Origin of the sequence: Thioalkalivibrio sp. ALMg9 (genome assembly GCF_000380625.1) — a bacterium.
GTDB classification, from domain to species: Bacteria; Pseudomonadota; Gammaproteobacteria; order Ectothiorhodospirales; family Ectothiorhodospiraceae; genus Thioalkalivibrio; species Thioalkalivibrio versutus.
On the sequence record NZ_AQYC01000007.1, the window covers coordinates 57451 to 115121 of the forward strand.

Below are 57671 nucleotides of genomic sequence, written 5' to 3' on the forward strand. Positions count from 1 at the left end.
GTGTCGGTTGCGGGCGGCGCAGGGTGATTCCGACGCCTGTCGCTTGCAGCGGTGCCGGGCATTCGGCAGTCTTGCCCGCCTGTCATATTGTTTGGAGTGTATCCATTGGAACCCTCGGGTCTTGCAGCTGGAGAAGCGCAGGGAAGCGCTCCGGCGGCGGCGCTACTGGAGATCCTGCGCGAGACCTTCGGCTATACGGAATTTCGCGGCCAGCAGCAGGCGATCGTCGAGCACGTGACCGGTGGTGGCGACGCGGTGGTGCTGATGCCCACCGGCGGCGGCAAGTCGCTCTGCTACCAGATCCCGGCGCTGGCTCGATCCGGCTGCGGCATCGTGATCTCGCCCCTGATCGCGCTGATGCAGGATCAGGTCGCCGCCCTGCGCCAGAACGGCGTGGCCGCGGCCAGTCTCGACTCCGGCCAGAAGGCGGACGAGGCGCGTTCCGTGCTGGCGGCCCTGCACGCCGGCGAACTGGATCTCCTGTACATGTCGCCAGAGCGGCTGTTTGCCTCGGGCATGCTGGAACGCCTGGAAGGCATCGACCTCGCCCTGTTCGCGATTGACGAGGCGCACTGCGTCTCGCAGTGGGGGCATGACTTCCGCCCCGAATACAGTCAACTGGCGGTGCTGGCCGAGCGTTTTCCACAGGTGCCGCGCCTGGCCCTGACCGCGACCGCCGACGGCCCGACCCGCCAGGAGATCCGCGAACGGCTGTGCCTCGATCAGGCGCGCGCCTTCGTCAGTTCCTTCGACCGCCCCAATATCCGCTACCGCATCGCCCAGGCAGACGGCGGCCGGGGCGGCTCGGCACGTGATCGGCTGCTGCGCTTCATCCGCGAGGAACACGCCGGGGAGGCGGGGATCGTGTATTGCCTGTCACGCAAGAAGGTGGACGCCGTGGCCGAATGGCTGGCGGAGCAGGGTGTCACCGCTCTGCCGTATCACGCCGGCCTGCCGGCCGCGACCCGCGCGACGAACCAGACCCGATTCCTGCGCGAGGAGGGGGTGGTGATGGTCGCCACCATCGCCTTCGGCATGGGCATCGACAAGCCGAATGTGCGCTTTGTCGCCCACCTGAACCTGCCGAAGAGTCTGGAGGGGTACTATCAGGAGACCGGCCGCGCCGGCCGCGATGGCCTGCCGGCCAATGCCTGGATGGTCTTTGGGTTGCAGGATGTCGTGACCTTGCGCCAGATGCTGGAGGGGTCGCAGGCCGGGGCCGAGCGTCAGCGCGTCGAACAGCAAAAGCTGGAGGCCATGCTGGGCTTCTGCGAGATCACCAGCTGCCGCCGCCAGGCCCTGCTGGGATATTTCGACGAGCACATGCCGGAACCCTGCGGGGCCTGCGACAACTGTCTGGAGCCGCCGGCGACCTGGGATGCCAGCGTGCCGGTGCAAAAGCTCCTGTCCTGCATCTATCGAACCGGCGAGCGCTTCGGCGCCGGGCATGTGATCGACGTGCTGCGCGGCTCGGCCAGTGAGCGCCTGACCCGTCTGGGGCACGATCGTCTGAGCACCTTCGGCATTGGCAAGGAACTCGACAAGGCGCAGTGGCGCGGCGTGGTCCGGCAGTTGCTGGCGCGTGGACTGCTGCGCCTGGATGACGAGGGCTACGGCGGACTGAAGCTGGATCCGGCCTGTCGCCCGGTTCTGCGCGGAGAGGAGGGGATTCACCTGCGCGAGGAGGCGGCCCGTCCGGAGAAGGGGGCACGTAGCGCCAGCCCGGCACGGCGTGATACGGCCCGTACAGTCGCGGCGATGGACACCGAGGATCGCTCCCTGTGGGAGGCGCTGAGGGGCCTGCGTACCGAGCTGGCGCGGGATCAGGGGGTGCCGCCCTACGTGATCTTCAGCGATGCCACATTGCTGGAGATGGTGGCGGCCGCGCCGCGCACCCATGACGAGATGGCCGGGATCTCCGGGGTCGGGCAGCACAAGCTGGAACGCTACGGCGATGCCTTTATCAAGGCCATCGAGGGGCATTTCGGGCTATAGTGGTGCGAAAAACCACACCAAATGATGCGTTCGGGGAGACCGCGTGACCGATACCCGCTTCCTTGAGGATTTCTACCGCCTTCGCGACGGTCAGCTGGTCGTAACCCCGGAGCAGGGCAGCGACTTCGCCAAGACCCTCGCGGGCGACTTCAATCCGATCCACGATGCCGACAACCGGCGCTTCTGTGTCCCGGGGGATCTACTGTTTGCCCTGGTGCTGGACACCTACGGCGCGAGCGCGGACATGCTCTTCCGTTTCACCGGCATGGTGGGAGGCAATGTGCCCCTGATCTTTCCGGAAAACCCGGGCGCGGCCTTTGCCATTACCGACGAGAGTGGCAAGAGCGTAATCGAGGTCGAGCGTTCGGGGGCGGTGATCGACGAGCCCAGTGCGATCGGATCCCTGATCCGCAGCTATGTCGGCTTTTCCGGGCAGAATTTCCCGCACGTGCTGGTGCCGCTGATGGAGGAGCACGGCGTGATGGTGAACCCCAAGCGCCCACTGGTGATGTATGAGCGCATGGGTTTTCATCTGCCCGAGCCGCTGGCAGCCAGCGCCGGGGTGCCGGAGCCCCGTCTGAAGGATGCGGTGATGACGGTCAATGGCAAGCGCGGAGAGATTCGCCTGGACTACGAACTGGTCATCGACCAGTCGGTGGTTGCCGACGGCAGCAAGCACCTCGTGCTGAGCGGGCTGCGCGCGTTCGATGCCGCCGATGTCGAGCGGCTCGTCGCCGACTACGAAAGCTGGAAGGCCGCCTACTTCAATCAGCAGGGCGGGGCCCACGCCCAGGCCTGAGGTGCCTTGTTCACCACCACGCGCACGAAGACATGAAGAAGGGCCAGGTCCAAAGCGAAAAGCCTTTACAGGTCGGCGGGAAGACGGGGCGTTTTTGCTCCGAGGGCATTGAGGAGAACTGCGGACGACAGCGTCGCGCCAGGCACTGGGGCTGGGTGTGAGCGTTCAAGAACTCTTCTGATTTCCCGTCTTCCTGTGAATCGCCCTTGAACTTCTTCCTGTCTGCGTGTGCTTCGTACTGAAAACTCAGTAGAACTGGCCGAGCGCCGCGCGGACCTGGACTTCGGTCTCGGGCGTCAGGTGTTCCGCGAGTTTTAGTGGGTGATCGGGCAGTAGCAGCACGACCGACGAGCCCAGGTTGAAGCGACCCATCTCCGCGCCGCGCTCCAAGGTGACGGCACGGTCCGGATACTCGCTGACGCTGATCTCGCGACCATGGGGCGGGGTAACCTCGCCAGCCCATACGGTCTCGATGGAACCGACGTTCTGGGCGCCGATCAAGGCCATGGCCATCGGTCCTACCGGGGTGTCGAAGCAGGTCACCACGCGTTCGTTGCGCGCGTACAGCCGCGGCACGTGACGCACGATGCGCGGGGCGACCGAGAACAGCCGTCCGGGCACATGGATCATGTGGGTCAGGGTGCCGGTCAGCGGCATGTGCAGTCGGTGGTAGTGACGCGGTGACAGATACAGGGTCACGAAGTGCCCGTGACGGAAGGCCTCCGCGAGCTCGTCCTCCCCGCCCAGCAGTTCCCGGACCGTGTAGTGATGTCCCTTGGCCTGGAAGATCTGCCCGCCCTCGATGCGCCCGGCGGCGCTGACCCGGGAATCGGCCGGGCTGACCAGGGTATTCGCGTCCCCCTCCAGTGGCCGTGCGTCCTCGCGCAGGGCGCGGGTGAACAGCGCGTTGAAGCTGGGGTAGGTGGTCAGGTCCGGTTCCGCGGCCTCGTCCATGTTCAGGCCGAAGCGGCGCACGAAGGCGCGCAGCAGCGGTTGCAGCTGCGGCGACTCGATGCGCGCCAGCCGGTGCACCACGCGCGACAGGGCGTGCTGTGGCAGCAGGTGCGACAGGCGCGCCAGCCAGGGGTCGATCTTGCTCATGCGGGATCTCGTTCGGGCGTACACAGTGACATCGAGGCGGTATGATGACCGCCCCCGCACGCAACGGAAAGACCGGGCATGGATTCAACCACCGGATTGCGCACCTTGCGCGACTTCATTCGCTTCGGCGCCAGCCAGTTTCGCGGCGCCGGGCTGACCTTCGGCCATGGCACCGACAACGCCTTTGACGAGGCGGCCTGGCTGGTGCTGCACACCCTGCACCTGCCGCTGGATCTACCCGAGTCGTGGTGGGATTCGCGCCTGAGCGAGGCCGAGCGCACGCGGGTCGTGGCGGTGTTGCGCGAGCGCATCGCCACCCGCAAGCCGGCGGCGTACCTGACCCGCGAGGCCTGGTTTGCCGGGTTGCCGTTCTATGTCGACGAGCGCGTGCTGGTGCCGCGCTCGCCCCTGGCGGAGTTGATCGCCGCGGGCTTCGAGCCGTGGCTGGATCCCGATGGGGTGACTCGGGCCCTGGATCTTTGCACCGGGGGCGGCTGCATCGGTATCGCGATGGCGCTGGCCTTGCCGCAGGCGCAGGTGGACCTGGCGGATGTCTCGCCGGATGCGCTGGCGGTGGCTCGGATCAACATCGAGCGCCACCAGATGGGCGAACAAGTCCGCGCATTGCAGTCCGACGTGTTCGATGGGCTGCAAGCCGGTGACCGCTATGACCTGATCGTGTCCAATCCGCCGTACGTGGATGCCGAGGACATGGCGGCCTTGCCGGACGAGTACCGCCACGAGCCGGCATTGGGACTGGCTGCCGGGGGCGACGGGCTGGGTATCGTGCGCCGCATCCTGGACGGGGCCCGCGAGCACCTGACCGAGGACGGCGCGCTGATCGTGGAGGTCGGCAACAGCCAGGCCGCGGTGGAGGCGGCCTTCCCGGACCTGCCAATGATCTGGCTGGAGTTCGAGGCCGGCGGGCATGGCGTGTTCCTGGTCTACGCCCGCGACTTGCCCGCCAGCGCCTGACCACGCCGACCCACGCCCGGACCCCGGTCCGAAAACCCGGCGGAAGGCCCTGTAAACGGCGCCGGTGGCGATGCATACTGCGAGGCTATGGAATCACGTCTGGTGGATATGCAGAGTCGGTCCGAGGAAGAGCGGGCGGAGGTCAGCCTGCGCCCGAAACGGCTCGCGGACTACACCGGTCAGCCGCGCGTGGTCGAGCAGCTGGGGCTGTTCATCGAGGCCGCCCGCGGGCGTGACGAGGCCCTGGACCATACGCTGGTCGCCGGCCCGCCCGGGCTGGGCAAGACGACCCTCGCGCATATCATTGCCAACGAACTGGGGGTGGGCCTGCGTCAGACCTCCGGCCCGGTGCTGGAGCGCGCCGGCGACCTGGCGGCGATCCTCACCGCGCTGGAGCCGCGCGATGTCCTGTTCGTTGACGAGATCCACCGCCTGCCGACGGTAGTGGAAGAGATCCTGTATCCCGCTCTGGAGGATGGCCAGCTGGATATCGTGATCGGCGAGGGTCCGGCCGCGCGTTCAATCAAGGTGGACCTGCCGCCGTTCACGCTGGTGGGGGCTACCACCCGCGCCGGGCTGCTCTCGGCCCCGTTACGTGACCGGTTCGGTATCGTCCAGCGCCTCGATCATTACACTGTCCCCGATCTCGCGCATATCGTGAATCGCGCCGCCGGCTTGCTGGGCGTGGGGGTCGAGGCCGAGGGCGCGACCGAGATCGCGCGCCGCGGGCGCGGCACGCCGCGTCTGGCCAATCGTCTGTTGCGGCGGGTGCGCGATTTCGCCCAGGTGCGGGCCGACGGCGTGGTGACGCTCGATGTGGCCGCGCAGGCGCTGGACCTGCTGGCGATCGATGCCTCGGGGCTGGATGCCCAGGACCGCCGTCTGCTGGAGGTGCTGGTGGAGAAGTTTGATGGCGGCCCGGTCGGGGTCGAGAGTCTGGCCACCGCGATGAACGAGGACCGCGGCACGCTGGAGGATGTGGTCGAGCCGTTCCTGATCCAGCAGGGCTATCTGCAGCGCACCCCGCGCGGGCGCCAGGCGACCCGCCGCACGCTGGCCATGTTTGGTCTGGCGCGCACGGAGGAGGGTGACCTGCTGACGCCGATGGCCGAGGGCGCGCGCCAGCCATGACGACGGATTTCGAATGGCCGGTGCGGGTGTATTACGAGGACACCGATGCCGGTGGCGTGGTCTACCACGCGAATTATCTGAAATTCATGGAGCGCGCGCGGACCGAATGGCTGCGTGCGCTGGGCTTCGAGCAGGACCGGCTGCGCGCCGAGTACGGAATTGTGTTCGCCGTGCGGCGTCTGTCTGTGGAGATGCAGCGTCCCGCCCATTTCAACGAGGCCCTGACGGTGACCTGCCGGGTGCAGCGTCTGCGCCGCGCCAGCATCGAATTCGCGCAGGCGGTGCAGCGTGACACGACGGTGCTGGTGACCGGCGAGGTCGGCATTGCCTGTGTGGACGTGGCCCGGCAGGCGCCGGTGGCAATCCCCGATGAAGTGACGCACGCGCTGCGTGCGGCGGATGGAACAAAGGCATAACGGGAGATGGACAAGTGACAGTCGACTTTTCAATGTACCAGCTGATCATGGACGCGAGTCTGATCGTGCAGCTGGTCATGGTGATCCTGGTGGTCGCCTCGGTGCTCTCCTGGCTGGTGATTATCATCAAGGCGCGTTCCCTCAACGCGGCCCACCGCGCCAGCGATGAATTCGAGGAGCGCTTCTGGTCCGGCGCCGATCTGTCGCATCTGTACGAGGGGGTGCGGCGCAAGTCGGAGATGTCCGGCATGGAGCATGTCTTCTCCTCGGGCTTCAAGGAATTCCTGCGGGCCCGCCAGCACGGCATGGCGCCCGGCGAGCCCGCGCACCGCGCGATGCGCGTGGCCATCGCGCGCGAGACCGACGAGATGGAGCGCTACCTGCAGTTCCTCGCCACGGTCGGTTCGACCAGCCCGTACATCGGCCTGTTCGGGACGGTGTGGGGCATCATGCATGCCTTCCTGGGGCTGTCCGGGGTGCAGCAGGCCACGCTGGCGATGGTGGCCCCCGGGATTGCCGAGGCCCTGATCGCGACCGCGCTTGGCCTGTTCGCCGCCATCCCGGCGGTGATCGCCTACAATCGGTTCGCCGGGGATGTTGACCGCGTGGCCTCGCGCCTGGAGAACTTCGGCGACGAGTTCGTGGCCCTGCTGAATCGCCAGGGGGCGGGCAAGCCTGCCGAGGGTGCCGCCGGGGCGCCGGCCTAAGCCATGGCCGAGTCGCGTCGCAACAGTCGCCGCCTGCGGCGGCCCATGTCGCAGATCAACGTCGTGCCGTTCATCGACGTGATGCTCGTTCTGCTGATCATCTTCATGATCACCGCGCCCATGCTGCAGCAGGGCGTGGAGGTCGACCTCCCGGAGGCCGATGCCGAGGCCATGGAAGAGGACCCGCAGGCGGCCGAGCCGCTGGTGGTCACGGTGGATGCCGGCGGCGCCATGAGCCTGAACCAGGGGCCCTATGTGAACGAGCCGCTGGCGCCGCAGGAGATGACCGAGATCGTGCGCGAGTTCCTCGCCGAGAATCCGGGTACCCAGACCTTCGTGCGCGGTGACCGCAATGTCGATTACGGCCGCGTGATCGATGCCATGGTTGCCCTGCAGCGTGCCGGAGGCGGCCGGGTCGGGCTGATCACCGAGCCGCCGCGCGACAACCAGGACTGAGCCGCCCCGCCGTGTTCGAGCTCCTGCGCCGTCATCCCTTGAGCCTGGTCCTCGTCCTGCTTCTGCATGGCGTGTTGTTCGCGGCGTTGTTGCTGAATGTCAGCCTCGTCTCGCCGACCTCCACCCGTGCCGCTGTCGAGATCTCGGTGCAGGAGGATATCGAGGTGATCGACGCGGTCGCGGTGGATGCCGAGACCTTCGATCGTATCGAACACCAGCGCGAAGTCGCCGAGCAGGAGCAGGTCGCCGAACAGCTGCGCGCCGAAGAGGAACGCCGCCGCGCCGAGGAACAGGCCCGGCGCGAGGAAGAGCGCCGCCAGGCCGAGGAGCAACGCCGCCGCGAGGAACAGGAGCGCGCGCGCCAGCAGGCCCTGGAGGATGCCGAACAGGCCCGCCGCGAGGCCGAGGAGGAGCGGCGCCAGGCGCGCGAGGAGGCCGAGGCCGAACGCGAGCGTATCCGCCAGGAGCGCGAGGCTGCGGAACAGGCCCGGCGTGAGGCCGAGGAGGCGCGCGAGCGTGAGGCGGCGGAACGGCGGGAGCGCGAGGAAGCGGAGCGTCAGGCGCAGGAAGAGGCGGAGCGCCGCGAGCGCGAGGCGGCCGAACGCCGCGAACGGGAAGAGGCCGAGCGTCGCGCCGAGCAGGAGCGCGAACTGGAAGAGCAGCGCCGCCGCGAGGCGATGGAGCGCGAGCAGGAGCGCATGGCCGAGGCGCAGGCCCGGCGCGAGGCCGCGGAACGCCAGGCACAGGCGGATCGCGAGCTGAACGAATGGCGCGCGCAGGTGCAGTCAGTGGTGCAGCGACGCTGGCGCCAGCCATCGGGGCTGGATGCCTCGGATCGTGCCATCGTTCTCGTGCGCGTCAACGAGACCGGGCGTATCATCAATTTCGACATCGAGAGCTGCTCCGGCGGGCCCGCCTTCTGCGACTCGGTCCGTCAGACCATGGATCGCCTGTCGTCGCTGCCGCGCCCACCGGATGCGGATGCCGTGCGCGGTGGGGTGCTCATCCGCTTCGAGCCCGACTGACCGGGCCGGCGCAAGCCGGTCCACGAGGAAACACATGCAACGAATGATTCATACGATGCTGCTGGGGTTGGCGCTGCTTTGGTCGGCGCAGGCCCAGGCGGTACTGGAAGTGACGGTAACCGAGGGGGTGACGGGTGCGATCCCGGTGGCCGTGGCTCCGTTCACCTGGGATGGCGACGGGCGTCCGGGCGAGGATGTGGACCAGATCCTGGCCGCGAACCTGACCCGGAGCGGGCTGTTTGACGTCGAACGCGACGGTTTGCCCCAAGCACCCTCGGGCCCAGCCGACTTCCTTGCTCAGCCCTGGGCCGAGGCGGGTCTGGAGTATCTGGTGGTCGGCTCGATGCGCCCCGACGGCGACAACGTGATGGTCGAGTTCCACGTGTTCGACGTGCTGGCCGAGGAACGCCTGGGCGGCTGGCGTATCCCGGTGCCGGCGGACATGCTGCGCCGCGGCGCGCATCGCGTGTCGGATATCGTCTACGAGCAGATCACCGGAGACCCGGGTGCCTTCAGTGCGCGTATCGCGTTTGTCAGCGTCGAGCGCCGCAACGACTCGCGCGAGTTTCGCCTGGAGGTCGCGGACTCCGACGGCGCCAATCCGCGTACCCTGTTCCGGTCTGAGGATCCGATCATGTCGCCGGACTGGTCGCCGGACGGTCGTGAGCTGGTCTACGTCTCCTTTGAGAATCGCCGCTCCGAGGTGTTCCGTCAGAATGTGGAGACCGGCGAGCGCAACCGGATCGCGAGTTTTACCGGCATTAACAGCGCCCCGGCCTGGTCCCCGGACGGCCGCCAGCTGGCGCTGAGCCTTTCGCGCGACGGCTCGCCGAATATCTACGTGATGGATCTGGCCTCAGGCGATCTGCGTCAACTGACGCGCTCCAGCGCGATCGAGACCGAGCCGGTCTGGTCGCCCGACGGCGACACCATCTACTTCACCTCGGATCGTGCGGGCGCGCCGCAAATCTATGCCCAGCCGGCCAGCGGTGGCAATGCGCGCCGTCTCACCTTCGAGAGCGGCTACGCGGCGGCGGCCACGATTTCCCCGGATGGCCGCTCATTGGTGTACGTCCATGGGGGCGATGGCGGATTTCAGCTGGCGCGTCTCGATCTGGATGATCGCCGTGTGACGCGCCTCACGGACGGGCGCGATGCAGAGTCGCCAAGCTTTGCACCCAATGGCAGCATGATCCTGTATGCCATGACGGATGGGGGGCGAGGCGTGCTCGGCTCGGTCAGTCGCGACGGCCAGGTGCACCAGCGGTTGGCCGCCCGCGAAGGCGAGGTGCGCGAACCTGCCTGGTCGCCCCTGAACTGATGTCCCCGGACCTATTTACTGTCCCTTTTTCGAGGAAACGAAAGCCATGAATAACCTGTTTCGCCTGGCCCTTGCGGCTGTCGTCATTGCGGCCCTGTCGGCCTGTGCCACACCAACGCGCGATGCCGAGGATGCCGAACGAGCCGCCGAGCGCGAGGCGGCCGCCGAACAGGCGCGTGCCGAACGCGAGGCCGCCGAGGCCCGCGGCCTGGGTCGAGATCGCGATTTCGACGCGGCGGCCCTGGACGACCCGGAAAGCCCGCTGGCCGAACGCCTGGTGTATTTCGAGTTCGACCGCGACGAGGTCAAGTCCGAATACATGCCGATGCTGGAGGCGCATGCCGCCTATCTCTCGCAGAATTCGGGTGCGCGCCTGCGTCTGGAAGGGCATACCGACGAGCGCGGTACGCGCGAGTACAACCTGGCTCTGGGCGAACGCCGGGCGCAGTCGGTGCGCCGGGTGCTGAATCTGAACGGCGCCTCGGATGACCAGCTCGAGGTCATCAGTTATGGTGAAGAGATGCCGGTGGCCTTCCAGCAGAACGAGGAGGCCTGGGCCAAGAATCGCCGGGTCGAGCTGGTCTACGAATCCCGGCGCTAAGCGACGGGAAGCCAGATGCAATCAAAGCTCGACAAGTCTTGCGGAAATGCCCCCTCGGGGGCATTTCTGTTTCGGTGCCCGGGACGTCCGGGCCTTCTTCTTGGCGCCATTCTGGCCGTAACCTTTGCCCTGGCCCCGCTGGCCCTGGTGCCGGGCACGGCCGGGGCCCAGGACGGTACGGTGTTCGCCACCCAGTCGCAGATCCGCCAGCTCGAACGCCGCCTCGAGCGCGTCGAGCGGGTGCTGGATTCCAGTGCGATGAACGAATTGTTGCAGGTCTCCGAGTCGCTGAGTCGGGATCTGCGCGAACTGCGCGGCGAGGTGGAAACCCTGCGCCACGAGGTGAACCGTCTCAGCACCCGCCAGCGTGATCAGTTCCGTCACCTGGATGAGCGGGTGGGCGCGTTCGAGAGCGGGGCGGTAGCCACGGATGCCGCGCCGCGGGAGGAGGTGGTTGAACTGGACCTGCCGGAAGCGGACGAGCAGGCCGCCTATCAGTCGGCGTTTGACGACCTGATGGCCGGGGATTACACCACGGCCATGCGCAAGCTGGAACAGTTCATCGAGGACTACCCCGAGGGCAACTTCACCGCCAATGCCTGGTACTGGCTGGCCGAGGCGAAATACGCCAGCGGCGAGTTCGAAGCAGCGCTGGAGGATTTCGAGCGGCTGCGCGAGGATTTCCCCGAAAGCGACAAGGGTGGCGATGCCCTGCTGAAGATTGGCTACGCCCACTACGAACTGCAGAACTTCGACGCGGCGCGCGAGGCGCTGGAGGCGGTACGGGCCGACTACGGCGGGACCACCCTGGATCGCCTGGCCCGTGAGCGCCTGCGGCGGATCGAAGACAGCCAATGACCACGGACACGCTGCGCGATGCCCGGGGCGCCGGGGTGATCGATCCGGCCGCGGTGCGGCTGAGGATCACCGAGATGTTCGTCTCCCTGCAGGGGGAGGCGGCGCAGGTGGGCTGGCCCACCGCCTTCGTGCGCCTGACCGGTTGCCCGCTGCGCTGTCGCTGGTGTGACAGCGAATACGCCTTCGAGGGTGGCGAGGCCCTGATGCTGGCGACGATCCTCGACTGGGTCGGGCGCGCCGGGGTTCGGCATGTCTGCGTGACGGGCGGCGAGCCGCTCGCGCAGCCGGGCTGCCTGCCGCTGCTGGAGGGCCTGTGCGATGCCGGTTTCAGCGTTTCGCTGGAGACCAGCGGGGCGATGGCGATCGCGGGTGTCGATCCGCGGGTGGCCATCGTGATGGACTGGAAGGCGCCAGCGTCGCAGGAATCCGCTCGCAACCACCCCGAGAACATCCCTCGACTGAGGGCCGGCGACCAGCTGAAGTTCGTGCTGGCCGGGCGCGAGGACTTTGACTGGGCGCGAGCCGAGCTGGAGCGTCTGGGGCTGGCCCCGGAGGTCGAGGTCCTGTTCTCGCCGGTGTACGGCGAACTGGAACCGAGGGCCCTGGCCGACTGGATCATCGCGGAACGTCTCCCGGTTCGCTTTCAGATGCAGCTGCACAAGCTCCTCTGGGGCGACCAGCCGGGGCGCTGACATGAGTGAGCGCGCGGAGAAGGCCGTGGTGCTGCTCTCGGGCGGGCTTGACTCGGCGACTTGCCTGGCCATGGCCCGCGCCGAGGGGCTGGACTGTCACGCCCTGTCGATCGACTACGGTCAACGCCATCACACGGAGCTGGACGCTGCGCGGCGCGTAGCCGCCGCCCAGGGCGTGACGGATCACCGCGTAGTGGCGGTGGATCTGAGCGCGATTGGTGGGTCCGCACTGACGGACGCCGCGATCGCCGTGCCCACGGCACCGACCGAGGGCATCCCCGTGACCTACGTGCCGGCACGCAACACGGTGTTTCTGGCGCTCGCCCTGGGGTTTGCCGAGACCCTGGACGCGCGCCTGCTGTATGTGGGGGCCAATGCGGTGGACTACTCCGGCTACCCGGATTGTCGTCCGGCCTTCATCGAGGCCTTCCGCGACCTCGCCCGGGTGGCGACCCGCAGCGGGGTGGAGGGCACGCCCTGGGAGGTGCGGGCGCCGCTGATGCACTGGTCCAAGGCCGAGATCATCCAGGCCGGGGTCCGCCTCGGGGTCGACTACAGCCAGACGGTCAGCTGCTACCAGGCCGACGCCGACGGCCGCGCATGCGGGCGCTGCGACAGCTGCCGCATCCGCCGCGAGGGCTTCGCGGCCGCCGGTGTCCCCGACCCGACTCGCTATGTCCCCGACTGAGCCGCGGCCCCGGAATGCCTCGGGCAGGAATGAAAGCGGGCTCGATCTCGTCTAGCGTCCGATGTATGCTGCGCACCCCATGGGTGCAGGCGTGCCCTGAAATCTTTCATCGAGAGGATACGTGATGGAATTCTCCAGTTTTTCGACTGCCGCAATGGCGTTCCTGGGTGGGGCGTTCATCCTCGCCTTCATCATGGGAGCCGTGGCGAACAAGACCAACTTCTGCACCATGGGCGCCGTGTCCGACTGGGTGAACATGGGCGATACCGGACGCATGCGTTCCTGGTTGCTGGCGATTGCCGTGGCCATGCTGGGCGTGGCGATCCTCGAGTTCTTCGGCGTGCTGAGCGCGGATGGCTCCTTCCCCAACTATCGCATGACCGAATTCCAGTGGGTCGAGCACGCCTTGGGCGGCTTCCTGTTCGGGATCGGCATGACCTATGCCTCCGGCTGCGGTAACAAGACCCTGGTGCGCGTGGGCGGCGGCAACATCAAGTCGCTGATGGTACTGATCGTGATCGCGATCATCGCCTTCTACATGGTTCGCCCGCTGCCGGGTACCTCCGACACCCTGTACTCCCTGCTGTTCATGGACTGGACCACCGCGCTGGCGATCTCCACCCCGGCGGGCCAGGATCTGGGCACGCTGGTGGCCGGTGAAGAGAACGGCCTGACCGCGCGCCTGGTGCTGGGTCTCGTGATCGGCGTGCTGCTGCTGGCCCTGATCTTCAAGGCCGCGGACTTCCGTCGCAGCTTTGACAATATCCTGGGGGGGCTGGTGATCGGTCTGGTGGTGCTGGGCGCCTGGTGGCTGACCAGCAACATCCAGGTCGATGACGGCATGGACACCTACACCCCGCAAGCCTATGTCTCGGACTGGGACTTCGTGGCGGATGCCGACGCGGGTGAGCGCCCGGCCGAGAGTGCCCCCTGGGCCAACCAGTCGTTCACCTTCATCAACCCGATGGGACAGAGCTTGCGCTACGTGTCGACCGGCTTCGACAGCACCGTCCTGTACTTCGGCGTGATGGCGCTGGCCGGCGTGATCCTGGGTTCCTTCTTCTGGGCCCTGGTCACGCGTGCCTTCCGCTTCGAGTGGTTCGCTTCGGTGCGCGACTTCGTGAACCACTTCATCGGCGGGATCCTGATGGGCTTCGGCGGCGTTCTGGCGATGGGCTGCACCATCGGCCAGGGCATCACCGGGATCTCCACGCTGGCCCTGGGCGGCTTCCTGACGTTCGTCATGATCGTCTTCGGCGCGGCGCTGACCATGAAGATCCAGTACTACAAGATGGTCTACGAAGACGAGGCCAGCTTCGGCAAGGCGCTGATCACCTCGCTGGTGGACATGAAGCTGCTGCCGGGCGGCATGCGCAAGCTGGAAGCCATCTGATGGCATAGCGACGGGGGCGCGTCTTGCGTTTTCCCCGTCGCGCCGTAAACTACGCGGCACTGGAGGCCCGGCGATCCCGGGCCTTCGACTTTGCAACGGCCAGGGCGATCCAGATGTTCGCTCCGGGCCGAACCGAAAAGGGTCGTTAGCTCAGTTGGTAGAGCAGTTGGCTTTTAACCAATTGGTCGTAGGTTCGAATCCTACACGACCCACCATTTTCTCCGGTCCCCGCACCGGCACAAGGGCCCGTCTATACGGGCTCTTTGTGTTTGTGGGTGGGGAACACGCTAGAATGCGCGGCTAACGCGCGAACGCAACAAGAGTTTTCTGCAAGATCGCGAAAGTGGCGGAACTGGTAGACGCGCTGGGTTTAGGTCCCAGTGGGGTAAAACCCGTGAGAGTTCGAGTCTCTCCTTTCGCACCACTGTCTGCATTCCGACCAGCCATGAAGGTTACCACTGCGATCGGCAGGGATGACCGATTACCGAACTATGACGAGGCCCTCCATGCAAGTTTCTGTTGAAGCCACCGGCAACCTGGAACGCAAGATGACCATCCAGGTCCCCTCCGAGCGGATCGATACCGAGGTCGACAATCGCCTAAAGTCCCTCGCCAAAAGGGTCAAGCTGGACGGCTTCCGCCCGGGCAAGGTCCCGCTGAAGGTCGTGCGCCAGCGCTACGGCTCCGGGGTGTACCAGGAGGTGATGAGCGAGGTCCTGCAGGAAAGCTACCGCGAGGCGGTGCAGCAGGAGGGCCTGGAGCCGGCCGGTAACCCGAGCATCGAGCCGACCAATCTGGAAGGCGACGACGCGATCGAGTTCACCGCCAGCTTTCAGGTGTTCCCGGAAGTGGCCGTGGCTGACTTCAGCGGCGTCGAGATCGAACGCCCGGTGGCCGAGGTCGGGGACGAGGACATCGATCGCGTGATCGACTCCCTGCGCGAGCAGAACAAGGAGTGGGCCGAGGTCAAGCGCAAGGCCAAGAAAGGCGACCGGGTGACGCTGGACTTCGTCGGCAGCCTGAACGGCGAGGAGTTCGAGGGCGGCAAGGCCGAAGACTTCCAGATCGAGCTCGGCGCCGGGCGCCTGATCGAGGGCTTCGAGAAGCAGCTCACGGGCGTGAAGGCCGGCGAGGAGCCGACCATTGATGTGACCTTCCCCGATGACTACCCGGCGGAGAACCTGAAGGGCCAGACCGCGCAGTTCGCGCTGACCATCAAGCAGGTCGAGGGGCCGAAGCTGCCGGAGGTGGATGAGGAGTTCGCCAAGAAATTCGGGATCGAGGACGGCTCGGTCGAGAAACTTCGCGCCGATGTGCGGTCCAATATGGAGCGGGAACTGCGCCAGGCCCTGAAGGGCCGGGTCAAGCAGCAGGTACTGGAGGCCGTGGTCGACAAGCACGACTTCGATCTTCCGGATGCCCTGGTGAAGTCGGAGGTCAACCGCCTGCGCGAAGAGGCCGAGAAGCGCTTCGGCGGCGCCGAGCAGACGCAGCCGCTGCCGGACAGCCTGTTCGAGGAAGAGGCGAAGCGTCGCGTGCGTCTGGGTCTGGCGCTGCGTGCCATCATCGAACAGAAGGGGTTCGAGGTGGACGCCGAGCGGGTCGAACGCGATCTCGAGGAGATGGCGGCGACCTACGAGGATCCGGAAGAGGTGAAGCAGTATTACCGCTCCAATCCCCAGGCGAAGAGCAACCTGGAGTCACTGGTGCTGGAAGATCAGGTGGTTGACTGGGTGCTCGAGCAGGGCAAGGTCACCGAGAAGGAAACCAGCTTCCAGGACGTGATGAATCCGAACAAGGAGTCGACTGAATGAGCCACGATATGGCCGACCAGGGCGCACAACACGCCCAGGGGCTGAACCTGGTACCGATGGTGGTCGAGCAGACCGCCCGCGGCGAGCGCGCCTACGACATCTACTCCCGCCTGCTGAAGGATCGAGTGATCTTCTGCGTGGGTCCGGTCGAGGACTATATGGCCAACGTGATCGTGGCCCAGCTGCTGTTCCTCGAGTCGGAAAACCCGGACAAGGAAATCAGCCTGTACATCAACTCTCCGGGTGGCGCGGTGACCGCCGGCATGGCGATCTACGACACCATGCAGTTCATCAAGCCCGAGGTCAGCACCCTGTGTGTCGGCCAGGCGGCCAGCATGGGCGCGTTGCTGCTGGCGGGCGGTGCCGCCGGCAAGCGGCATGCCCTGCCGCATTCGCGCGTGATGATCCATCAGCCGCTGGGCGGCTTCCAGGGCCAGGCCTCGGATATCGACATCCACGCTCGCGAGATCCTGAAGATCCGCGATGAGCTGAACCGCGTGCTGGCCCATCATACCGGCCAGTCGATCGACAAGATCGCGGAGGACACCGATCGTGACCGTTTCCTGACCGCGGTCGACGCGAAGGAATATGGCCTGATCGACCACGTGCTGACCCATCGCGACTCCGCGAGCGATTGAGTCCGCGTTGTTCGCAAGCCCGCCCCCGAGCACCGTTTCGGGGCGGGGGCGTCAATACCGGACTTCCGCTTGGCTCGTTTGCAACTGCCAGGCAAACGGGGCATGTTCTGAAGAACACTGAAATCGCAACCGAGGCAAACGGATGAGCGACGAAACCACCCCCCCCGCCGACGGCAAGCTCCTGTACTGTTCTTTCTGCGGAAAGAGCCAGCACGAGGTGCGCAAGCTGATCGCCGGGCCATCCGTATTCATCTGCGACGAGTGCGTCGAGCTGTGCAACGACATCATCCGTGAGGAGATGCAGGAAGTGGGTCACGCCGAGCGTGATTCCCTGCCGACCCCGCACGAGATCCGCGCGATCCTCGACGACTACGTGATCGGCCAGAACTCCGCGAAGAAGATCCTCTCGGTCGCGGTTTACAACCATTACAAGCGCCTGCAGGCCCGGGCCGGCAAGGACGATGTCGAGCTGTCCAAGTCGAACATCATGCTCATCGGACCGACCGGCTCCGGCAAGACGCTGCTGGCCGAGACCCTGGCGCGGGTGCTGAACGTCCCGTTCACCATCGCCGATGCCACCACGCTGACCGAGGCCGGCTACGTGGGCGAGGATGTCGAGAACATCATCCAGAAGCTGTTGCAGAAGTGCGACTACGACGTCGAGAAGGCCGAGAACGGCATTGTCTACATCGACGAGATCGACAAGGTATCGCGCAAGTCGGACAACCCGTCCATCACCCGTGACGTCTCGGGCGAGGGCGTGCAGCAGGCCCTGCTGAAGCTGATCGAGGGCACCACCGCCTCGGTGCCGCCGCAGGGCGGGCGCAAGCACCCGCAGCAGGAATTCCTGCAGGTCGATACCAGCAATATCCTGTTCATCTGTGGCGGTGCTTTCTCCGGGCTGGAGAAGGTGATCCAGCAGCGCGCCGAGAAGGGCGGGATCGGCTTTGGCGCCGAGCTGCGCACCACCGAGGCGGCCAAGTCCGGTGGCCAGTGGTTGAAGCAGCTGGAGGCCGATGACCTGGTGCGCTATGGCCTGATCCCCGAGTTCGTCGGCCGTCTGCCGGTGCAGGCGACGCTGGACGAGCTGGACGAGGACGCACTGATCACGATCCTGACCCAGCCGAAGAACGCCCTGATCAAGCAGTATGCGCGTCTGTTCGAGATGGAGGGCGTGGAGCTCGAGTTCCGCGACGATGCCCTGTCCGCGATCGCCCACAAGGCGATGGCCCGCAAGACCGGTGCGCGCGGTCTGCGCACCATCATGGAGAACATCCTGCTCGACACCATGTACGAGCTGCCTTCCATGGAGGGGGTCAGCAAGGTGGTGATCGACGAGGCGGTGATCCGTGGCGATGCCGAGCCGTACCTGGTCTACGAGAACGACTCGTTCGCCAAGAAGCAGGCTGCCGCGGATTCCTGAGCGGAAGTGTCGCGGCGCCCTTGAAACGGGCGCCGCCGCCCCCACTTCCTCCTGTACATTCGTCCAGCCCTTAGGGGGCAACATGACCGATACCCACTCCTCCCAGAACGAGGTGGACTCCCCCGTCAAGCGCGTCGCGGTGCTGCCGCTGCGCGATGTCGTGGTCTATCCCCACATGGTCATCCCGCTGTTCGTGGGTCGCGAGAAGTCGATCCGGGCGCTGGATTCGGCCATGGCCGAGAACAAGCAGGTGCTGCTGGTCGCGCAGAAGAGCGCGGAGGTCGACGAGCCAGAGGCCGGCGATCTGCATCAGATTGGCACCCTGGGCAATATCCTGCAGCTGCTGCGCCTGCCCGACGGCACCATCAAGGTGCTGGTGGAGGGCGCCCAGCGCGCCCATGTGATGGATATCTCCACTACCGGCAATGTCGAGAAGGAAGAGGACTACTTCGTCTCCGACATCCGGCTGATCGACGAGGAATACGACACCGAGGACAAGGAGCTGGAGATCCTCGGCCGCTCCGCGCTGAATCAGTTCGAGCAGTACATCAAGCTGAACAAGAAGGTCCCGCCGGAGATCCTGACCTCGCTGGCCGGGATCGACGACACCTCGCGCCTGGCCGACACCATTGCCGCGCACATGTCGCTGAAGCTGGAGGAAAAGCAGGAAGTCCTCGAGATCGCCAATGTGCGCGCGCGTCTGGAGCACCTGGTCGCCAAGATCGAGGGCGAGATGGATGTGCTGCAGATCGAGAAGAAGATCCGTGGCCGCGTGAAGCAGCAGATGGAGAAATCCCAGCGCGAGTACTACCTGAATGAGCAGATGAAGGCCATTCAGAAGGAGCTGGGGGATCTCGAGGACGCGCCGAACGAGCAGGAAGACCTGGCCGACAAGATCGAGAAGGCGGGGATGCCGGAGGAGGCCAAGAAGAAGGCCACCGCCGAGCTGAACAAGCTGAAGATGATGTCTCCGATGTCGGCCGAGGCCACCGTCGTGCGCAGTTACATCGACTGGCTGGTCAACGTCCCGTGGAAGAAAAAGACCCGGGTCAGCAAGGACCTGACGCGCGCCGAGAAGATCCTCAACGAGGACCACTACGGCCTGGAAGAGGTCAAGGAACGCATCCTCGAGTATCTCGCGGTGCAGTCCCGCGTGCGCAAGCTGAAGGGCCCGATCCTGTGCCTGGTCGGCCCGCCCGGGGTTGGCAAGACCTCGCTGGGGCAGTCCATCGCGCGTGCGACCAATCGCAAGTTCATGCGCATGGCGCTGGGCGGCGTGCGCGACGAGGCCGAGATCCGCGGCCATCGCCGGACCTACATCGGCTCGCTGCCGGGCAAGATTATCCAGAACCTGGCCAAGGTGGGTGTGCGCAACCCGCTGTTCCTGCTGGACGAAATCGACAAGATGGCGATGGACTTCCGCGGTGATCCGGCCTCGGCGATGCTCGAGGTGCTGGATCCGGAACAGAACCACACGTTTAGCGACCACTACCTGGAGGTCGATTTCGACCTGTCGGACGTGATGTTCGTGGCCACGGCCAACAGCATGCACATCCCCGGGCCGTTGCTGGACCGCATGGAGGTCATCCGCCTGTCCGGCTACACCGAGGACGAGAAGGTCCACATCGCGCACAATTACCTGCTGACCAAGCAGATCAAGGCCAACGGCCTGAAGCCGGCCGAGATCCAGATCTCCGATTCGGCGGTGCGCGACATGGTGCGTTACTACACCCGCGAGGCGGGCGTGCGCTCGCTGGAGCGCGAGATTGCCAAGGTCTGCCGCAAGGTGGCCAAGCAGCGTCTGCTGGCCAGCGACAAGGAGCGGGCACGCACCACCTCGGTCACACCCAAGACGCTGGAGAAATATCTCGGCGTGCGTCGCTTCCGCTTCGGCCTGGCCGAGGAAAACGATCAGGTCGGTCAGGTCACGGGTCTCGCCTGGACCGAGGTCGGCGGCGAGCTGCTGACCATCGAAGCCAGCGTGGTCCCGGGCAAGGGTAAGACCCAGCAGACCGGCAAGCTCGGCGATGTAATGCAGGAGTCCATCCACGCCGCCCTGACCGTGGTTCGCTCGCGCGCCGAGGCCCTGGGCCTGGAGGAGAACTTCCACGAGAAGAAGGACCTGCACATCCACGTGCCGGAGGGCGCGACGCCGAAGGACGGCCCGTCCGCGGGCATCGGCATGTGCACCGCGATCGTCTCGGCACTGACCGGTATCCCGGTGCGTGCGGATGTCGCGATGACCGGCGAGATCACGCTGCGTGGCCAGGTTCTTCCGATCGGGGGCCTGAAGGAGAAGTTGCTGGCCGCCCACCGCGGAGGGATTCGCACCGTCCTGATCCCGGAAGAGAACGAGAAGGATCTGGTCGACATCCCGAAGAACATCAAGCAGAAGCTGGATATTCGTCCGGTGCGCTGGATCGACGAGGTCCTCGAGCTCGCGCTGACCCACATGCCGGAAGGCAAGGCCGGGGAAACGCCGGAGAAGGTCGAGGAAGTCGTCAAGCCGGCCAAGGAATCCGGTCGCCGTCGGGTCCGGCATCACTAAGCATCTGTAATTGGTGCGAAACCGCGGCCGCTGGATTCATCGGCGCCCGCGGTTTTTTGTGTGTTGGTTCAAGCCGGCCCGAGGGCCCCGCCGGGCGGGCGTTTGACACTTTTTCGGGGGGCTTGCTATAACCCCATGCGCATCATCTGATTTCGTGCCGAGGGCAGTCGCGGGGCCATGGAGAAAAGGTCCCCGGCTGGTGTAAGCTAGGCCCCGTCCGGCAGAAAGCCTGAGTCACCACTGAGATAAGGAAGCGCTTCATGAATAAATCCGAATTGATCGACGCGATCGCGGCGGAAGCCGATGTTCCCAAGGCCCAGGCCGGCAACATCGTGGATGCCTTGGTGAGTGTGGTCGGCGATACCCTCGCCAAGGGTGACCAGGTCTCCCTCGTGGGCTTTGGTACCTTCCTGGTGCGCGAGCGCGAAGCCCGCACCGGCCGTAACCCGCGTACCGGTGAGAGCATTCAGATTGCCGCGTCGAAAACGCCTTCGTTCAAGGCTGGTAAAGCGCTCAAGGATCGAGTAAACTAGCGCGCTTTATGGGGTGCTTAGCTCAGTTGGTAGAGCGTCGCCTTTACACGGCGAATGTCGGCGGTTCGAACCCGTCAGCACCCACCAAGTGCAACCCTGACCCTGGTTGCGCTGCACGAATACGGAGCGGTAGTTCAGCTGGTTAGAATACCGGCCTGTCACGCCGGGGGTCGCGGGTTCGAGTCCCGTCCGCTCCGCCATCTTTGAGAAAGGCGCCCTTGTGGCGCCTTTTTCTTTGTTGGCTACCACGGAGCGCTCGAAGCCACGTCTTTGGGCCAGACCAAGGTCCACAGTAGTCGATCGGAACGTGGGAAGGGCGGAACAAAGCCCGAGACGCATTTCCGGGAGTCCGGGGCCGGGCACTGTCATCGCGCGAGCGCATCGAATGCGAGGTCCGATCCTCCGGGCCGACGGCTCCGAGGTATGTCCCCAGCGATCGGCGCCGGCACGAGAGTGCGCAAGGCTTCATGCGAGGAGACCAGTCCAGTTTCGCCCCGCCTCCCATCCAGTCTTCTGATCTTCCGGTAGACGCTCTTGGTCGGGCCCTTCTTCTTGCCAGCGCGCGCTGCGTGGCAGACACCCGAGCCCAGGCGCAGACGCGCGCGGGCGTGCCTGCTACCATCGGCCGCTGATTCCCGTTTTCCTCCTAATTGCCGGAGTGAGCAGAGACCATCATGTTGCAAGCGATTCGTGACCGGGCGAGCGGCTGGCTCGCCTATGTGATCATTGGCCTGATCACCATCCCCTTTGCCCTGTGGGGCCTGGGCGAGTATTTCGGCGGGGCGGGCCCGCTGGTCGCCGCCGAGGTGAACGGCACGGATATCGCGGTGCGCGACGTGCACCAGGAGGCCCGCGCCCAGCGCGACGAGATGGCGCGCATGTTTGGCGGCGAGATCCCGGATGACGTCCTGGACGAGCAGGGCATCCGCCTGCAGGCGATGGAGACCCTGATCCGCCAGGAACTGCTGCGCCAGGCGGCCGATTCCGCCGGCTTCAAGGCGGCGGGCGACAGCGTGTTGCGCGAGATCCGCGGCATGCCGGTGTTTCAGGAGGAGGGCCGCTTCAGCCGCGAACGCTACAGCCAGTTGTTGAATGCCCAGCGCATCAGCCCGGCCGACTTCGAGCAGGACATCGCCCGCAGTATTGTGATGTCGCAAATTCAGCGTGGCATCCAGGCCACGGGGGTGGTGCCGGAAGCCCTGGTGGAGGATTACAGCCGCCTGCGCAACCAGACGCGGGTTGCGAGCTGGAAGGTCTTCGCCGCGGACGACTTTGATCGTCCGGATGTGGTGGATGACGACGCGATCCGCGACTACTACGACGCCAATCCGGAAGACTTCACGACCACGGAACGGGTGCGGGTGAGCTATCTGCGCCTGGACCCGGAAGGCCTGGAGGCCGGGGTCGATGTCACCGAGGATCAGGTGCGCGAACACTACCGGGTCAATCGCAGTCGCTACGAAGAGCCGGAACTGCGCGAGGTGCGCCAGATCCGCATCCAGGATACCGACGAGGATGGCGAGGCGCGTATCCGTGAACTGCGTAGTCGCCTGGATGATGGCGAGGACTTCGGCGACCTGGCGGAGGAATACTCCGAAGACAGCCTGACGGCCGACCGTGGTGGCAGCCTGGGCGAGGTCGCCCGGGGCGATCTGGATTCCACCCTGGAGACCGTCATTTTCACCCTGCCGAAGGACCTCATCAGTCAGCCGGTACGAACGGATCGTGGCTGGTTCATCCTTGAGGTGACCTCGATCCAGGAATCCCGGGCGCAGCCGTTCGAAGAGGTGCGCGAGGAGGTCGAGCAGGATCTGCGCGACCGGACGGCCGAACAGCTGCAGATCGACGCCCTGGACGACCTGATGGCACTGGCAATCGAGTTTCCGGACACTCTGGAGCCGGCCGCCGACGCAACGGGCCTGGAGGTCCAGACCAGCGACTGGTTCTCCCGCGGCTCGGGCGATGGCATCGCCCGCCATCGTTCCATCCGCGATGCGGCGTTTGACCCGCGGGTACTGGAAGACGGCAACAACAGCGAGGCGATCGACCTGCAGGACCGTTCCACCGTGATCCTGCGTGTCGATGAGCACGAGCCGGCCGAGGTGCGCCCGCTGGCGGAGGTGGAGGACGAGATCCGCGAGCGCCTGCAGCGTCAGGCCGCCGCGGATGCCGCGCGTGAGGCGGGAGAGGCCCTGATCGAGCAACTGCGCGAAGCCGATGACTGGACCGCCGAGGCCGTGGAGAACGGAGAATGGAGTCGGTCGGTCGAGATCACCCGTGAACGGGCGGCCGATCTGCCAACCGGGTTGCAGGACCACCTGTTCCGGCTGCCGGCGCCAGGCGAGGGCGCGGTGGAGATTGCCGGCGCCCGGGTCGGGGATGGTGACTTCGCGGTGACCGTGCTGGAAGCCGTACGCATGGGCGAGGACGCAGTGGATGCCGCGGCGCGCCAGCGGGCGCGCGACCAGATTGGCAACGCCTACGGGAGTGCCGAATTCCGGTCCTATCTCGCATGGCTGGAAGAACAGGCGGAGATCAAGCGCTTCCCCGACGCGCTCGACTAGTCGCCGCAGAACCGTGAGGGGGCGCTTGGTGCACTCCCGACCACGAAAAAGCCCGGCCCGCTTGCGCGGTGCCGGGCTTTTTTCTGGTACCCGGGATCGCCCGGGTACCACAGGGTCGCCTTATGTTTCGAGGCCGATCTCGGCGGCGCCCAGGCCGACCGTGTTGTAGCCGGAGTCGACGTACATCACTTCGCCGGTGATCCCGGAGGCAAGGTCGGAGCAGAGGAAGGCGCCGGCGTTGCCGACCTGATCCGTGGTGACGTTACGGCGCAGCGGCGCGTTGGCCTGGACGTGATCCAGGATGCGCTTGAAGTCGCCGATGCCGGAGGCCGCCAGGGTGCGGATCGGACCCGCGGAGATCGCGTTCACCCGGGTGCTTTCCGGCCCCAGGGTGTAGGCCAGGTAACGCACATTGGCCTCCAGGCTCGCCTTGGCCAGGCCCATCACGTTGTAGTTGGGCATCGAGCGCTCGGCACCCAGATAGCTGAGGGTGAGGATGGAGGCGTCGCGGTCCTTCATCATGCCGCGCCCGGCCTTGGCCAGCGCGGCCAGGCTGTACGAGCTGACATCGTGCGCGATGCGGAAGCCGTCGCGGGTCATGTTGTCGAGGAAGTCCCCCTCCAGCTGCTCCTTGGGCGCGAAAGCGACCGAGTGCACCAGGATGTCGACGCCGTCCCAGTAATTGTCCAGGTGCTCGAAGACCTGTTCGATCTCGCGATCGTCCTCGACGTTACAGGGCACAAGGATGTCGGAATCGAAATCCGCAACCAGCTTCTCGACGCGATCGCGCAGGCGTTCGTTCTGGTAGGTGAAGGCGAGTTCGGCGCCCTCGCGATGCATGGCCGCGGCAATGCCGTAGGCGATGGAACGGTTGCTGGCCACGCCGACGATCAGTGCGCGTTTGCCCTTGAGAAAACCCATGTAAAACTCCTTGATTCTGATCCGTGCCGACGCACCCGGGCGGGTCGTCTCGACGGCGCCCGACCGCGAGCGGAACCGGGGACGGACGCGACTGTCTTCGGGATCATACCGATGTGCCGCAAGTGCGGCCAGCACCCGATGAGCCGGAGGGAGCGGCTTGCTATAGTGCGAACACTTGCGGTCTTCAGGGCCGCCCACCCGGCGCCCCGGAATCGGGCCTGCCGGACTGCCACCGCAGCAACCCGGAGGCCTTGTGAGTCGTCATTTTGGTTGGATCGTGACCCTGATCGTGCTGGGTATCCTGCTGTTGCTGGTGATGGTCCAGATCGACCGCCAGTGGCAACGCATGGCCTCCATGCAGAACACCATGACCGAGCAGGCCCGGGACCTCCGTGCATTGCGGCGCAGCCTGCAGGGCCTGGAATCCGACCTTGCCTCCGGGCGCTTCGCCGGGATGGATGGCGAGCGTGCCGCGCGGGCGGACGACGTCCCCTCGGCGTTCCGGCGAGCGGCGCGCGCGGCCGAGCAGGAGGACTACGCCGAGGGTGACTGGCTGGTGCAGGCCTTTGGCACGGGCCTGGCGACCATCACGCCGTATGTCTCCTCTGATGCCTATGCCTCCGAGGTGCAGAACTACGTGCTGGAGTCGCTGGTGGTGCGTGACCCGGAGACGCTGGAGTGGCAGGGGTTGCTGGCCGAATCCTGGGAGTTCGACGATACCGGTACCGAGCTGACCTTCCGCCTGCGCCCGGGGCTGCAGTTCTCCGATGGGGAGCCGCTGACGGCCGAGGATATCCGCTTCACCTTCGATTTCCTGATGACCGACGCCATCGCGGTGCCGCGGGCGAGGGCCTTCCTGGAAAAGATCGAGGCGGTCGAGGCCGTCGACGCGCGCACGGTGCGGTTCGTGTTCGAGGAGCCATACTTCGACGCCATGCGGGTGGCGGGCGGCCTGGATGTCCTGCCGGAACACTTCTATGGGCGCTACCTGGAGGATCCGGAGACCTTCAACGAGTCGCGCGGCATCCTGCTGGGGTCCGGACCCTACCGCATGGAGGATCCGACCGGCTGGACCCCGGATGCCGGCCGTATCGAACTGGAGCGCAACCCGCGTTACTGGGGACCGGTGGAGCCGTCGCTGGATCGGCTGGTGTGGCGGGTCATCCAGAATGACAGTGCGCGCCTGACCACCTTCCGCAATCGCGATATTGACGTCTACGGGGCGCGTCCACGCGAATATGCCCGGCTGCGCGACGACGAGGCCCTGCGCGAGCGCGCGGATACCCACGAGTACATGAGCCCCACGGCCGGCTATTCCTACATTGCCTGGAACCAGCAGCGCGATGGCGAGCCGACGCGTTTCGCCGACCCGCGGGTGCGCAAGGCGATGAGCTACCTGACCGACGTTGACCGGCTGATCGAGGAGGTCATGCTGGGGTATGCCGAGCGCGCGATCTCTCCGTTTTCGCCGCGCAGCGATCAGCACAATCCGGATCTCGATCCGATCCCCTATGATGTCGAGCGTGCCCTGGAGCTGCTGGCCGAGGCCGGCTTCCGCGAACGCAATCGCGATGGCGTGCTGGTCAACGAGGACGGCGAGCCGTTCTCCTTCGAGCTGTCGTATTTCCAGGACAACGAGGACACCCGCCGCATCGCGCTGTTCCTGCGCGACCTCTTTGCGCGGGCCGGGATCGAGATGCGCCCGTCGCCGACCGAGTGGTCGGTGATGCTGGAACAACTCACCCGCCAGGATTTCGATGCCATCACCCTGGGCTGGACCAGCGGTGTGGAGGTGGATATTTACCAGATGTTCCACTCCAGTCAGGTGGTTTCCGGTGGCGACAACTTCATCCACTACCAGAATCCCGAGCTGGATGCGGTGATCGAGGCGGCGCGTGGTGAGGTGGACGAGCCCGCGCGCATGGAGCTTTGGCGCGAGGCCGAGCGCATCCTGTACGAGGACCAGCCGTATACCTTCCTGATGCGGCGCCAGACCCTGGCCTTCATCGACCGGCGCATCCAGAACCTGGAGCAGACCGCGCTGGGGCTCAACCTGGGGGCGGTGCCGCTGGAGATCTACGTCCCGTTCGAATCGCAACGGTACGGGCAGTAGCCGGCGATGCCCATGGAAGCTGAAGCGGCAGGGGAGCGCCGCACGCGATGCTGACCTACATCCTGCGCCGCATGCTCCTGATGGTGCCGACCCTGTTCGGGATCACCGTGGTCGTGTTTGCGGTGATGGCGGCCGCACCCGGTGGGATCAGCGCCCTGACGCTGGTCGAAGGCCAGGGCCTGGAGCCCCAGGCACAGAAGGCGATGGAGGACTACTACAACCAGCTCTACGGGCTGGATCAGCCGGCCCCGGTGCAGTTCGGGCGCTGGCTGAACAACATCTCGCCGATCGGATTTGCCCAGGACGCGGACGGCTCGCTCACCGGCTGGCCACACTTCAAGGTCCCCAATCTGGGCACCAGTTTCCGCTATGGCCGGCCGGTGATCGATCTGGTGGCCGAACGCTTGCCGATCACGTTGCTGCTGAACGTGCTCTCCATCCCGCTGATCTACATCGTCGCGGTTGCGGTGGGGGTGCGCGCGGCCACCCAGCATGGCCAGGCCTTCGATTCGCAGTCTGGCGTCGTGCTGCTGGCCCTGTGGTCGGTGCCGACCATGCTGGCCGGCGTGTTGCTGATCGGCTTTTTTGCCTCCGACCAGTTCTGGCAGTGGTTCCCCACCGGGGGGCTCAGCCAGCGCGCGGCGCTGGACATGACTTTCCTGCCCACGGTGGAGGTGGTCTGGGCGTTGCCGTTGTTGCTGATCCTGCCGTTTCTGGGGGTGGCGCTGGGGATCTACCTTGCGCGCTACCTGCCCGCCCGTATCCGCGGCGGGGTCGGGGCAGCACTCGGGGCCGTCTGCGGCTGGCTGATGTTCCGCGATCTGGCACCGGCCGGGATGGTCAGTACCGCAGTGGCCGTGCTTCTCGGGGGCGGAGTGGGCTGGATGATGGCGCACAGTGATTGGGGCGTCCTGCGCGGGTTTTATCTGGGCACCCTGGGGCTGGGTGCCGGGCTGGCGCTGGCGCTGGGCCTGGCGCCGGGCCATATGGTGCCGGGCTTCCTGCTGGACCGGGCCTGGCACCTGGTGTTGCCAGTGCTGTGCCTGTCCTACGGCGGGCTGGCATTCCTGGCCAAGCTTTCGCGTTCGGCGGTGCTGGAGAACCTGACCTCGGATTACGCGCGTACGGCGCGCGCCAAGGGGGTGGCCGAGCACGACGTGCTGTGGCGTCACGTGTTCCGCAATTCCCTGCTGCCCCTGATCACCGTGTCGGCCACGCTGCTGCCCTCGCTGCTGGCCGGCTCGGTGATCGTGGAGGCGATCTTCTCCATTGATGGCATGGGCAAGCTGGCGGTGGAGGCCGTGCAGACGCGCGACCGCGAGCTGGTGCTGTCGATTACCCTGATCTCGGGCGTGCTGACCCTGGTGGGCTATCTGCTGGCGGATCTGGCCTACGCCATCGTCGATCCGCGGGTGAGCTATGACTGAGACCGCGCACAACGCGCAGCAGGCGGATCGCCGCAGCCGTTCCTGGGCCCGGCGCGTGGTGGGCGAGATCCTGCTGCGCTGGGGTGCCCGCCTCGGGATTGGCTGGATCGCGCTGCTGACCCTGGTTGCGGTCCTTGCGCCAGTGCTGGCGAATTCCCACCCGCTGCTGGTGCAGACCGCCGACGGCGCGTGGGCGCTGCCTTTTCTGCGCTACCTGACGGCGGCGGACGTCACCCTGTTTGGTTTGCTGGTGCTGGCACTGATCTTCTGGCGTCTGCCCGGGCGGCCATGGCGGCGCTTCGGTCTCTGGGCTGTGCTGGGCGCGGTGCTGGGCGTGGTGGCCTGGCAGACGGTGTCGCCGCCGTCGCTGGTGATTCACGAGCAGTACCGCGAGGCCGAGGTGATGGGCGAGTATCAGCGGGTAATCCGCGCGCCGATCCCGTACTCGCCGCGCGACTACCTGCGCGATTACGCCGATACCGGGCTGGAGGCCCCGCGCGAGTCCCCGGATCGGGTGCACTGGTTCGGTACGGACGATACCGGCGCCGACGTGCTCTCGCGCATGATCCACGCCACGCGCATCGCGCTCTCCATTGGCTTCATCGCGACCGGGATTGCGCTGGGGATCGGGGTGATCCTGGGTGGGCTGATGGGCTATTTCTCGGGGATCGTGGACATGATCGGGATGCGCCTGGTGGAGATCTTCGAGGCCATCCCGACGCTGTTCCTGCTGTTGACCTTCGTCGCCTTCTTCGGCCGTTCGCTGTACCTGATGATGCTGATCATCGGCCTGACCTCATGGTCCGGCTACGCCCGTTATGTGCGTGCCGAGTTCCTGCGCCTGCGCCAGCAGGACTTCGTGCAGGGGGCCATCGCCTCGGGGTTGTCGCTGCCGTCCATCCTGTTCCGGCACATGCTGCCGAACGGCATCGCCCCGATCCTGGTCGCGGCCAGTTTTGGCGTCGCCTCCGCGATCCTCGCCGAGGCGACCCTGTCGTTCCTCGGCCTCGGACTGGTGGATGATCCCTCCTGGGGCCAGATGCTGAACCAGGCGGTGCAGAGCTCCACCTTCAACTGGTGGATGGCCGCCTTCCCCGGCGGGGCGATCTTCCTGACCGTGTTCGCCTACAACCTGATCGGCGAGGCCCTGCGCGACGCGGTGGATCCCCATGCGCGTTCGGCTGCACGCACTGCCAATCGCGACGAAGGTGGGCGCCCGGCGGCCGGGGCCACCAGCGCCACCAGTGGCGGGGTGCGCTGACCATGCTGGAGGTGCGCAATCTGCAGATCCGCCACCGCGACGGCGAGGCGGCGCTGGTGGAGGATGTGAGCTTCGCCATCCGCGAGGGCGAGCTGTTTGCGCTGGTCGGGGAGTCGGGCTCCGGCAAGTCGATCACGGCGCTGGCCATCATGCGTCTGCTGGATGCGGGCTTCGAGAGGCCCTCGGGCGAGGCCTGGCTGGCCGGGCGCGAAGGCCGCCAGGAGTTGCTGGGGCTTCCCAGCGCGGTGATGCAGCACGTGCGCGGCGACCGCATCGGCATGATCTTCCAGGAGCCGATGACCTCCCTGAACCCGGTGCTGAAGGTGGGCGATCAGATCGAGGAGGTGCTGCGCCTGCATCGCCCGCAGATGAGTCCGGAGCAGCGCGCGGCGCGCACCCTCGAGGTCTTGAGCGAGGTGCAGTTGCCGAACCCCGAACAGCGCCGCGACGAGTACCCGCACAAGCTCTCCGGCGGCCAGCGCCAGCGGGTGATGATTGCCATGGCCCTGGTTGCCGAGCCGGATCTGCTGATCGCGGACGAGCCGACGACCGCGCTGGACGTGACCATTCAGGCCGAGATCCTGAAGTTGATCGACCACCTGCGCGAGAAGAACGGCATGGCGGTGCTGCTGATCACCCACGACTTCGGCGTGGTGGCCTCGGTGGCTGATCGCGTGGCGGTGATGCGCCAGGGGCGCCTGGTGGAGCAGGGGGAGTGCCTGCCGCTGTTGCGCGCTCCGCAGGACGCCTACACCCGCAAGCTGATCCAGGCGCTGCCGGAGAACCTGCCACCGCTGCCGCCGGTGCCGGGCGCGGGGCGCGAAGCGCTGTTGCAGGTGTCCGGCCTGCAGGTGCACTTCCCGGTGCTGAAGGGCCTAATGCGTCGCCAGGTGGATGTGGTGCGGGCGGTGGATGACGTCAGTTTCGAGCTGGAGAATGGCGAGGTGCTGGCCGTGGTGGGGGAGTCCGGCTGTGGCAAGACCACCCTGGGCCGCGCGATCCTGCGCCTGATCGAGCCGACCGGTGGCGAGATCCGCTACCGGGGCGAGTCGTTGACCCACATGGCACGCAAGCCGTTGCGCCGGCTGCGGCGGCACCTGCAGGTGGTGTTCCAGGACCCGGCCTCGTCGCTGAACCCGCGCCTGAACGTGCTGACGCTGCTGACCGAGCCGATGGCGGTGCATGGCATCGGCGCCAATCAGGACGAGCGAATCGCCCTGGCCGGGAAGGTGCTGGATCAGGTGGCGTTGCCGGAGGACACCCTGTGGCGCTATCCGCACGAGTTCTCCGGTGGTCAGCGCCAGCGTATCGCGATCGCGCGGGCCCTGGTGCTGGACCCGGACGTAATCATCTGCGACGAGGTGACCAGCGCGCTGGACGTATCCGTCCAGGCAGAGGTGCTGCAGATCCTGGGCCGGCTACGCGCGGAGCGACGTCTGGCGATGATCTTCATCACCCACGACATGGGCGTGGTCGAGTACTTCTCCGACCGCATGCTGGTGATGCACGACGGGCGCATGGAGGAGATCGGCGCTACCGCCGAGGTGCTGGCCAATCCGCAGGCCGACTACACCCGCCACCTGCTGGATGCCGTGCCGCGCGTCTCGCGTTATCTGTAAGCCCGCCCGCGCTGTGCGGTGCATGGCCGCCGTCTGGCGGTTGCGGGTCGCTTACCGTAGCGAATGCTTTCCTGGTGTTCTCTGCGTGTGTTCCGTGCCCTGTGCGGTGAACAACGGCCTTTCCGCTCTGCTGACCCGTGTGGGGTCGATCTACTTCTGGCAGGCGGGGCAGTAGCTGCTGGCGCGCTGGCCGATGCGGCGCGTGCGCAATACCTCGGCGCAGACCGGGCAAGGCTCGCCGGCGCGGCCGTAGACGCGCAGCGACTGGCGGAAGTAGCCGTGGGTGCCGTCCTCGTGCAGGAAGTCGCGCAGGGTGGTCCCGCCCTGTTTAATGGCCGCCGCCAGCACCGCCTTGATGTGACTTGCCAGGCGCTCGTATTCGGCGCGCGTGACGCGTCCGGCCGCGCGCCCGGGCCGAACCCCGGCGAGGAACAGGGCCTCGGTGGCGTAGATGTTGCCCACTCCCACCACGATCGCCTGATCCATGATGAAGGCCTTGACCGGGCCCCGGCGGCCGCGGCTGCGGCGGAACAGGGAGTCGCCATCGAATTCCGGGTCCAGGGGTTCCGGGCCGAGGTCGGCCAGCAAGGTGTGGGATAAGCCGCCCTCGGGGAGCGGCAGGCAACAGCCGAAGCGGCGCGGGTCGTGCAGTCGAACCTGGTAGCCGTTGTCCAGGTGCAGGGTCAGGTGATCGTGCCGGCGCAAAGGCGTCTCGGGCGTGCAGTGGCGCAGGCTCCCGGACATCCCGAGATGCAGCAGGAGGCCGGTACGATCGGTCTCCAGCAACAGGTACTTGGCGCGCCGGGTCAGGCTGCGGACCCGGGCGCCGGCCAGTTGCTGCACCAGCTCCGGCGGCACCGGCCAGCGCAGGCGCGGCTCGCGGACCTCGAAGGCCGTGATGCGGCGCCCGGCCAGCAGGGGGGCGAGCCCGCGCCGGGTGGTCTCGACCTCGGGCAGTTCAGGCATGCACGCCCTCGATTTCCAGCAGCAGCTCGCGCCGGCAGACGTCGCCGCGGACCCACTGGACGATCGGCCCCGGATGGACGTCGTGGTAGTGCTCGGCGAGGACCGCGGCGACCTTGGGCCGGTCTTCCGGATGTCGCAGGTAGACGCGCAGCCAGGCCGGGCGTGGCAGTTCGTGGCCGGCGGTGTCATGCAGGGACCGCAAGTTGGCCAGGGTCTCGCGTGCCTGGGCGACGACGTCGTCAGGGTGACGGCTCTCGTGGCCCACGATGCTGGCGGTGCCGGAGAGCAGGATGAGTGGGCCGCTCGCGGTTTCCAGGCGGGTCGCGCGGGCGAAGGTCGGGCTCTTCGGGCTGTAGCGCGCCGGGTAATGATAGGCGCTGACCTGACGCGGGTTCTCCAGGGACTCGGCCGGGGTGCGAGTGGCGATCAGGTAGATGACCAGCTGGCGCTGGTCGCTCCCGATGGCCGTGGCGGCCGGCATGCTGGCCAGCGGGATCTCCAGGGCCTCAAGCGCGGTGGCGCGGCCCATGCAGAAGGCCTGATAGCGTTCCAGCCCGTCCTCCTCGGCATGGATGTCGCCAAAGTAGTTCCATACGCGTGCCAAATGCTCGAAGCCGCGCGCTCGGCAGGCGGCCAGCAGGGCGCGGTAGGCGTGTTCGGTCTGTTCCCGGAGGCCGTTATCCGGTCCGCTCCAGGTCGCGAAGAGGACGTCCTCGTGTTCCAGCAGGCGGACGGGCCCCTCGTGGATCGGCGTTGGCGTGCCGCTGGCGGTCCAGTACTCGACATAGTGATCCGGCGCCAGGGGGTGCAGGCCCGGGCGGATCTCCAGGTGGCCGGGCCCGCTGTCGATCCCGGCGGGTTCGCGCAGCCGGATGTGCATTCCCGTTTCGGGGCCGGCGGCGGCTTCCGGCATGAGCTGGCTGCGCAGGGTAAGGGGGGGCATCTAGTTCTCCGCCAGCGAGGCGAGCAAATCTTCGGTCCAGCGTACGGCCTCCAGGTAAAGGCGGCTGGAGACCGGCGCCGGGACCGGGGCATTCGTGTTGTCCAGCGGGGGTGTCGGGCCTTCGAAGGCGGCGATGGTCGCCAGCAGCGGTGCCAGCGGTCCTGCGCCTTCCATCAGGGCCTGTTCCATTTCGGTGGACAGGTGGAGTTCGCCCAGGATGTGTCGCAGCGGTACCCCCAGCACGCGATCCATCCCGGAGAGCATGCCGAGGGTGAAGTAGCGTTCGCACTCCTCGGGGTGCAGGCCCAGGGCGCGCGCCATCAGCATGCCCATACGGGCACGGATCATGACCTGCTCGAGCCCGTGGGTGGGATTGCCGGTACCACGCAGTACCATCAGCATCGCCAGGCGTTTGATGCGCCCCTGGCCCAGGCGCAGGATCGCGTTGTAGAGCGAATCGGTCGGGCGAGAGCCGCGATAGGCCGGGCTGTTGGCGATGCGCAGCAGCTGGATCGCGAGCCCGGGCTCGGCGGCGATCAGTTCCTCCAGCTCGGCCGGCGTCGGATCCGGCGCCTGTAGCGCCCGCAGGAGGCGCAGCAGGGCCACTTCCAGGCTCTCCAGGCGCTGCCCCTCGATCACGTGGGGGAAGGACAGGTGAAAGCCCTGGAACAGGCTGAAGCCAAGGGCCTGGCAGCGAGCATAGGCCTCGGCCGTTTCGACCTTCTCGGCCAGCAGTTCCACGTCGAAGGCGCCCAGGGTGGTGACTTCCTGTTCCAGGCGCTGGCCGCCCAGGGCGAGCACATCGAGCTTGACCAGATCCGCCAGTTCGACCAGCTCGGAATGGCTCTCCTGAAACTGGTAGTCATCCAGTGCGATGCGAAAGCCCCGGCCCTTCAGTCGGCGTACCGCGGCGATGACCTCGGCGTCGATCTCGATATCCTCGAGGATCTCCAGCACGACCTGTTCCGGTGGCAGGCTGGTGATGACCTCGTGTTCGAGAAAGCCGCGGGTGAGATTGACGAAGGCCAGGTGTTCGCCGACCAGGTGTTGGAGACCGATGTCGATGAAGGCGCTGCGCAGGAGATCGGAGGTGGCCAGGTCGCCGTCGGTGACCGAAGCGGCATCCAGGTGCCCAGCGCGAAACAGGAGCTCGAAGCCGACCAGATTCTCCTGATCGTCAAAGATGGGTTGCCGGCCGACAAAAATTGGTTGCATGCTTGCGCTAGGGAAACACTGATTAATGTACACGCTCGCGCTCGAGTCGCTTTGGTGTGCGAACAAGACGCGGCGACTGCCGTGCGGTCACTCTGCACAAGGGAGCCGCAACGCCGTGCGCACGCCCGTTTTCGTCAACAACGGGCGTGCGAGCCTCGGCGTTCAATAACTTGCGGGGTTGGCGCCCCAGGTTCCCCGATCCTGCGTTGCGCCGCTTGCGGGTGGAGTCACTCCCCGCTGCACGACGCGCCGGGTCTCGGAAAACCTGGGGTACCAACGCGAGCGTGTACATTAATCAGTGTTTCCCTTGGTCAAAAACGGATGGGCGGCCACGACTGCGTGCGGCAGGCCGGCTCGGGAGGGACATAAGCACCATGGATTCGATTGATGCGCCATTTGGAGAAGTCGTGGAGTTGCGCCAGATCCTGCACGACTCGGGGGTCCCGCTGCTGCGGGTTATTATCCGCGATGGCGGGCGTTATACCAAGATCGAACTGGACCCGGCGACGGCTCACCGCTGGGGCCGCGTGATGACGCGCTGGGCAGAAACCGCCGCCGAGGGGGCCGCGACGCCAGGGGATGGCGGGCAGCCGGATCCGGTCTGAGCCCGCGTCAACGGGGGATATGGCTGGATGCAGACGCGCTCGAGATGATCTCGAGCGCGGACCGGGCGCGTTGAGCGAGGCGTGGCCGAGCCCCATGAGCCGAGTGGCAAGTGGGAAACGGTGCGTTAACGCGAATGCGTTTTCCGGTACGGACCGCGCGCGCCAACACAAAAAAGGCCCGGAACCGCGTTGGCGGGCCGGGCCTTTTTTCGCCTGTTGTCAGGCAATCGAGCCGATGGGCGCGATTACTTGATCTTGGCTTCTTTGTACATCACGTGCTTGCGGACGACAGGATCAAACTTCTTGATCTCCATCTTCTCGGGCATGTTCCGCTTGTTCTTGGACGTGGTGTAGAAGTGCCCGGTGCCGGCGGAGGACACCAGGCGGATCTTGTCGCGTGCGGACTTGGCAGCCATCGTGAAGCCTCCTTAGACCTTTTCACCGCGGGCACGGCAGTCCGCCAGGACCGCGTCGATGCCGCGCTTGTCGATAATCCGCATGCCCTTGCAGCTAAGGCGCAGGCGTACGAAGCGGTTCTCGCTCTCCACCCAGAAACGGTGGAAATGCAGATTGGGCAGGAAGCGCCGCCGCGTCTTGCGGTGAGCGTGAGAAACGTTGTTACCGGTCGCCGGGCGTTTGCCGGTCACCTGACATACTCGGGCCATCGGGGGACTCCGGAATTTGGGTCTACCAGAAAGACGGCGGACTATAGCGTAGCCCCGGGGCGGGTGCAAGGGAGGCGCTGATCAATTCGGGAACATTCGCGGCGGCTTTGGAGCAGGACGCCGCGTCCCGAAAGGCCAATCGGTTCGAGTGTGAACGTGAACGATCCGGTTAGCGGTTGTTTGCTCGCTTGAGGGCCGCTCGCTCATCGGTCTCCGGGCACAGGCCGGGAACGAGGCCTCGGTCGTGGGCCCAGGCGATAATCGCCTCCAGCGGCATCGGGCGGGCGATGCCGTAGCCCTGAGCCGCGTTGCATCCGTAGTCGCGCAGCCGCGCCAGGGTGGCCGCGTCCTCGGCCCCCTCGGCGACCACCTTGAGGCCCAGATCCCGGGCCAGGCTGATGCTGGCGCGGGTAATCTGCTCGTCGACCGGGTGCTCCAGCATTTGCCGTACAAAGGCCTGATCGATCTTGAGAGTCGTCACCGGCATACGTTTGAGGTAGGCCAGCGACGAATAGCCGGTGCCGAAGTCGTCGATGGCGAGTTCCAGTCCGGACTCGGTCAGGCGACGCAGGGCCCGGATCACCTCGTCCGGGTCCGCCATCAGGGCGGTCTCGGTGAACTCGAGTTCCAGGGCGCAGGGTGGAAGCCCCGAGACGCGCACCTTCTCCAGCAGGCGATCGGCAAATCCGGGGTCGAGGAAGTTGCGCGCCGAGATGTTCACGCTGACCGGCATGTCCAGGCCTTCGACGCGCAGGCGGGCGATGTCGGCCAGTGCGAGATCAAGGACCCGGTCGGTGAGGCTGTGGATCAGTCCGGTGCGCTCGGCCGGCGGGATGAACTGGTCGGGAGGGATGCGGCCGCGAACCGGGTGTTTCCAGCGTAGCAGGGCCTCCAGGCCCATCACCTGATCGCTCGCGAGATTGACCTTCGGCTGGTAGTGCAGGCTTAGCTGGCCGTCGTCCAGTGCGCTTTGCAACTCGCCCAGGAGTTCCACGGTGTACAGGCTGTGCTCGTTGCTGCGGCGGTTGTAGCTGCGATAGCGGCGCCCCGAGTGACTGGCCTCGTGCATCGCCATCCAGGCCTTGGTCAGCAGTCGGGAGGGTTCATCCTGTTCGTGAAAGGGGAAGGAGGAGACGCCCGCGTGGGCCCCGAGGTAGACCGGGATCTCGAAGACCTCGAAAGGTGTTTGCAGGCATTCGATTGCGGCGCGTGTGACGGCGAGTGTCTCTTTGCGGCTGCGGTGGGGCAGGATCAGGGCGAAGTGATCGTCGTGGATGTGGAACACGGACGCCCCGGCGGGCTCGGCCACTGCCTGCAGGCGCTCGGCAATGGACCGCAGCAGGGGGCGCTCGGCGGCGAAGCCCAGGGCGCCAATGCTGTCCGGGTAGTTGTCCATCTGCAGGCTGATGACGAACACGCGGGTGGCCGCGGCGTGCGGGGCGTCGGCCTGGGTCATCAGTTGCCGGGCATACTGCTCGAGCGACTCGCGATTGGGCAGGCCGGTCACGGGGTTGTTGTAGGCCTGTTCCAGAAGCCGTTCCGAGTGGCGGCGCAGGGTGTCGAACAGCCAGCCGGAGAATCCCCCGAGGACGATGTAGATGCCGGTGCGCGTGAGCCAGTTCAATGCGGGTTGAGCCGCCCCGGTGGCGGTATCCAGGGGCATGAACGGACCCAGGAGCAACCCCGCCAGCAGCCCGAAGGCCAGCCCGCCCCACAGCCCGAACAGGGCGGCCCCCAGCAGCACCGGGATGAGGATGAAGTTGAGGTAGGCAGTGGAGGTGCCGCCGGTCTCGTATACGATCAGCGCGACCAGCGCCATCAGGAGCGGGACGGCAGCGGCCCCGGCGAGTCGCCAGCCTCCGGGGATCCCCTGTGAGCGGGCATGTGACCAGGTGGAAAACGGGGTCGGCGCCATTCCGGTTCCTTCGGTTTGTGCCATTCGGGTGCCGCCACGGTTATCGACGTAGTGGGCCGGTTTGCGTGCAGGGTCGGGAATCGCCGCGTCGCGAGAAGTGGTCGCTGTTGCCGGTCGCGGGGGCTTGGTAGCATTCCTCGACCAGGGTTTCCCTGATTGTCTGGAACCTTCTACTTGGCGGAGCGGCATGGCCGATCGGCGTTTGCAGGTCTTTCTTACGGTGGCACGGTTGCTGTCCTTCACCCGCGCCGCCGAGGTGCTGCATATGACGCAGCCCGCGGTCACCTTTCAGGTGCGCCAGTTGGAGGAACAGCTGGATACCCGACTGTTCGACCGCAACCACAATCGAGTCACCCTGACTGATGCCGGACGGCTGGTACAACGATATGCCGAACGCATCTTTGACACCTATGGAGAGATGGAGGCCGCGCTACGCGAGTTGAAGGGCGCGGACGGCGGGGCGTTGGTGATCGGCGCCAGTACCACGGTGGCGGAATACATGCTGCCGGCGCTGCTGGGTGCATTCCGCCGCGAGCATCCGGATATCGGCATTCGCCTGCGGGTGGGCAATACCGAGAATGTCGTGGTGATGGTCGAGGAGGGCAGTGTCGATCTCGGCATCGTCGAGGCCCCGGTGACCCACCGTAGCTTGCAGGTCCAGCCCTGTCTGGTGGACCAGCTGCGGCTGATCGTGCCGCCGGAACACGAGCTGGCCCGGCGCGACACGGTGACCGTCGCCGACTTCATCGAACGCCCATTCATATGCCGCGAGGAGGGTTCCGGGACCCGCGAGGTCATCATGGAGTACCTTGGGCGCGCCGGATACGACCGCAGCAGTCTGCGCGGCTGCATGGAACTGGGCAGCCCGGAGGCGATCAAGGGCGCGGTGGTGGCCGGCATGGGGGTCTCGGTGCTGTCCGAGGCGGTGGTGGCGAAGGAGCTGGCCCTTGGCGAGCTGGTGGCGTTGCCGCTGTCGCCGCCGCTGGAACGGCCGATCTCGCTGGTGCACGCGCGGCAGAAATTCCGCGTACCCACGCTGGAGGTGCTGATGCAGTTCCTGCGCGGGTACTGCACCGGTCAGCGTCCGCTCGCCCCCGCATCAGAACTCAAACAGGATTGACGTGACATGAAGAACTACTGCGTGGTGCAGCATACCTATTCCGAGTTTCTCGGCCTGATCGAGTCGCAGCTGGAGAAGCGCGACATCGGCTTCTCCTACTACCGACCGTTCGTGGGTCAGGACCTGCCGGGCTCCGCGGCCCAGTTCGACGGGCTGTGGCTGCTGGGCGGCGCCTGGCCGACGGCGGATCACGAGGAGAATCCGCAGGTCCCGGACGAGCTGTCGCTGATCGATATCTTCCGCCGCTCGAAGCGTCCGGTGGTGGGCGTCGGTATGGGCGGGCTGCTGGTGGCCGAGCAGGCCGGTGGCACGGCGCACGAGGACCCGATGTACCGCGCCCGTTTCGTGACCGCGCACAAGACCGCGGCCGGGGAAGGCGACGCACTGGCCGAGGCACTGGATGGCCGGCGGGTGCTGCAGCTGGTCAACGGCCGCGTCGACCTGCCGGAGGACGTGCAGCCGATCCTGGTGGACGACGACGGCGACTGGCTGGCGATCCGGCCGGACGAGCTGACCTATGGCATGCTGTTCCGACCCGAGGTGAAGCCCGGGATGCTCGAGGACATCATCATGGAGGCGCGGCACAATCCGCCGCCGAACATGGGCGAGCTCCTGGGCGAGGCGCGCATGGAATGGGGCGAGATGCAGAAGGTGACCGAGGACGTGCTGGTGGCCCTGGTAAAGACGCTGGGGCTGATGCAGGAACGCCGCAAGATGCCGGTGTTCAGCCTGAAGATCGAGGACGAGGGATGATCCCACCCCTGGGCATGGGCAACGAGGGGGGCCTGTCCGGGGGCGATCTCGGGTCGGTGCGCGGCGGTGCGCGCAAGAAGGGCCGGGAGGACCCGGCCAAGGCGATCGCCGAGATCGCCGCGCGGCTGTCGACCGAGGATCAGGCCAGCCTGCTGAAATTTGCCCGTTTTCTGGAGCAGGAGTCGCCGGCCCCCGCGCCGGAACCGGTTCCCGAGCCGGAGCCGATCCCGCGTCCGGAGAGCGAGTCCGTCATCAAGGCGATGCGCCGGCTTTCCGCGACCTATCCCATGCTGGATCGCTCCAAGCTGCTGAACGAGACCTCGGCCCTGATGGGCCAGCACGTGATGCAGGGGCGCCCGGCGGTGGAGGTGATCGACGAGCTGGAGGTGGTCTTTCGGACTCACTACGAGAAGGCCGTCGTCCAGGATCCGACCCGACAGACGGATGCCGACCATGACGAGGCGCCGGGAGGGGCCTCGCAATGATCGATATCCTGCGCCAGTGGTACCAGCGTCATTTCACCGACCCGCAGGTGGTGATCCTGGCGTTTCTGCTGCTCGCGGGATTCCTGATCATCGTTTTTGCCGGGCGCATCCTGGCGCCGCTGCTGGCCTCGCTGATCATTGCCTACCTGCTGGAGGGGGCGGTGCGCAAGCTGGTCTTTTTGCACATCCCGCGCATCCTCGCGGTCACCCTTGTGCTGTTGGCCTTCCTGGCGCTGACGGTGGCGGCGCTGTTCAGCGTGGTGCCGCTGATGTCGGCCCAGGTGACCCAGCTGGTGCGCGAGCTGCCGGGGATGATCTCCGAGGGCCAGAACCTGCTGCTGCAGTTGCCCGAGCGTTACCCGCAACTGATCAGTGACGATCAGGTGTTCGAGCTGATGGGGGCCATTCGCGCCGAGGCGACCCTGCTGGGGCAACGTGTGGTGTCGTTCTCGCTGTCCTCGGCACGGCACCTGGTGGACGTGGTGATCTACCTGATCGTGGTCCCGCTGATGGTGTTCTTCATGTTGAAGGACCGCGATCTGATCCTGAACTGGATCCGCGGCTTCATGCCCCAGGACACCCACCTGGCCAGCGAGGTCTGGACCGAGGTGAACCTGAAGATCGCCAGCTACGTGCGCGGCAAATTCATCGAGATCGTGATCGTCTGGGCGGTCACCTTCCTTACCTTCAACTGGTTCGGGCTGGAATACGCCGTGCTGTTGTCGTTCATGGTGGGCATCTCGGTGATCATTCCGTACATCGGCGCGGCCGTGGTGACCATCCCGGTGGCGGCGGTCGCATACTTCCAGTTCGGCCTGAGCTCCGAGTTCGCCTGGGTACTGATTGCCTACGGGGTGATCCAGTTTATCGACGGCAACGTGCTGGTGCCGCTGCTGTTTTCGGAGGTCGTCAACCTGCACCCGGTGGCGATCATCGCCGCGGTGTTCGTGTTCGGCGGCATCTGGGGGCTTTGGGGGGTATTCTTTGCCATCCCGCTGGCGACGCTGGTACATGCGGTGATCAAGTCCTGGCCGCGCGCCCAGCGGCTGCCGCCGGAGTCCTCTGGAGAGCCGGCGGCCGCCGCGGCCGAAGCCGCCACCAAGTAGCCCGACATCCCTGATCGCCGGCCCGCCCGTGTGCGGGTTCGGCGGTCTGCCCGTGACATCAAGAACAAGAAGAACGCATGACCGGAACCGAGATCCTGATGAACGTGACGCCCCAGGAGAGCCGAGTGGCCCTGGTGGAAAATGGCGTCCTGACCGAGCTGCACCTGGAGCGCGCCCGCCGCCGCGGGATCGTGGGGAACATCTACAAGGGCCGGGTGGTGCGGGTACTGCCGGGCATGGATGCAGCCTTCGTCGATATCGGGCTGGAGCGCACGGCCTTTCTGCATGCCTCCGACGTGGCCCCGGTGGAGCGCGAGGAGCTCAATGGCAACGGCCCGTCTGCCAGCGACGCCCCTGCGGCGCCCGTGGCCGGCGGCAATGGCACCGGCACGCCGGCCCCGGTGGTGCGCGAGGGTATCCGCGAGCTGCTGCGCGAGGGGCAGGAGGTCCTGGTGCAGGCAGTCAAGGACCCGCTGGGCTCCAAGGGCGCGCGGCTTACCACCTATATCACCCTGCCGTCGCGCAATCTGGTGCTGATGCCGAACCAGTCCAATGTCGGTGTGAGTACGCGCATCGAGGACGAGGGCGTGCGCGCACGGCTGCGTGCATCCATTGAGCAGTTGCGTGACGAGTTGGCGCCGCAGCACGGCTTTATCGTGCGCACGGCCGCGGAGCTGGCCGACCACGAGGCCATGTATAACGACACGGCGTTCCTGAAGAAGGTCTGGGATACCCTGCAGGAGCAGGCTGTCGGGGCCCCGCCGGGGACCGAGGTCTACGCCGACCTGCCGCTGGTGGAGCGCATCCTGCGCGACATGGTGGGGGGCGATATCGAGCGTATCCGCATCGATTCGCGCGAGACCTATCAGAAGGTCTGCGGCTTCGTCGAGCGCTACCTGCCGGAGCTGATCGGCCGGATCGAACACTATCCGGGCGAGCGCCCGATCTTCGACCTGTTCAACGTCGAGGAGGAGATCCACCGTGCCCTGGAGCGCAAGGTGGAACTGAAATCCGGTGGCTACCTGATCTTCGACCAGACCGAGGCGATGACCACGGTGGACATCAACACCGGCGGTTTCGTCGGCCATCGCAAGCTCGAAGAGACCATCTTCAAGACCAATCTGGAGGCCGCGCAGGCGATCGGTCGCCAGCTGCGCCTGCGCAATCTCGGCGGGATCATCATTATCGATTTCATCGACATGCAGGACGACGAGCACAAGCGCCAGGTGATCCGCGCGCTGGAAAAGGCCCTGGAACGCGATCATGTGAAGACCCAGACCTGCGACGTGTCGCCGCTGGGCCTGGTGGAGATGACCCGCAAGCGCACCCGCGAGAGCCTGGAGCACCAGATGTGCGAGCCCTGCCAGGTGTGCAGCGGGCGTGGCTATCTGAAGTCGGCCGAGACGGTGTGCTACGAGCTGTTCCGCGAGATCCTGCGCGAGGTGCGCCAGTACGACGCGCGCGAGCTGCGCGTGCTGGCCTCGCAGAACGTGATCGACCTGCTGCTGGACGAGGAATCCGCCAGCCTGGCCGAGCTGCAGAGCTTTGTCGGCATCCCGATCCGCTTCCAGGTGGAGACGCTGTACACCCAGGAACAGTTCGACGTGGTCTTCGTCTGATCTACAAGTAGTATGTAGACAGGCACCCGGTCCCCGTCTCCGTCAGGGAGGAAGAGGCGCGAAGATGAATCGCCAGTGCGGACCCAGCACGGATACGGGTCCCGGTCGGCCGGGCGGGTCGGATTGCGCCTCCCCGGTGGAGAAATGAGACGCCGGTCACAAATCCTGAGGGTGGCGCTGGGCGCCTTCCTGGCGCTGGTCATCGTGATCGTGCTGCTGCGCCTGGCGCTTCCGCACTGGGATGGTCTGCACGCCTGGGTCGAGACCACCGCCAGCGAGCAGCTCGAGCGCGAGGTCACGGCCGCAGGGATCGAGCTCGGCTGGACCGGCTGGTCGCCGGCGCTGGTGGCGCGCGATGTCCGCGTGGCGATGCCGGATGGTGAGCCGGTCGCCATCGACCACATCGGGGTCGCGCTGAGCGTTGGGGCCAGTCTGCGCAGTCGCCATCCATCCTTCGCAGTGCGTGTTCGGGGCGTCGAGCTGCGCTTGGTACGCCACGCCGACGGACGCTTTTCCCTGCACGGTCGCGAGCTTGGCATGGGCGAGGGCCGCTTGTTCACGCTCCCCGTGGAGCAGTGGCCGGATGTCGAGGCCGAGGCCATCCGGTTGGTCTGGGACGATCGCAGCGCCGGCCTAGAGTCCGATGCGTGGCTGGACCGGGCCGCCCTGCGCACGGCGCATGACGGGTCGCTGCGGATGCACCTCGAAGGGGTGCTGGATGGCGAGGCCGCGGGCGGGCACTTCGAATTGGGGCTGAAGGCCCCCGCAGCGGATTTGCGTGATGCGCGCTTCTTCCTGCGGGCCGATGCGGTCGACCTGACCGCCTGGCAGCCGTGGCTGGCCTACCTCGGCTGGCCCGCGCCCGAGGGCACGGCCGCGCTGCGTCTGTGGGGCGCGCTCGACGAGGGGCGCATGGCCTGGCTGCGTGGGGAGCACGAAACCACCCTCAATCTGGCCGGGGAACCGGTCGGCCCGGCCATCGGACATCGTTTCGACTGGCGGGTGCAGGAGGATCGCCACCGCTCGTCCTGGAGCGGGACCCAGCCCGGGTCCGGCGATCTGCGCCTTGCCTACCGCCTGGAGGGCAAGCCGGAGGGGCTGGTGGTGGACGCGGTGGAAATGGCCGCGCGCGATCTCGAAGTGGAACCTTACGCGCCGCTGCTCACGCTGCTTCAGGATGCGGCGCCCGAGTTGGCGGAGCGGATCGCGGACCTGCATCCGCGCGGCACCCTGGACTTCGCCCGGCTGGAGGCCCGCCGCGCGGATGGCCGTCTGCAGCCTGTCTGGGCGGAGGCCGATGTGCACGACCTTGGCTGGCGCGCGGGGGATCACGGGCTTGGGGTGCAGGGTGCCTCGGGGTATATGCAATGGCGCCGTGGCGGTGTGGAATTGCTGCTGGACAGCCGCGACCTGCAGATTGACCTGCCGCGTGTGCTGGCCGATCCGGTGCCGCTGGATACGGTGCGTGGACGGCTGCGTGCCGAGCGCGATGATGCCGGACACTGGCGCCTGGCGGGCGAGGGCCTGAATGCCGCCAATGCCCATGCCGCGGTTCGCGGCCGCCTGCGGGTACTGCTGGATGGTCACGCGGCCGGACCCCGGGTCGATATTGCGATGGACATTCTGCGTGCCGACGGTGATCACACCGCGCGCTACCTGCCGCTTTACCACCTGCCGGACAACACCTACCAGTGGCTGGTGGACAGCATCGTTACGGGCACGTCCTCCGGCGGCGGCATGGCCTATCGCGGGCGCGGGAAAGACTTCCCGTTCGCCGGCGACGAGGGTGTGTTTGATCTCTGGGCGGATGTCGAGGCGGGTATCCTCGACTATCAGGAGGGCTGGCCGCGGGCCGAGGACCTCAGTGGCCGGGTCCTGTTCCACAACGCGAGCTTCCGCGCCGAGGGTGCGCGCGGGCGCATTCTGGACACCGAGGTGCGCGCCACCCGGATCGGGATCGAGGACATGGAGCATGCGGTCCTCGAACTGGAAGGCACGGCAGAGGGCGATGCGGCGGACCTTCTGGCCTACCTGCGCCAGGCCGAGCTGCTGGAAGACGCCGCCGAACTCCGTGACCAGGCGCGGCTGGACGGGCCGACCCGGCTGGGTCTGTCGCTGAACCTCCCGCTGCAGGCGGGCCGAATGGCCGCGACCCGCGTCGCCGGTGAGCTGGACCTGCGGGGTATCCGCGCCGAGGTCTCGGGCTGGCCGACCATTCTCGAGGCCGTGGAGGGACGGGTCGAGTTCGATACTGCGGATCGCGTGACGGCCGACGGGGTTACCGCGCGGGTTCACGGCGAGACGGTGACGCTGGGGGCGGACTGGCCGCTGGATGGCGAGACGGCGCGGTTGACGGCGCGCGGTCCGCAACCCCTGGCCCCGTGGCTGGAGGATTTCCCGGAGCTTGCGCCCTATCTCGACGGGGCGGCGCACTGGGATGCCCAGCTGCGCTTGGGGCCGGCGGTGGACGGGGTTCGTCTGGAGTTGCGCTCGGACCTGGTCGGGGTCGCGATCGACTGGCCGGAGCCGATCGGCAAGTCCGCGGCGGCGGCCCGCGAGCTGGAGCTGGTGCTGCCGCTCGGGCATGACGGCGCCGGTATCGGCCACCTGACGCTGGGGCAGGTCCTGCGCGCACACCTGCGCCTGTCACCGGCGGCCGCGCCGGAGGACCCGGCCGCACGGGGTGCCGAGCCGCGTACGGCCGCGCGCGGGATCGGGTTGCAGGCCATGGCGCTGGAGATCGGTGCGCCCCGCGCCAGTGCCCTGGCCTTGCCGGGGGCGGGGGTCTCGGTGCGGGCGCGTCTGCCGGAGTTGGCGGTCGACCCTTGGCTCAAGGCCCTGAGCGAGGCCCCCTGGGGTGGTGATGTGGATCTGGGCGCGGCCAGCGAGGGCGCCGGGGAAGCCGCGGGAGCGGTCGCGTTGACCCGCCTGGAACTGGATATCCGCGACCGCATCCGCTGGGGCGAGCAGGACCTGCCCGGTGCGCGCTTCCTTGGCCGACGCGGGGATGCGGGCTGGGATCTGGAGGCCACTTCCGACTGGCTGGCGGGCGAGGCCCGCTGGCGCCCGATGGGAGCGGGCGGGCGCGACCGCTGGGAGGCGCATGTGCGCCACCTGGTCCTGGAGGAGCTTGAGTGGGGCGGAGAAGCGGACCCCGATCCCGGGGTGAACCCTGTCGCAGTCGGGGGCTTCGAAGACCCGCGCGTATGGCCGGCCGTGGACTTGACCCTCGACAGCCTGGCGCTGGGGGATTACCGTTTCGCGGACATCGAGCTGGGGCTGGAGCCGCAGCCGAACGGACTGGTCGTCCGGGACCTGGAGCTGCGGACCCCGGACGGTGACCTGCACGCAGACGCTGTCGGGGCCTGGCGGGTGACCACCGGTGGTGTGCCGGAGACGCGCCTGGACGTGAGCCTCTCCGGCGGTGATTGGGGCCGGGCGCTCGCGTCGGCGGGGTTGTCGCGTGCGATGGTCGGGGGGAGCGGTGACGGTTCGCTGTCGCTGACCTGGCCGGGGCCGCTGTATGCCCCGCGCCTCGCGCAGCTGGCGGGCTCCATGGAACTCTCCCTGGAGGACGGGCGTCTGGCGGATGTCGAGCCGGGCGCCGGCCGCCTGCTCGGCCTGGTGAGCCTGGACGTGTTGCCGCGGCGGCTGCGGCTGGATTTCCGCGACGTGTTCACCGAAGGCCTGACCTTCAGCGAACTGACCGCGGAGGCGACACTGCGCGATGGTGATCTCTACGTGCCGGCCCTGCGCATGGAGGGTCCCTCGGCGCGCGTGCGCCTGAGTGGTCGCACCGGGCTGGTGGCGCGCGACTACGATCACGAGATCGTGGTCGTGCCCAGCCTGCGTACCGCGCTGCCGATTGTCGGGGCGCTGGTGGGCGGACCGGTGACCGGGGTCGTGGTGCTGCTTGCGGAACGCGTGCTGGGGATTGGGGATCAGATAGAAGAGGCGGCCCGTGTCGAATATTCGGTGACGGGCCCCTGGGACGACCCGCAGGTGCGCGTGCTGGTGCAACCGGCCGCAGGTGCCGAAGGGACTGATAACGACTAACGCCGGCAGGGATCGGCGTTGCGGGCGCCATAACCGGCCCCGGTAACCAGATGATCGGAGCGACATGACTCAGGTAGCGGCCATCCAGATGGCCTCCGGACCCCAGCCCCAGGCGAACCTTCTGGAGGCGAAACGACTGCTGCAGGAGGCCGCCGACAAGGGCGCCCGCCTGGCCGTCCTGCCGGAGAACTTTGCCTTCATGGGCATGCAGGAGACGGACATCCTCGGGATCGCGGAGGTCGCCGATGGCGCGGGCCCGCTGCAGGCCTTTCTCGCGGAGCAGGCCCGGCGCCTGGGGTTGTGGATTGTTGGCGGGACCATCCCGCTGCAGACCCCGGACTCCGAGCGGGTGCGTTCGGCTTGCCTGGTGTTCGACGACCGCGGGCAGCAGGTGGCGCGCTACGACAAGATCCACCTGTTCGACGTGTGCCTGCCGGACAGCACCGAGGCCTATACCGAGTCCAAGGTCTTCGATCGGGGCGATCAGGTGGTGGTCGTCGATACGCCGGTCGGCCGCATGGGCCTGGCGATTTGCTACGATCTGCGCTTCCCCGAACTGTTCCGGGCCCTGCTGGACCAGAATGCGGAATGGGTCGCCCTGCCGGCGGCCTTCACCGCGCAGACTGGGCAGGCGCACTGGGACGTGTTGCTGCGGGCGCGCGCAATCGAGAACCAGTACTACATGCTCTCGGCGGCCCAGGGCGGCTTCCACGTGAACGGCCGCGAAACCTACGGCCACAGCGCGCTGGTGGACCCCTGGGGTCGGGTGGTCGGCCAGTTGCAGCGCAACCCCGGGGTGCTGCTGGCGAACCTGGATCCGACCCAGGCCGCGCGCATCCGGAGCAGCTTCCCGGCGGTGGACCACCGCCGCCTGCCGTGCCCCAAAACCACCTGACCCCGCACCCTGGCCTGGGTCAGGGTGGCGATATACCCGCAACGGCCGCGCGCTTGAAAGCGAACGGCGTGCCCCAAGCTCCATACTGAAGGCCGACAGCTGCTCCCCCATGATGGACACGGAACAGCGGATTTACGGAACCCGAGAGGACTTCATGATCGACCGCCTTGCGCAACAGACCCTGCTCGACCCCGCCGGTCTCGGCGAAAGCGAGCTGAGCGCCCTTCTGGGCACCACCTTCGGTCACGGTATCGATGGCGGTGACTGCTACTTCCAGTTCTCCAGCCAGGAGGGCTGGTCGCTGGAGGACGGCATCGTGAAATCCGCCAGCTTCAACATCGAACGCGGCGTTGGCATCCGTGTGGTGCGCGGCGAGCAGACCGGGTTCGCCTACTCCGACGACATCGCGATGCCGGCCATGCTGGAGGCCGCGAAGACCGCGCGCAGCATTGCCAGTGCCGGGCAGAGCGGGCGCATTGCGGTTGCCTCGCGCGCGTCCTCGCGGCCGGCGCTGTACGCCCCCGACAATCCGCTCGATTCGCTGGGCGAGCAGGCCAAGATCGACCTCCTGAAGGAGGTGGATGCCGTCGCCCGCGCCGAGGATTCCCGCGTGACCCAGGTGATGTGTTCGCTGGCCGGGGTGCACGAGGTGGTGCTGGTACTGAATGCCCGCGGCGAGATGACTACTGACGTGCGCCCGCTGGTGCGCCTGAACGTCCAGGTGATCGTCGAGCAGGGCGGGCGCCGCGAATCCGGCACCTCCGGAGGCGGCGGTCGTCACGGCTACCAGTACTTCCGCGAGGATGGCCGCGCCGCCGGTTATGCCCGCGAGGCGGTGCGCCAGGCCCTGGTGAATCTCGATGCGCGCGACGCGCCGGCCGGCAGCATGAAGGTGGTGCTCGGGCCCGGTTGGCCGGGCATCCTGTTGCACGAGGCGATCGGCCATGGGTTGGAGGGCGACTTCAACCGCAAGGGGACCTCGGCCTTCTCCGGACGCATCGGCGAGCAGGTGGCGGCCAAGGGCATCACCATCGTCGACGACGGCACCCTGGAGGGCCGCCGCGGCTCGTTGAACGTGGACGACGAAGGCAATCCGACTCAGCAGACCGTGCTGATCGAGGATGGCGTGCTGCGCGGCTACATGCAGGACGAGATGAATGCCCGCCTGATGGGTACGCAGTCCACCGGCAATGGCCGCCGCGAGTCCTACGCCCGGCTGCCGATGCCGCGCATGACCAATACCTACATGCTCGGTGGCGACGCCGATCCGGAAGAGATCCTGGCCTCGGTGGACGACGGCCTGTATGCGGTCAACTTCGGTGGCGGGCAGGTGGATATCACCTCCGGCAAGTTCGTGTTCTCCGCCTCGGAGGCCTACCGGGTGGAGAAGGGCAAGGTGACGTACCCGGTCAAGGGTGCGACCCTGATCGGCAATGGCCCGGATGTCCTGACCCGGGTGTCGATGATCGGGAACGACATGAAGCTCGATTCCGGCGTCGGCACCTGCGGCAAGGAGGGCCAGGGCGTGCCGGTCGGCGTGGGACAGCCCACGCTGCGTATTGACGGCATGACCGTGGGCGGTACCCAGGCAGCCTGAGGGCTGCGGGGCCCGATGCAACCAAGGAGGCACAGATGAATCTCGATTTTCTCGAACAGGAACGTTCCCTGCCGGAAGGGCATGGCCACGACAAGATCGTCCAGTGGCATGTCTTTCGCGCGCGCGACAAGGCCGAGCAGTTCGCCCACCACGTGGAGCTGAGCGAAGGCCAGGACCTGGTGGGCGGCTGGACGCGTGACAGCGTCGGCATGCTCTACTGGGTCGGTGTGCACGTCGACGACCTGGAGCGCTGGGGTAACGCCGGCGCGGTCCACAAGCACGGCGCCCGGGTCGACTAGTCATCCCTTCCCCGGGCCATCCGGCCCGGGGTGTCCTTGTATCGCCCCCAGATCAGTCATCGAGTAGCGGAACCCTGCATGAGTACATCTCCCGAACGCGCCATCCCGGAACCCGTGTCCCAGGAAGACGGGGTCCAGGCCCTTTCTCATTCGCCGGACTCCCTGCAGACGAGAGTTCAGCGCACGCTGGAGGCCGCGCGCGCGCGCGGTGCCTCGGACGTCCAGGCCGTGGTCAGTCACAGCGTCGGGCTGGAGTTGGGGGTGCGCAAGGGCGAGATCGAAACCCTGGAGCACGAGCGTGACCAGAGTCTTTCGCTGATCGTTTATTTCGGCCAGTCCAAGGGGGCCGCCTCTACCACCGATTTCAGTGACCAGGCCCTGATCGACACCGTCGAGGCGGCCTGCCGCATCGCCCGCTACACCGAGCCGGACCCGTACGCCGGGATGCCCGATCCCGCGTTCAAGGCGAGCGAGTGGGACGACCTTGACCTGGATCACCCCTGGGGCTGCAGCGCCGCCGAGGCGACCGAGCTGGCCCGTACCATCGAGGCCGCCGGCTTCGCGGCGGATGAACGGATCGAGAACTCCGAGGGTGCCAGCGTCAGCACGCGGCGGGCCATTGCGTTTCTCGGCGACAGCCAGGGGTTCATGGGCGGGTATCGCAGCACCCGGCACTCCCTGTCCTGCGCGCTGGTGGCGCGCGACGCAGCAGGCATGCAGCGCGACTACGCCTATACCGTCGCACGCCACGCGGAGGATCTGACCGCCGCCGAGCAGGTCGGGCGCGAGGCCGCCGAGCGCACCGTGCGCCGGCTGGGCGGGCGCAAGCTGTCGACCCGCAACTGCCCGGTGCTGTTTGCCCCGGAGATGGCGCGCACCCTGATTGGCAGTTTCACCCGTGCGATCGCCGGTCCGTCCCAGTACCGCGAGAGCTCGTTCCTGCTGAACGCCATCGGCGAGAACGTGTTCCCCGCGTGGATGCAGATCGAGGAACGCCCGCAGACGCCGCGCGCGCTGGGTAGCGCCCCGTTCGACGGGGAGGGCGTGCGCACCCGCAACCGCCCGCTGATCGCCGACGGCGTGCTGCAGAGCTATACCCTCGACAGCTACGCCGCGCGGCGTCTGGGCCTCGAGGCCACTGGCAACGCCGGGGGTGCGCGCAACGTGACCGTGGCCCCGGGCGACAAGGACTTCGCCGCCCTGCTGGCCGAGATGGGGACCGGTTTCCTGGTCACCGAGCTGATCGGCCAGGGGGTGAATCCGGTGACCGGCGACTATTCCCGCGGGGCCGCCGGCTTCTGGGTGGAAAACGGCGAGCTGCAGTATCCGGTGGAGGAGATCACCATCGCCGGCAACCTGAAGGACATGTTCCAGCGGATGGCGGCCGTGGGCACCGATGTCGACCGCCGCGGCAACATCCACACCGGCTCCATCCTGATCGAATCCATGACGGTGGCCGGCGACTGAACGGCTCTTTCCGGTCTGTCTGTGCGGGCATGACCGGCCGTTTCCCCGCATCACCCACCCTGCTACTCTCGCCTAGGGAGACGCTGATTGAATCGCGCGCAAAAGCGACTCGAGCGCGAGCGCGCGATTACATCAGCGTCTCCCTAGGGCTGCAGGGCTGCATGGCCCCGTGACGCGCGACCGTCCGCCCTCCGCAATACGGTCGTATCCCGGTGGCGAGGAGCGGCCATGAACTTCTTCGAGCAGCAAGAGCAGGCACAGCGCAGGACGCGCTGGCTACTGGCCCTGTTCGGCCTGGCCGTGCTGGTGATCGTCGGGGCCCTGGGCCTGATTGTCTGGGCCATGGGGGGCGGCACCGAGGCCATCGCCTGGACCATGGGGATCACCGCGGGCCTGATCGTCCTTGCGAGTCTGTACCGGGGCTGGCGGCTGCGCGCCGGCGGCGGTGGGCTGATCGCGCAGGAGATGGGCGGCATCCGGGTGGATGGCAACCCGGCGGATCCGCAGCGGCGGCAGCTGCGCAACGTGGTCGAGGAGATGGCAATTGCTTCCGGGGTGCCGGTGCCCGATATCTACGTGCTGGAGCAGGACCTCGGTATTAACGCCTTCGCCGCCGGCTTTGCGTCGAACGATGCGGTGATCGCCGTGACCCGCGGTGCGCTGGACAGCCTGGAGCGCGCCGAGCTGAAGGGTGTGGTCGCGCACGAGTTCGGGCATATCCTCAATGGGGACATGCGCCTCAACATGCGCCTGATCGGCATCCTTTACGGGATCGAGATTCTGGCGCTGCTGGGGCAGGGCGGGCTGGCGCGGCGCCGGCGTCGACACAAGGGCGATATGGCCGATACCGGGGTGGGTGTGCTCAGCGTCACCCTGATCGTGGTGGGCTATGCCGGGCTGGCCCTGGCGCGCTGGATCCGGGCCGGCATCTCGCGTCAGCGCGAATACCTCGCGGATGCCCATGCCGTGCAGTTCACCCGCGAGCCGGACGGCCTGGCCGGTGCGCTGAAGAAGGTCGCGGCCCGCTATGCCGGGTTGAACGGCAATACCGAGGAGATCACTCACATGCTGTTCGCCAGCGACGCGATCGGCCAGATCTTCGAGACCCATCCACCCCTGCTGGATCGTATCCGCACCTTGCAGCCGCATTTCGAGCCCCGGGATCTGCAGCGCCTGCGCGACCAGCTGAATGCCCGGGTGCGGCAGCGGGCGCACGAGCGCGCGGTGGACGGCATGCAGCGCGAACGCGAGGGCCGCCTGCCGGGCGCCGAGGCCGTGGGGGATGCCCTCGGCGGCCACCCGGCACTGACCCATATTCTCGGTGCCGGCATGTTGCTTGCTGCGATTCCGGGGCCGCTGGCCTGGGCCGCGCGCTCGGATGCGCGGGCGATCGAGGTGGTCTTGTATCTCCTGTTGCATGCGGACCCGGATGTGCGCGAGCGGCAGCTGATGATGATTGCCGAGGCGTTGGGGGAGGCGCGCGGAGAGGCCGTTCGTCGTTTGCAGACAGCGGAACCTGCGCTGCGCGAGGACCTGCGCCTGCCGCTTCTGGAGCTGGGATTCCCGATGCTGCGGCGGCTTTCAGCCGAGGAGCGCACGCGCCTGCAGGGGCTGGTCGAGCGGCTGATTCATGCCGATGGCCGGGTGGCGGTATTCGAGTATGCCCTTGGGCGCATGCTGAGCCGCCAGTTGCGGGATGTGCAGGATCCTGCCGCGGCGTCCCGCCCCAGGACTGCCACGCTGGACGCCCACAGGCAGAGCGCGCATTACCTGCTGGCGGTGCTGGCCCACCATGGCCATCCGGACGACCCGGCGGCGGCGCGGGCCGCGCTGACCGCCGGGATTGGCAGCCTGGACGGGGCGCTGCCGCTGGCGGTGGAGATCCCCGAGGCCCTGACCGGGGCGGCCGGTGCGCGCGCATGGGCGAATGTGCTGGACCACGTGCTGGAACAGCTGGATGCCCTGCGCATGCGCCACAAGGACCCGCTGATTCGGGCGATGGTGACCACCGTCAGCCATGGCGGGCAGGTGGTGCCGGCCGAGGTTGAGCTGCTGCGAGTGATGGCGGCGTCGCTGCACGTCCCGTTGCCGCTGGCACCGGAGGGGCTGTTTGATGGTTTGGGGTAGCGGGCGCGGTGCGCATGAGGGTGCGGCCGATGCCCCTCAAGGCGTGTCGGTTCCGGTCGGTAACGCCTTGAAACCGCTTCCACGTGGGAAATAAGCACCTGAATCCAAATTAAATTCCCATTCAAGCGACGGATAACAAACGATTTTCCGGGCGTACATCAAGAAAATCCGAAAAAACACTTTCAATTGAGAGCGGTTTGGGAGGACAATAGCTGCGAGGTAACGGTAACAGGCTCCATGCAGCACCAGGCGACACCCCGAAAGGGGCGTTAAGATTCGCAGTTCCGGTCCCAGTTAGTTTGGGGCCGCGTAGAATCACGATCAAGTTCCATCGTCGTTCGGTTGCCCTCCAGTCTCTCCTCCCCTCGAAAACCCAATCTATTATGAACAAGCAGAGGTAACCGAAATGGCTACAGGTACAGTGAAGTGGTTTAGCGACGAAAAAGGCTTTGGCTTTATTACCCCGTCTGATGGCTCCAAGGACGTCTTCGTCCATCACAGCGCCATCCAGGGTAGCGGCTTCAAGTCGCTGGCAGAAGGCCAGAGCGTCTCGTTTGACGTCGAGCAGGGCCAGAAGGGCCCGGCCGCCGCGAACGTCGAAGCTCAGTAAGACAACCCCGGCGCGCAAGCGCCAGGTTGAGAGAGCCCCGCCTAGTGCGGGGCTTTTTTTGTGCACGATTCTGGCTGCAATTCGGGGCGGGCGTTGCCGGATGGACTTGGCGAGGCAGAACCACGATAGAACGTGTCCAGGGAAGACTTTTTTGTGTGGCGCAGCCCGAGCGACGTGCTACGGTTCCCGCATGATCGCTGGATATCGTCAAACCCGCGCCCGGGTGCGCCGCGCCGGGCGAGCATTGCCTCGCTGGATAGCGGTGTTCGGGGCGCTGCTGGCGCTGGTCGTTGGGAATGTGGCTGCGGCCCAGGGCCCCTATCGCGCGCCTGCAGCGATCCCGGGTACCCAGACCATCGAGGCATCCGAGGCCTGGGCGCTGTTCCGCGAGGGCGTCCCTTTCGTGGACACGCGGTTGCGCGCGGACTTCGAGGCGGGGCGTGTGCCAGAGGCCCGCAACCTGACCATCATGCGCGACCTCGATGACGAGCGGAATCGTTTCACCCGGGAGAGCCTGCTGGAGTTCATCGGCGAGCTGGACGCCCCGGTGGTGATGTACTGCAACGAACGGGACTGCTGGCGCACCGAGGCGGCCACGCGCCGCGCCCTCGGATGGGGCTTCACCAATCTCTACTACTTTCCCGGCGGCTTTCCCGAGTGGATCCGCTCCGGCTATCCCTTCGAATAGCGGCGTGGGCGCCGCAGACGCGCATTCCGGCAAGGGCATACGGCTCCAGACGGTCCTGACCGCAGTCATGTTCGCCGGGCTCCTCGTGCTTGCCGGGACCCTTGCGATGGGCACGCACCTTGCGGTCGGTCAGGCGGAGCAGCGCCTCGACCGGCTCGGCGTGGAGGGCCAGTCGGCCGCCTGGCGCCAGACCCTGGAGAACGAGTGGCAGCGCATGCGCGCCGAGGCGACCGCGGTGACACGCAACGAGGCGCTGATTGGCGCCATGCGTGCTGACGCGGGCATCAGCACCTACGCGGACCCGCTGTACAACCGCCTGCGCGCCGGCGGGATCGCGGACCGGATCGTGGTCCTGGATGCGCAGGGCACGGTGCGTTATGACTCCGACGGCAACCGTGGCGAGCGCGTGCCGCTGGCGGAGGCGGCGCTGGCTGACGGGCGCTTCCACGAGGGGCTGCATCATGTGCCCGGCGAGCGAATCTATGCCGGTCTGGCCATCCCGGTCTATCGTGGCGGGAATCCCATCGGCAGTGTCGTGCAACTGCGCGATCTGTCGACCTCGGCGCTCGAGTCCATGGCGGAGGCGATCGGCGGTCGTGCCGCGCTGCTGGATGGTCGCGGGCCACTGGCCCTCACCGCGCCATTCTCGATGTCCCTTTCGCTGAGTGGGCGACTGCAGGAGCAGGCGACTGCCGGGCGCGTGGATCTGGATGGTCGGCATTCGCAGGTGGTCTATTTGCCCCTAACGCCATACGCGGCCGAGCGTCCGACCGCCAACGTGGTCCTGTCGCGTGACCTGACCGAATCGGTCGCCACCCAGAACCTCATCAATGCGCTGACCTATGCGGCCGCCTTCCTGGTGCTCGTGCTGATCGCGGGCGGGTTGTACCTCTGGCTGGGGCGCACCCTGCGGCCGATGCAGCAGGCCATGAAGACCCTCGACCGGATCGGCCATGGAGAATTCCACACCGATCTGCGCGCTGACTCCCGGGTGACCGAGATCGCCCGCTTGCAGCAGGTGACGCAGACCATGGCGCAGCGCCTCGGCCGCATCCTGGAGGTCGAAGAGGAGAACGCCCGCCTGGCGTTTCGCGATGCGCTGACCGACCTGCCCAACCGGCGACTCTTGCTGGAGCATCTGGAACACGCCATCCACACGGTCAACCGGACTCGCCGGCATGCCGCATTGCTGCTGATCGACCTGGACAACTTCAAGACCCTGAACGACACCTGCGGCCATTCCGCCGGGGATCGCCTGCTGCAGGCCCTGGCCCAGCGCTTCACCGCGCGACTGCGCGACCAGGACATCGTGGCGCGCCTGGGCGGCGACGAGTTCGTTGCCCTGCTGGAGGAGCTGAGCCCCGATCGTTCACAGGCGGGGGTCGACGCCCAGCGCATCGCCGGCGAGCTGCTGAAGGCGATGCGCGAGCCGGTCCGGATCGATGACATCGAGCATGTGATGTCCGGCAGCATCGGGATCACCCTGTTCCCGCGTGGCTACGATACGCCGGAGGAGTTGCTCAAGCAGGCCGATTTCGCCATGTACCAGGCCAAGCACCAGGGCCGTAACGCGGTGCGCTTCTACGACCCGGCGATGCAGCGGACCCTGCTGCGCGAGGCGGAGCTAGAACGCAAACTGCGCCAGGCGCTGGGGCGCGAGGAACTGGTGATCCACCTGCAACCCCAGGTGGACCCGGAGGGACGCATCCTGGGTGCCGAGGCATTGATGCGCTGGCCGCAGCCGGACGGAACCTGGATCTCCCCGGGCGAGTTCATCCCGGTGGCGGAGCACACCGGGCAGATCCTCGAGATAGGCCGCCTGGCGCTGCTCCAGGCCTGCCAGACATTGCGTGCCTGGCAGGGCCGGCCAGGTCTGGAGGATCTGCCGATCTCGGTCAACCTGTCGCCGCATCACTTGCGCCAGGCGCGCCTGATGGACGAGGTAACGGGCATCCTGGAGGAGACCGGGGCCGCTGCCCAGCGGCTGCACATCGAGGTGACCGAGAGCGTGATGGCGGATGCCTCGCCGCAGCTGACTGCCAATCTGGAGGCCCTGCGCGCGCGAGGGGTGGCGCTGGCGCTGGACGACTTCGGGACCGGGTATTCCTCGCTTGGCTATCTCAAGCGTCTCCCGCTGGATGTGCTCAAGATCGACCGCTCCTTCGTCCAGGACATCGAGCACGACGCGGACGACGCCAATATCGTCGCGACGATCGCGGCCATCGCCCACAACATGGGCCTGAGCCTGATTGCCGAAGGTGTGGAGAACGAGGCCCAGCGTGATTTCCTGGTCCGTCATGGCTGCCAGCGCTTTCAGGGCTACCTGTATCACCACGCCATGCCGGTCGCCGATTTCGAGGCCCTGGTGGCCGATGGGCCCGGTGGGGCGAACCAGGCGGACCGCGAACCGAGAGGACAGGCGGAATGACAGCAAACACCCAGCGCCGGTGGCGGGCACTCCTGCTCGCCGGATGGATGATGGGGTTCGCGACCGGGCCCGTCGTCATGGCTCAGGCAGGGGAGACTCCAGCCCCCTGGGGCGCGGCTGCACCGGTGGAACAGGGCTACCAGGGTCTGCGGGCCGTGTACGACGTGACCGCCGGGACACCCGAGGGCCTGCAGAACGTGCTCGACCACGCGGCCTACCTGAGCCGGATGGTCGAGGACGACCCCTTCGACAGCCACATCGTCCTGGTGGTCCATGGCGGAGCGCTGGAGCTGTTCGCGCGCGAGCATTTCCCCGCGCACGAACAGCTGATGACGCGTGCCCGCGGGCTGACCCTGAATGGCGTGATCGAATATCGCATCTGCCAGGCCGGCGCGGCTCGTCGCGGCTACGCCCCGGGGGACTTCCACGGCTTCGCGAGCGTCGTCCCGATGGCCGATGCCGAAATCGTCCGTCTGCAACAGCAGGAGGGCTAGGGTACATGCGTTAGGGCGACGCTGGCCCTTGTCCACGCTCGCGTCGGCGCTCCATGTGTTGCGCAGGGTGGACGCGGTTCTACCGGCCCGTTGCCACCCATGGTACGTAACTCCGGGTCGAGGAACGCGGGGCATCAACGCCGCAAGTCATTGAATGCCAGGCTTCGGCCAATGTTCCCACTGACGGCGTTGCGGTTCGCGACGAAAGCTCGGCTACACTGAGCTCACCACGCCTTGTCAGCACGACAGATCGATTCGAGGGCGACCGCGTATGTGGGGCCGCGTGTCCCCGGCGTACCAGAAGGGTATTCGATGACGGACGATAGAACGGCGAGGGAAGGATTTCTGCACGAATTGGCGCAGACCAGCGTGCTCGCGGAGATCTGGCAGCACTTCCCGGAGAACATGTTCCTGATTCGGGTCGAAGGCCCGGATTTCGTGGTCGAGGCATCCAACGCGAAGATGGAACAGCTGTTCGCGCAGGATTGTACCGGCCGGCGCTTGCACGACATCCTGCCGTGGCCGGTCGCGGAGCAGGTGGTCGCACATTACCGCGACTGCCTGCGCCAGGATGCGCCCCTGCGCTACGAGGAACATGC

General features: G+C 66.8%; 48 protein-coding genes, 4 tRNA genes and 1 pseudogene (1 of these 53 running past the window's edge). 45 read left to right on the forward strand and 8 right to left on the reverse strand.

Annotated features, from left to right (window positions below; translation table 11 throughout):
* Positions 1–105 precede the first annotated feature (105 nt).
* Together recQ and F792_RS0103855 are read left to right on the forward strand one after the other, a co-directional pair.
* Positions 106–1995 (forward strand): DNA helicase RecQ, encoded by a 1890-nt coding sequence (gene recQ, locus F792_RS0103850; RefSeq protein WP_018168442.1) that lies wholly within the window; start codon positions 106–108, stop codon positions 1993–1995.
* Between the two features lie 43 nt (positions 1996–2038).
* On the forward strand, positions 2039–2794 hold the full coding sequence (locus F792_RS0103855) for a DUF3581 family protein (protein WP_018168443.1): 756 nt from the start codon (positions 2039–2041) through the stop codon (positions 2792–2794).
* Between the two features lie 246 nt (positions 2795–3040).
* Here F792_RS0103855 and asd read toward each other — a convergent pair whose 3' ends face one another.
* Positions 3041–3895: an archaetidylserine decarboxylase gene (gene asd, locus F792_RS0103860; protein ID WP_018168444.1), complete on the reverse strand. Its 855-nt coding sequence runs from the start codon at positions 3893–3895 to the stop codon at positions 3041–3043.
* A 78-nt stretch (positions 3896–3973) separates the two neighbouring features.
* Here asd and prmB point away from each other — a divergent pair, with 78 nt between their 5' ends.
* The 22 genes from prmB to F792_RS0103970 all read left to right on the forward strand — a co-directional run bounded on the left by prmB (position 3974) and on the right by F792_RS0103970 (position 23678).
* The gene (gene prmB / locus F792_RS0103865) at positions 3974–4870 is read left to right on the forward strand and encodes a 50S ribosomal protein L3 N(5)-glutamine methyltransferase (protein ID WP_018168445.1); all 897 of its coding nucleotides are present in this window, start codon (positions 3974–3976) and stop codon (positions 4868–4870) included.
* Positions 4871–4957: 87 nt separating this feature from the next.
* Complete coding sequence (ruvB, locus tag F792_RS0103870) at positions 4958–6001, forward strand: Holliday junction branch migration DNA helicase RuvB (protein ID WP_038038349.1); 1044 nt, start codon at positions 4958–4960, stop codon at positions 5999–6001.
* Entirely contained in the window at positions 5998–6417 is a 420-nt protein-coding gene (gene ybgC / locus F792_RS0103875) for a tol-pal system-associated acyl-CoA thioesterase (protein ID WP_018168447.1), read from the forward strand. Before ruvB ends, ybgC begins: the two co-directional genes overlap by 4 nt.
* A 32-nt stretch (positions 6418–6449) precedes the next feature.
* Positions 6450–7124: a protein TolQ gene (tolQ, locus tag F792_RS0103880; protein WP_018168448.1), complete on the forward strand. Its 675-nt coding sequence runs from the start codon at positions 6450–6452 to the stop codon at positions 7122–7124.
* A gap of 3 nt (positions 7125–7127) precedes the next feature.
* Positions 7128–7580 (forward strand): protein TolR, encoded by a 453-nt coding sequence (gene tolR / locus F792_RS0103885; RefSeq protein ID WP_018143960.1) that lies wholly within the window; start codon positions 7128–7130, stop codon positions 7578–7580.
* A gap of 11 nt (positions 7581–7591) precedes the next feature.
* Positions 7592–8605 (forward strand): cell envelope integrity protein TolA, encoded by a 1014-nt coding sequence (gene tolA, locus F792_RS0103890; RefSeq protein WP_018168449.1) that lies wholly within the window; start codon positions 7592–7594, stop codon positions 8603–8605.
* A gap of 34 nt (positions 8606–8639) precedes the next feature.
* A complete protein-coding gene (tolB, locus tag F792_RS0103895) occupies positions 8640–9926 on the forward strand; it encodes a Tol-Pal system beta propeller repeat protein TolB (RefSeq protein ID WP_018168450.1) in 1287 nt (428 codons plus the stop codon).
* A 46-nt stretch (positions 9927–9972) separates the two neighbouring features.
* On the forward strand, positions 9973–10527 hold the full coding sequence (gene pal, locus F792_RS0103900) for a peptidoglycan-associated lipoprotein Pal (RefSeq protein WP_018168451.1): 555 nt from the start codon (positions 9973–9975) through the stop codon (positions 10525–10527).
* Positions 10528–10542: 15 nt separating this feature from the next.
* A complete protein-coding gene (gene ybgF, locus F792_RS0103905; protein WP_018168452.1) occupies positions 10543–11385 on the forward strand; it encodes a tol-pal system protein YbgF in 843 nt (280 codons plus the stop codon).
* On the forward strand, positions 11382–12077 hold the full coding sequence (gene queE / locus F792_RS0103910) for a 7-carboxy-7-deazaguanine synthase QueE (protein ID WP_018168453.1): 696 nt from the start codon (positions 11382–11384) through the stop codon (positions 12075–12077). The genes ybgF and queE overlap by 4 nt, the downstream gene beginning before the upstream one ends.
* Before the next feature lies 1 nt (position 12078).
* On the forward strand, positions 12079–12765 hold the full coding sequence (gene queC / locus F792_RS0103915) for a 7-cyano-7-deazaguanine synthase QueC (protein WP_018168454.1): 687 nt from the start codon (positions 12079–12081) through the stop codon (positions 12763–12765).
* A 124-nt stretch (positions 12766–12889) separates the two neighbouring features.
* Positions 12890–14158, forward strand: coding sequence for a YeeE/YedE family protein (locus F792_RS0103920; protein WP_026304764.1), 1269 nt, complete (start codon positions 12890–12892; stop codon positions 14156–14158).
* A 139-nt stretch (positions 14159–14297) separates the two neighbouring features.
* A tRNA-Lys gene (locus F792_RS0103925) sits at positions 14298–14373 on the forward strand.
* Positions 14374–14495: 122 nt separating this feature from the next.
* Positions 14496–14582 (forward strand) — tRNA-Leu (locus tag F792_RS0103930).
* A gap of 82 nt (positions 14583–14664) precedes the next feature.
* Positions 14665–15972: a trigger factor gene (tig, locus tag F792_RS0103935; protein ID WP_018168456.1), complete on the forward strand. Its 1308-nt coding sequence runs from the start codon at positions 14665–14667 to the stop codon at positions 15970–15972.
* On the forward strand, positions 15969–16610 hold the full coding sequence (gene clpP, locus F792_RS0103940) for an ATP-dependent Clp endopeptidase proteolytic subunit ClpP (RefSeq protein WP_018143951.1): 642 nt from the start codon (positions 15969–15971) through the stop codon (positions 16608–16610). Before tig ends, clpP begins: the two co-directional genes overlap by 4 nt.
* A gap of 142 nt (positions 16611–16752) precedes the next feature.
* On the forward strand, positions 16753–18033 hold the full coding sequence (clpX, locus tag F792_RS0103945; RefSeq protein ID WP_018168457.1) for an ATP-dependent Clp protease ATP-binding subunit ClpX: 1281 nt from the start codon (positions 16753–16755) through the stop codon (positions 18031–18033).
* Between the two features lie 82 nt (positions 18034–18115).
* Positions 18116–20581, forward strand: a complete 2466-nt coding sequence (lon, locus tag F792_RS0103950) for an endopeptidase La (RefSeq protein ID WP_018168458.1) — start codon at positions 18116–18118, stop codon at positions 20579–20581.
* Positions 20582–20841: 260 nt separating this feature from the next.
* Complete coding sequence (locus tag F792_RS0103955; protein ID WP_018143948.1) at positions 20842–21114, forward strand: HU family DNA-binding protein; 273 nt, start codon at positions 20842–20844, stop codon at positions 21112–21114.
* An 11-nt stretch (positions 21115–21125) separates the two neighbouring features.
* Positions 21126–21201: transfer RNA gene (locus tag F792_RS0103960), tRNA-Val, on the forward strand.
* 36 nt (positions 21202–21237) lie between these two features.
* Positions 21238–21314: transfer RNA gene (locus F792_RS0103965), tRNA-Asp, on the forward strand.
* Positions 21315–21788: 474 nt separating this feature from the next.
* Positions 21789–23678 (forward strand): SurA N-terminal domain-containing protein, encoded by a 1890-nt coding sequence (locus F792_RS0103970; protein ID WP_018168459.1) that lies wholly within the window; start codon positions 21789–21791, stop codon positions 23676–23678.
* 120 nt (positions 23679–23798) lie between these two features.
* Here the strand turns inward: F792_RS0103970 and F792_RS0103975 are convergent, their stop codons facing one another.
* Positions 23799–24599 (reverse strand): enoyl-ACP reductase, encoded by an 801-nt coding sequence (locus tag F792_RS0103975; protein WP_018143946.1) that lies wholly within the window; start codon positions 24597–24599, stop codon positions 23799–23801.
* 253 nt (positions 24600–24852) lie between these two features.
* On the opposite strand from F792_RS0103975, the gene F792_RS0103980 reads away from it, so the two are divergent.
* Genes F792_RS0103980 through F792_RS0103995 form a run of 4 tightly spaced genes read left to right on the forward strand, consistent with a single transcriptional unit; the run spans position 24853 to position 31019 of the window.
* A complete protein-coding gene (locus F792_RS0103980; protein ID WP_018168460.1) occupies positions 24853–26712 on the forward strand; it encodes a peptide-binding protein in 1860 nt (619 codons plus the stop codon).
* 47 nt (positions 26713–26759) lie between these two features.
* A complete protein-coding gene (locus F792_RS0103985) occupies positions 26760–28139 on the forward strand; it encodes an ABC transporter permease (RefSeq protein WP_018143944.1) in 1380 nt (459 codons plus the stop codon).
* The gene (locus F792_RS0103990; protein WP_018168461.1) at positions 28132–29400 is read left to right on the forward strand and encodes an ABC transporter permease; all 1269 of its coding nucleotides are present in this window, start codon (positions 28132–28134) and stop codon (positions 29398–29400) included. Before F792_RS0103985 ends, F792_RS0103990 begins: the two co-directional genes overlap by 8 nt.
* Before the next feature lie 2 nt (positions 29401–29402).
* Complete coding sequence (locus tag F792_RS0103995) at positions 29403–31019, forward strand: ABC transporter ATP-binding protein (RefSeq protein WP_018168462.1); 1617 nt, start codon at positions 29403–29405, stop codon at positions 31017–31019.
* Between the two features lie 150 nt (positions 31020–31169).
* Here F792_RS0103995 and mutM read toward each other — a convergent pair whose 3' ends face one another.
* The 3 genes from mutM to F792_RS0104010 are packed head-to-tail and all read right to left on the reverse strand — an operon-like array spanning position 31170 to position 34143.
* Entirely contained in the window at positions 31170–31985 is an 816-nt protein-coding gene (mutM, locus tag F792_RS0104000; protein WP_018168463.1) for a bifunctional DNA-formamidopyrimidine glycosylase/DNA-(apurinic or apyrimidinic site) lyase, read from the reverse strand.
* The gene (locus tag F792_RS0104005; RefSeq protein WP_018168464.1) at positions 31978–32928 is read right to left on the reverse strand and encodes a hypothetical protein; all 951 of its coding nucleotides are present in this window, start codon (positions 32926–32928) and stop codon (positions 31978–31980) included. The genes mutM and F792_RS0104005 overlap by 8 nt, the downstream gene beginning before the upstream one ends.
* Complete coding sequence (locus F792_RS0104010; RefSeq protein ID WP_018168465.1) at positions 32929–34143, reverse strand: EAL and HDOD domain-containing protein; 1215 nt, start codon at positions 34141–34143, stop codon at positions 32929–32931. It abuts the gene before it with no gap.
* A gap of 374 nt (positions 34144–34517) precedes the next feature.
* Between F792_RS0104010 and F792_RS0104015 the strand changes: the two genes are divergently transcribed.
* The gene (locus F792_RS0104015) at positions 34518–34748 is read left to right on the forward strand and encodes a hypothetical protein (protein WP_018143938.1); all 231 of its coding nucleotides are present in this window, start codon (positions 34518–34520) and stop codon (positions 34746–34748) included.
* A 245-nt stretch (positions 34749–34993) separates the two neighbouring features.
* Here F792_RS0104015 and rpmG read toward each other — a convergent pair whose 3' ends face one another.
* The 3 genes from rpmG to F792_RS0104030 form a co-directional block, all read right to left on the reverse strand.
* A complete protein-coding gene (rpmG, locus tag F792_RS0104020) occupies positions 34994–35164 on the reverse strand; it encodes a 50S ribosomal protein L33 (protein ID WP_017941410.1) in 171 nt (56 codons plus the stop codon).
* A gap of 12 nt (positions 35165–35176) precedes the next feature.
* Complete coding sequence (gene rpmB / locus F792_RS0104025) at positions 35177–35413, reverse strand: 50S ribosomal protein L28 (RefSeq protein WP_018143937.1); 237 nt, start codon at positions 35411–35413, stop codon at positions 35177–35179.
* A gap of 169 nt (positions 35414–35582) precedes the next feature.
* Positions 35583–37328, reverse strand: coding sequence for a bifunctional diguanylate cyclase/phosphodiesterase (locus F792_RS0104030; protein WP_018168466.1), 1746 nt, complete (start codon positions 37326–37328; stop codon positions 35583–35585).
* A gap of 187 nt (positions 37329–37515) precedes the next feature.
* On the opposite strand from F792_RS0104030, the gene F792_RS0104035 reads away from it, so the two are divergent.
* From F792_RS0104035 to F792_RS0104110, 16 genes and pseudogenes are all read left to right on the forward strand, one after another.
* The gene (locus tag F792_RS0104035) at positions 37516–38448 is read left to right on the forward strand and encodes a LysR family transcriptional regulator (protein WP_018143935.1); all 933 of its coding nucleotides are present in this window, start codon (positions 37516–37518) and stop codon (positions 38446–38448) included.
* A 6-nt stretch (positions 38449–38454) separates the two neighbouring features.
* Complete coding sequence (locus tag F792_RS0104040) at positions 38455–39201, forward strand: type 1 glutamine amidotransferase (RefSeq protein WP_018143934.1); 747 nt, start codon at positions 38455–38457, stop codon at positions 39199–39201.
* Positions 39198–39686: a hypothetical protein gene (locus F792_RS0104045; RefSeq protein ID WP_018168467.1), complete on the forward strand. Its 489-nt coding sequence runs from the start codon at positions 39198–39200 to the stop codon at positions 39684–39686. Before F792_RS0104040 ends, F792_RS0104045 begins: the two co-directional genes overlap by 4 nt.
* Positions 39683–40792: an AI-2E family transporter gene (locus tag F792_RS0104050; protein WP_018168468.1), complete on the forward strand. Its 1110-nt coding sequence runs from the start codon at positions 39683–39685 to the stop codon at positions 40790–40792. The genes F792_RS0104045 and F792_RS0104050 overlap by 4 nt, the downstream gene beginning before the upstream one ends.
* Before the next feature lie 77 nt (positions 40793–40869).
* Positions 40870–42411 carry an Rne/Rng family ribonuclease gene (locus F792_RS0104055; RefSeq protein WP_018143931.1) on the forward strand — a complete coding sequence of 514 codons (1542 nt, stop codon included), beginning with the start codon at positions 40870–40872 and terminating at the stop codon, positions 42409–42411.
* A gap of 144 nt (positions 42412–42555) precedes the next feature.
* Positions 42556–46467 carry a YhdP family protein gene (locus tag F792_RS0104060; protein ID WP_038084334.1) on the forward strand — a complete coding sequence of 1304 codons (3912 nt, stop codon included), beginning with the start codon at positions 42556–42558 and terminating at the stop codon, positions 46465–46467.
* A 64-nt stretch (positions 46468–46531) separates the two neighbouring features.
* Positions 46532–47362 carry a carbon-nitrogen hydrolase family protein gene (locus F792_RS0104065; RefSeq protein ID WP_018168470.1) on the forward strand — a complete coding sequence of 277 codons (831 nt, stop codon included), beginning with the start codon at positions 46532–46534 and terminating at the stop codon, positions 47360–47362.
* A 154-nt stretch (positions 47363–47516) separates the two neighbouring features.
* Complete coding sequence (gene tldD / locus F792_RS0104070; protein WP_026305890.1) at positions 47517–48959, forward strand: metalloprotease TldD; 1443 nt, start codon at positions 47517–47519, stop codon at positions 48957–48959.
* Positions 48960–48994: 35 nt separating this feature from the next.
* The gene (locus F792_RS0104075; RefSeq protein WP_018143927.1) at positions 48995–49258 is read left to right on the forward strand and encodes a hypothetical protein; all 264 of its coding nucleotides are present in this window, start codon (positions 48995–48997) and stop codon (positions 49256–49258) included.
* 78 nt (positions 49259–49336) lie between these two features.
* Positions 49337–50725 carry a metalloprotease PmbA gene (gene pmbA, locus F792_RS0104080; protein ID WP_018168472.1) on the forward strand — a complete coding sequence of 463 codons (1389 nt, stop codon included), beginning with the start codon at positions 49337–49339 and terminating at the stop codon, positions 50723–50725.
* Positions 50726–50953: 228 nt separating this feature from the next.
* Positions 50954–52852, forward strand: a complete 1899-nt coding sequence (locus F792_RS0104085) for a M48 family metalloprotease (protein ID WP_018168473.1) — start codon at positions 50954–50956, stop codon at positions 52850–52852.
* Positions 52853–53258: 406 nt separating this feature from the next.
* Positions 53259–53462: a cold-shock protein gene (locus tag F792_RS0104090; protein ID WP_018143924.1), complete on the forward strand. Its 204-nt coding sequence runs from the start codon at positions 53259–53261 to the stop codon at positions 53460–53462.
* A 223-nt stretch (positions 53463–53685) separates the two neighbouring features.
* Positions 53686–54150, forward strand: a complete 465-nt coding sequence (locus F792_RS0104095; protein ID WP_051080696.1) for a rhodanese-like domain-containing protein — start codon at positions 53686–53688, stop codon at positions 54148–54150.
* A 67-nt stretch (positions 54151–54217) separates the two neighbouring features.
* The gene (locus tag F792_RS0104100; protein ID WP_038084362.1) at positions 54218–56578 is read left to right on the forward strand and encodes a bifunctional diguanylate cyclase/phosphodiesterase; all 2361 of its coding nucleotides are present in this window, start codon (positions 54218–54220) and stop codon (positions 56576–56578) included.
* A 50-nt stretch (positions 56579–56628) separates the two neighbouring features.
* A pseudogene (locus tag F792_RS0104105) lies at positions 56629–57086 on the forward strand (hypothetical protein).
* 298 nt (positions 57087–57384) lie between these two features.
* Positions 57385–57671 carry the start of a GGDEF domain-containing protein gene (locus tag F792_RS0104110; protein ID WP_051080697.1) on the forward strand. The gene runs 703 nt beyond the window's last position, so the window shows 287 of its 990 coding nt (coding positions 1–287); its start codon is at positions 57385–57387; its stop codon lies off the right edge, out of view.

Coding starts and splice junctions, on each gene's coding strand:
- asd (WP_018168444.1), bottom strand. CDS start 3,895: ATGAGCAAGATCGACCCCTGGCTGGCGCGCCTGTCGCACCTGCTGCCA.
- prmB (WP_018168445.1), top strand. CDS start 3,974: ATGGATTCAACCACCGGATTGCGCACCTTGCGCGACTTCATTCGCTTC.
- ruvB (WP_038038349.1), top strand. CDS start 4,958: ATGGAATCACGTCTGGTGGATATGCAGAGTCGGTCCGAGGAAGAGCGG.
- ybgC (WP_018168447.1), top strand. CDS start 5,998: ATGACGACGGATTTCGAATGGCCGGTGCGGGTGTATTACGAGGACACC.
- tolQ (WP_018168448.1), top strand. CDS start 6,450: ATGTACCAGCTGATCATGGACGCGAGTCTGATCGTGCAGCTGGTCATG.
- tolR (WP_018143960.1), top strand. CDS start 7,128: ATGGCCGAGTCGCGTCGCAACAGTCGCCGCCTGCGGCGGCCCATGTCG.
- tolB (WP_018168450.1), top strand. CDS start 8,640: ATGCAACGAATGATTCATACGATGCTGCTGGGGTTGGCGCTGCTTTGG.
- pal (WP_018168451.1), top strand. CDS start 9,973: ATGAATAACCTGTTTCGCCTGGCCCTTGCGGCTGTCGTCATTGCGGCC.
- ybgF (WP_018168452.1), top strand. CDS start 10,543: ATGCAATCAAAGCTCGACAAGTCTTGCGGAAATGCCCCCTCGGGGGCA.
- queE (WP_018168453.1), top strand. CDS start 11,382: ATGACCACGGACACGCTGCGCGATGCCCGGGGCGCCGGGGTGATCGAT.
- queC (WP_018168454.1), top strand. CDS start 12,079: ATGAGTGAGCGCGCGGAGAAGGCCGTGGTGCTGCTCTCGGGCGGGCTT.
- F792_RS0103920 (WP_026304764.1), top strand. CDS start 12,890: ATGGAATTCTCCAGTTTTTCGACTGCCGCAATGGCGTTCCTGGGTGGG.
- tig (WP_018168456.1), top strand. CDS start 14,665: ATGCAAGTTTCTGTTGAAGCCACCGGCAACCTGGAACGCAAGATGACC.
- clpP (WP_018143951.1), top strand. CDS start 15,969: ATGAGCCACGATATGGCCGACCAGGGCGCACAACACGCCCAGGGGCTG.
- clpX (WP_018168457.1), top strand. CDS start 16,753: ATGAGCGACGAAACCACCCCCCCCGCCGACGGCAAGCTCCTGTACTGT.
- lon (WP_018168458.1), top strand. CDS start 18,116: ATGACCGATACCCACTCCTCCCAGAACGAGGTGGACTCCCCCGTCAAG.
- F792_RS0103955 (WP_018143948.1), top strand. CDS start 20,842: ATGAATAAATCCGAATTGATCGACGCGATCGCGGCGGAAGCCGATGTT.
- F792_RS0103970 (WP_018168459.1), top strand. CDS start 21,789: ATGTTGCAAGCGATTCGTGACCGGGCGAGCGGCTGGCTCGCCTATGTG.
- F792_RS0103975 (WP_018143946.1), bottom strand. CDS start 24,599: ATGGGTTTTCTCAAGGGCAAACGCGCACTGATCGTCGGCGTGGCCAGC.
- F792_RS0103985 (WP_018143944.1), top strand. CDS start 26,760: ATGCTGACCTACATCCTGCGCCGCATGCTCCTGATGGTGCCGACCCTG.
- F792_RS0103990 (WP_018168461.1), top strand. CDS start 28,132: ATGACTGAGACCGCGCACAACGCGCAGCAGGCGGATCGCCGCAGCCGT.
- F792_RS0103995 (WP_018168462.1), top strand. CDS start 29,403: ATGCTGGAGGTGCGCAATCTGCAGATCCGCCACCGCGACGGCGAGGCG.
- mutM (WP_018168463.1), bottom strand. CDS start 31,985: ATGCCTGAACTGCCCGAGGTCGAGACCACCCGGCGCGGGCTCGCCCCC.
- F792_RS0104005 (WP_018168464.1), bottom strand. CDS start 32,928: ATGCCCCCCCTTACCCTGCGCAGCCAGCTCATGCCGGAAGCCGCCGCC.
- F792_RS0104010 (WP_018168465.1), bottom strand. CDS start 34,143: ATGCAACCAATTTTTGTCGGCCGGCAACCCATCTTTGACGATCAGGAG.
- F792_RS0104015 (WP_018143938.1), top strand. CDS start 34,518: ATGGATTCGATTGATGCGCCATTTGGAGAAGTCGTGGAGTTGCGCCAG.
- rpmG (WP_017941410.1), bottom strand. CDS start 35,164: ATGGCTGCCAAGTCCGCACGCGACAAGATCCGCCTGGTGTCCTCCGCC.
- rpmB (WP_018143937.1), bottom strand. CDS start 35,413: ATGGCCCGAGTATGTCAGGTGACCGGCAAACGCCCGGCGACCGGTAAC.
- F792_RS0104030 (WP_018168466.1), bottom strand. CDS start 37,328: ATGGCGCCGACCCCGTTTTCCACCTGGTCACATGCCCGCTCACAGGGG.
- F792_RS0104035 (WP_018143935.1), top strand. CDS start 37,516: ATGGCCGATCGGCGTTTGCAGGTCTTTCTTACGGTGGCACGGTTGCTG.
- F792_RS0104040 (WP_018143934.1), top strand. CDS start 38,455: ATGAAGAACTACTGCGTGGTGCAGCATACCTATTCCGAGTTTCTCGGC.
- F792_RS0104045 (WP_018168467.1), top strand. CDS start 39,198: ATGATCCCACCCCTGGGCATGGGCAACGAGGGGGGCCTGTCCGGGGGC.
- F792_RS0104050 (WP_018168468.1), top strand. CDS start 39,683: ATGATCGATATCCTGCGCCAGTGGTACCAGCGTCATTTCACCGACCCG.
- F792_RS0104055 (WP_018143931.1), top strand. CDS start 40,870: ATGACCGGAACCGAGATCCTGATGAACGTGACGCCCCAGGAGAGCCGA.
- F792_RS0104060 (WP_038084334.1), top strand. CDS start 42,556: ATGAGACGCCGGTCACAAATCCTGAGGGTGGCGCTGGGCGCCTTCCTG.
- F792_RS0104065 (WP_018168470.1), top strand. CDS start 46,532: ATGACTCAGGTAGCGGCCATCCAGATGGCCTCCGGACCCCAGCCCCAG.
- tldD (WP_026305890.1), top strand. CDS start 47,517: ATGATCGACCGCCTTGCGCAACAGACCCTGCTCGACCCCGCCGGTCTC.
- F792_RS0104075 (WP_018143927.1), top strand. CDS start 48,995: ATGAATCTCGATTTTCTCGAACAGGAACGTTCCCTGCCGGAAGGGCAT.
- pmbA (WP_018168472.1), top strand. CDS start 49,337: ATGAGTACATCTCCCGAACGCGCCATCCCGGAACCCGTGTCCCAGGAA.
- F792_RS0104085 (WP_018168473.1), top strand. CDS start 50,954: ATGAACTTCTTCGAGCAGCAAGAGCAGGCACAGCGCAGGACGCGCTGG.
- F792_RS0104090 (WP_018143924.1), top strand. CDS start 53,259: ATGGCTACAGGTACAGTGAAGTGGTTTAGCGACGAAAAAGGCTTTGGC.
- F792_RS0104100 (WP_038084362.1), top strand. CDS start 54,218: ATGTTCGCCGGGCTCCTCGTGCTTGCCGGGACCCTTGCGATGGGCACG.